This is a genomic window from Pseudomonas sp. S2_E02 (assembly GCF_054668355.1).
Window position 1 is genome coordinate 2,400,001 of record NZ_CP162761.1, and the last position, 57,671, is coordinate 2,457,671.

Below are 57,671 nucleotides of genomic sequence, written 5' to 3' on the forward strand. Positions count from 1 at the left end.
CGGCAATCTGCCGGCCAATTTCTTCATGGCTGGACTTCAGCACCGCTTGCTGAACGTCCGGCGTGGCCAACATGCGCGCCACCACCAATGCCCCAACGCATTGCGACAGCACCGACCACGCCAGGGTCTCGCTCTCAAGTATCTGTGCCCAACGCTCCTGAAGCCGGCAAATCCACAGCTCGGCCTGCTCGCGCACCCGAACATCCGATCGAGCAATTTCTGCGCCCAACGCCGGCAACGCGCAACCGGCCTCAGGTTGCTCTACGTGAGCCATGCTCAGGTAGTGCTTGAGACAGCGCTCCAGTCGCTCACGATCCCGCGTGCCCTCCCCGCCCAATCGTTCAAGGCTTTGACCCAACTCGCGCTCGACGATGGCAGTGAACAACGCATCTTTCGACGAAAAGTGACTGTAGAACGCCGCGCCACTCAATCCGATAGCCTTCATCAAGCCGTCGACGCCTACCGTGGAAAACCCCGAACGCTTTGCTGACAGCGAGCTGCTCTGCAATAGCTTTTCCCGGGTTTCCAACTTGTGACTGGCGGAGTAACGCATGTGTTTGCCCTCGAATCGACTGCCTTGACGTGGTCTGGATCCTAGCATAACGTTCGTTCACTTAACGATCGTTTAATAAAGGCATCTACCCATGACTAACAAGAAGGTCGTATTAGTGGTTGGCGCTGGCGATGCCACGGGAGGGGCGATTGCCAAGCGTTTTGCCAAAGAAGGATTCATCGCCTGCGTCACCCGACGCAGCGCCGACAAATTGCAGCCGCTGGTGGACGCGATCAAGGCTGAAGGCGGTGAAGCCCACGGTTTTGCCTGCGATGCGCGCAAAGAAGAAGACGTAATCGCTCTGATTGAAGACATCGAGACTCGCCTCGGTCCGATCGAAGCTTTTGTGTTCAATATCGGCGCCAATGTGCCGTGCAGCATTCTTGAAGAAACCGCACGCAAGTATTTCAAGATCTGGGAAATGGCCTGTTTCTCAGGCTTCCTCAATGCCCGTGAAGTGGCCAAACGCATGGTCACGCGCAATCGCGGCACGATTCTCTTCACCGGTGCTACCGCCGGACTTCGCGGTGCTTCCGGATTCGCCGCCTTCGCCGGTGCCAAGCACGGTATCCGCGCACTGGCGCAAAGCATGGCGCGGGAACTCGGACCGATGAACATCCACGTCGCCCATGTGGTGGTCGATGGAGCGATCGACACCGATTTCATTCGCAACGGTTTTCCGGAAAAGTACGCGACCAAAGATCAGGATGGCATCCTCAATCCCGAGCACATCGCCGAGAACTACTGGTATCTACACAGTCAGCCGCGGGATGCCTGGACGTTCGAGCTGGATCTGCGCCCCTGGAATGAACGCTGGTAAGCCAACGCCATAACAATAACGACAGAGACGCGAAAATGACTAAAACCGTGGAGTTCTATTTCGACCTTGGCAGCCCTGCCACCTATCTGGCCTACACCCAATTGCCGAAGATTTGTGCCGAGACGAACAGTGAACTGATTTACATCCCGATGCTGCTCGGTGGCGTATTCAAGGCAACCGGCAACGCGTCACCGGCAATGATTCCGGCGAAGGGTCGGTATATGTTTCAGGATCTGGATCGCTACGCGAAACGCTACGGGGTGCCGCTGAGATTCAATCCGCATTTCCCGATCAACACACTGATGCTGATGCGTGCGGTCACGGGTATCCAGTTGCGTCAGCCAGAACGCTTTGAGGCGTTTATCGATTGTCTGTTCACGGCGCTGTGGGTTGAAGGACGCAGCCTCGACGAGCCCGCGACTGTCGCCGCTGTACTGAGCGAACACGGTTTCGACCCGCAGGAAGTTCTGGCGCTGAGCAACGATGAATCTGTCAAAGCAGCGCTTAAGGAGAACACCGAAACGGCGGTTAAACGCGGCGTGTTCGGCGCACCGAGCATGTTCATCGGTAATCAGCTGTTCTTCGGCCAGGATCGGCTCGACTTCGTTGAAGAAGCCCTGCGCCAGGGCTAGGCGATCATTCAGGCGCTGGTAACAGCGCCTGAATTGCAACCAGTCAGATGGCGGCAGTACGGGTGTTCAACCATTCCAGCGCAGCACCCTCAAGCAACGGACTCAAGCGCTCACGCACTTCTGTGTGGTAGGTGTTGAACCATTGTTTCTCTTCCTCAGTCAGCAGCGCCGGCAGCAGGCATCGGGTATCGATCGGGCACAGCGTCAAGGTTTCAAACTTGAGGAATTCACCGAATTCGCTGCTACCCGCCTCGCGGTTCATCGCCAGGTTCTCGATACGCACACCCCAACGGCCCGGACGATATGTACCCGGCTCGATCGACGTGATCATCCCCGGCTGCATGGCCGTCTGCGGTGCCGGCGCGGCCTGATAGGCAATCACCTGCGGGCCTTCATGGACATTGAGGAAATAGCCAACGCCGTGACCGGTGCCGTGGCCGTAATCCACGCTGTCGGCCCAGATCGGCGCACGGGCGATGGCGTCCAGCAGCGGCGAGAGAATGCCTTTCGGGAACTGCGCGCGCGACAGCGCGATCACGCCCTTGAGCACGCGCGTGCAATCACGCTTCTGCTCTTCGCTCGGCGTACCGACCGGCACCATCCGCGTGATGTCCGTGGTGCCGCCCAGGTACTGTCCACCCGAGTCGATCAGCAGCAAGCCGTCACCCTCGATCACCGCGTGTTCTTCTTCGGTCGCATGGTAATGCGGCATGGCGCCATTGGCGTTGAACGCGGCAATCGTGTTGAAGCTCAGCGAGACATAATCCGGACGACGCTCGCGAGCAGCTGTGAGCTTCTCATCGATGGTCAGTTCGGTAATGCGTTCGCGGCCCCACGCAGATTCCAGCCAGGCAAAGAATTCGCACAGCGCCGCACCGTCCTGTTCCATCGCTTGGCGGATGTGTTGAGCATCGGCTTCACTTTTCTGCGATTTGGCCAGCGTGGTCGGGTTCAAGCCTTCGACCAGTTTCACTGCGCTGTCGAGATTATCCAGTAAACCGCTGGTCACTCGTGCCGGATCGACCAGCAAGCTCGCGCCACTCGGAACGGCACGCAGGGCATCAGCGACTTCGCTGTAATCACGCAGCGTTACGCCATCCTGTTCCAGCACTGCGCGCAATTCGCCATCAACTTTGCTCAGCGCCACGAACAACGTCGCCTGCTGCTGATCGATCAAGGCAAACGAAACAAACACCGGGTTGAACGACACATCGCCGCCGCGCAGGTTGAACAGCCAGGCAATGTCGTCGAGGGTGGCGATGAAATGCCAGTCGGCCCCGCGCTCCCGCAAAGTTTCGCGCAGTTTGGCAAGTTTCTCGCCACGGCTGACCGTCGCCTGCGGTGGCAGATGCTGATAGATCGGTGCATTCGGCAGGCCCGGACGATCGCTCCAGACTTCCTGCAGCAGATCGATATCGGTACGCAGGCGCGCACCGCGTGCTTCCAGCTTGCTGCTCAGGGTACGCGCCGACGCCACGGCCATCACCGCACCGTCAACTGCGACCACACCACCTTCCGGTGTTTGCTCGGCCAGCCAGTCCAGCGGACTCGGTTGACCCGGTTGCAGTTTGACCAGTTCGATGCCGCTGCCCTTGAGCTCCTTGGTCGCTTGCTCCCAATAACGGCTGTCGGCCCAGACACCGGCGAAATCAGCGGTGACGATCAACGTCCCGACCGAACCATGGAAGCCCGACAACCACTGCCGGCCCTGCCAGTAACCCGGCAGGTATTCCGACAAGTGCGGGTCGGCGGACGGCACCAACAGCGCATGAATGCCTTCACGGCGCATCAGTTCACGGGTCTGCGCCAGGCGCTGGGGCACCGATCCTTCGGTCGAGGTCTGGGTACTCATCATGTCTCCTGCTAATCACTTCATCGTTATTGTTCGTAGCCGAGAGGTCGGCTCGTTTAAAGCCCGGTCGCCCAGAATGCCGGAGCACTGGCGCAGGCGGTCTTGATCAGTTGCACGGCCTTATCGATATCTTCGGCGGTGGTGAAGCGGCCGAGGCTCAGTCGAATGGTGCGACCGGCCAGGTGCGCGTCATGCCCCAGCGCCAACAACACGTGGGATGGCGTGTTACTGGCCGAGTTGCAGGCCGAGGTCGCGGAAAAGGCAATCGAATGGCTCAACGCCGCGCTGTTGAATTCACCTTCGCTGAAGGTCAGGCTCAAGGTGTGCGGAATGCGTTGAGCGGCGCAACCATTGAGACGTACGCCCGGCAGGCTGAGCAGTTGTCCGAGCAAGCGTTCACGCAACGCGACGATCGTTTTTTTCTCATCATCGAACGTCTCGGCGGCCAGCGCGAACGCTGCGCCCATGCCGGCAATCTGGTGCGTCGCCAACGTCCCGGAGCGCAAGCCACCTTCATGTCCGCCGCCGTGAATCTGCGCCTGTAACCGCTGCTGCGCCCGTGGGCCGACATACAACGCGCCAATGCCTTTGGGGCCGTAGAGTTTGTGTGCGGAGAAGGACATCAGATCCACCGGCCATTGCCCCAGATCGATGGCCACTTTGCCAGCGCCCTGCGCCGCATCGACATGGAACAACGCCTCGCGACTACGCACCACTTCGCCAATCGCTTGAACATCATTGACGGTACCCAACTCGTTGTTGACCAGCATCAGCGACACCAGAAAGGTGTCGTCGCGCATGGCTTCACTGACCGCTTGCGGGGTGATCAGGCCATCGACATCCGGCACCAGATAGGTTACGGCGACGCCGGCGTCCTGCAATTGGCGGGCGGTATCGAGGATGGCTTTGTGTTCGATCTGACTGGTAATGATGTGGCCGCCGGGGACACCGCGGGCCTGCGCCACGCCTTTGAGGGCGAGATTATTGGACTCGGTGGCACCGGAGGTCCAGACGATCTGCTCAGCCTTGGCGCCGACCAGTTCGGCGACCTGTCGGCGGGCCTGCTCGACCGTGTGTCGGGCTTGCTGGCCGAACGCGTGGGAGCTGGAAGCCGGGTTGCCAAAGTTACCGTGAAACCCCAGACACTCGATCATCACCTGGATGACCCGCTCGTCAACCGGGGTGGTGGCGGCGTAATCGAAATACAACGGACGTGTGTTCATAAATGACTCGCAGAGCGTGTTCCGGGATCAGGAGGCTCGTGTCTGCAAACGGCACGGCGCAGCCTTGTGAGCTGCGCGTCGGTTCGAGAGCGTCATCAATACCTGATCGGATGCCGTTAAAGAAGAACAACTTCATTTAAAAGTGCGTAGGAACGCTCCTGAAGTCGAGCTTAACAGGCATCCGGCCTGCGGTTGAAGCAATGCGTCAGCTAAAGCTTTCGAGAAGTAACGGGTACAACGAAATCACCAGCAATGCCGCCATGCCCCAGTTGAACACGCGCAACCAGCGCGGATCCTTCAGCACATTGCGCAACAACGTACCGCAGGCCGCCCAGACGCCGACGCTGGGCAGGTTGATGATGGCGAACACCGCGGCAATCACCACGACATTGGTGAAATAGCCCTGCATCGGCGTGTAGGTGCTGATGGCCCCGATGGCCATGATCCACGCCTTGGGATTGACCCACTGAAACGCGGCGGCGCCGAGGTAGCTGATCGGCTTGGACTCGCCTTCGGCGCTGTCGCCGACCGGTCCTGAGTGAGCGATTTTCCACGCCAGATACAGCAGATAGGCCGCGCCGACATAGCGCAGAACCGTGTAGAGAATCGGGTAGGTCTGAAACACCGCACCGAGGCCAAAGCCCACGGCCACGACCAGAACGAAGAAGCCGCAAGTGATCCCGAGCATGTGCGGGATGGTGCGGTTGAAGCCGAAATTAACTCCCGATGCCAGCAACATGGTGTTGTTCGGCCCCGGCGTAATCGAGGTGACAAGGGCAAACAGGGCAAAGCCCAACAGCAGGTCAAGCGAGAGGTTCATGGCAGGCAATCCATCAGGGTCATTCAGGTGTAGACCCTATCCCACACCGCCCGGCAAGCCCACGGACAGTTGGGGAAAACTTCCAGCAGTACAGTTTGTTTTCAGCTAGGACGACCGTGCAGCTGTACGGCACGTTCGGCACTCATTTCAGCTTTCTTGTCGAACTGCGACTGACCGAGCAGTTGGGCTTTTTTCGCGTGGTATTCGTCGAAGGACAAGCCGCTGCGATTCAGTGCTTCCATCGCCAATTCACGGGATTCTTCATCAGTGTAAGGGCGCAGTTCCGGTGATACATGTCCAGCACAACCGGCGAGTACGCAGACAGCGAGCAACAGGGAGACAGTCAGTAAACGATTCATGGGAGCGTCCTGGCGAGCAATGGGGAGTCGATGGACAAAGGCTACGCCCGGGCACGCTTGCGCAGAAATCAACGCTCTCAATAGTGGCTATCAGGAAATCGACACGCGCTGGCGCATATCTCTTAACGTTCTATAAATATCAATTAACGTTCTTTTACGGAATAACAAACTGCCTTTATAACTCCCTGCATGGGCTGAGCACTGTTGCTCCAACAACTGTTGCCCAGCCAACACTGATTCAACAAAGCGCCCTGCTACTCACAGGGGCGACCGCCGCGCTAAAGCTCAACGCCTTGTAAACCGGGGCTTCCAGGAATTGGTACAGCGCTTGCTCTGACCCGGTGACTCACTCACTGCTCGCTGAGCAACTGTTGAAAAAAGGAACTGATCATGTCGCGTCCCCTGAAAGTCGTCGCCCTCTCCGGCGGCACCTGGCGTCCGTCCCGCACCCTGGTACTGACCCAAGCTTTGATCGCCGAACTGGCCGAGCACTTGTCCATTGAAAGCCATTTGATCGAACTCGGTGATATCGCTCGCCCGCTCGGCGGCGCGCTGTCGCGTCAGGAACTCAGTGCAGAGGTTGAAGCCGAGTTGCAAGCCATTGAACAGGCCGATCTGCTGATCGTTGCCGCGCCGGTTTATCGCGGTTCCTACCCGGGCCTGCTCAAGCACTTGTTCGACCTGATCGACCTCAACGCCTTGATCGACACCCCAGTGCTGCTCGCCGCTACCGGCGGCAGCGAACGCCATGCGCTGGTGCTCGATCACCAGTTGCGGCCGCTGTTGAGCTTCTTCCAGGCCATGACCTTGCCGATCGGCGTGTACGCCACCGAAGCCGACTTCGCCGATTACCAGATCACCAGCGAGCTGCTGAAGGCGCGCATACGCCTGGCCGCCGAACGCGCAGCGCCGCTGTTCGCCACCCAAATCAAACCTTTGCTGAAAATCGCCTGAGGAGCCGTTCATGGATGTTTTCTGGTTCCTGCCGACCCACGGTGATGGCCACTATCTGGGCACTACCCAAGGTGCGCGCCCGGTCACCCTCAACTATCTGAAACAAGTGGCGCAGGCGGCTGACAGCCTCGGCTACCACGGCGTGCTGATCCCCACCGGACGCTCCTGCGAAGACTCCTGGGTGATCGCCTCGGCGCTGGTGCCGTTGACCGAACGTCTGCGTTATCTGGTGGCGATCCGTCCGGGAATCATCTCGCCGACGGTGTCGGCGCGCATGGCTGCGACGCTTGACCGGTTATCCAACGGCCGTTTGCTGATCAACGTCGTGACCGGTGGCGATCCGGACGAGAACCGTGGCGACGGCAGTTTTCTCAGTCACGCCGAGCGCTATGAAGTTACCGATGAATTCCTGAAAATCTGGCGCCGCGTGTTGCAAGGCGAAGCGGTGGATTTCGACGGCAAACACCTGAAGGTGCAGAACGCCAAAGCCCTCTATCCGCCCATGCAGAAACCCTATCCGCCGCTGTACTTCGGCGGCTCCTCCGATGCCGCGCATGATCTGGCCGCCGAACAGGTCGATGTCTATCTGACCTGGGGCGAACCACCCGCCGCGGTTGCAGAAAAACTCGCCGACGTGCGCGAACGAGCGGCGCGGCATGGGCGCAAGGTGAAGTTCGGCATCCGCTTACACGTGATCGTGCGCGAGACCGCCGAAGAGGCGTGGAAAGCGGCGGACAAACTGATCGAACACATCAGCGACGAGACTATTGAGGCCGCGCAGAAATCCTTCTCGCGCTTCGACTCGGAAGGTCAACGGCGCATGGCGGCTTTGCACGATGGTCGTCGCGATAACCTCGAGATCGCTCCGAATCTGTGGGCCGGTGTCGGTCTGGTGCGTGGCGGTGCCGGTACGGCGCTGGTCGGCGATCCGCAGCAAGTGGCGGCGCGGATCAAGGAATACGCGGATCTGGGCATCGAGAGTTTCATCTTCTCCGGTTATCCGCATCTGGAAGAGGCTTACCGCTTTGCCGAGCTGGTGTTCCCGCTGCTGCCCGAGCCTTACGCCAGTCTGGCCGGGCGTGGCGTGACCAATCTGACCGGGCCGTTTGGCGAAATGATTGCCAATGATGTGCTGCCCACAAAAGCCTCGGCGTAAACCGGATCTCTTGTGTAAGAGCTGCCGCAGGCTGAGTGAATTCAGGAGTGTTGGTGTGACCGCCAAACCGCAAAGTACTTTGTTATCCCCATTGCAGACCGCCCGCCAACTGGCTGCCGAGTTTGCCCTGACCGCCGTCGAACGTGACGAACGTGGTGGCACGCCAAAAGTCGAGCGCGATGCCCTGCGCGACAGCGGCCTGCTGGCCCTGAGCATTCCCACCCGCTACGGCGGCCTCGGCGCGAACTGGAGTGAAACCCTGCAGGTCGTCCGCGAGTTCGCCAAGGTCGACAGCTCGATCGCCCACGTTTTCGGTTTTCATCATTTGATGCTCGCCACCGTGCGCCTGTTTTCCCGGCCGGAACAATGGCAGCCGTGGTTCGAACAGACCGCGCGGCAGAACTGGTTCTGGGGCAATGCGCTCAACCCGCTCGACACTCGCACCGTGGTCAAGGATCTCGGCGGCTGGCGCGAGTTTTCCGGGAAGAAAAGCTTCTGTTCCGGCGCCAGCGACTCACAAATGCTGATCGCCTCGGCCGTCGATGAGAGCGCTGGCGGCAAATTGCTGATCGCAGCGATTCCCAGCGGCCGCAGTGGTATCACCCTGCACAACGACTGGAACAACATCGGCCAGCGCCAGACCGACAGCGGCAGCGCGACCTTTGAACGGGTGCGCGTCGAAGAGTCGGAATTGCTCCTCGATCCCGGCCCGCTGAGCACGCCGTTCGCCTGCCTGCGGCCATTGATCGCGCAGCTGACGTTCACGCATATGTTTCTCGGGATTGCCGAAGGCGCATTTGAAGAAGCGCGGCAATACACCCTCAGCGAAACCCGGCTCTGGCACAAATCCTCGGCGCGCGATGTGCGTGAAGATCCATACGTGCTCGCGCATTACGGCGAGTTCTGGGTGGCGCTGGAAGGCATTCGTCTGCTGGTCGAACGCGCGGCCGCATTGCTCGATGAAGCCTGGGCCAAGGGTGCGAATCTCAGTGCCGAGGAGCGCGGCCAAGTCGCGACAGCGATTGCTACCGCGAAAGTTGCCGCCAGCCGTCAGGGCCTGGAGATTTGCAGCCGTCTGTTCGAAGTGACCGGCGCGCGTTCCACTCATGCTTCCCTGCGCCTCGATCGTCACTGGCGCAACCTGCGCACGCAAACCCTGCACGACCCGCTGGACTACAAACTCCATGAGCTGGGCGACTGGGCGCTGAACCAGTCGCTGCCGGTGCCGACTTTCTATTCCTGACCTGCCTGCATTTGAACTAAAAAGAAGGACGAGCCCATGCAACTGCTGACCCTACCGCCCTCCCCCGCGCTCGCCACGTCGATCCGCGCCACCGCGCAGGTGTTCGAAGACCCGAAATCCCAGGCCCTGCTCGCGCATTTGCAACAGGTCGCGCCGAGCGAAGCCAGTGTGCTGATCATCGGTGAGACCGGCACCGGCAAAGAGCTGGTAGCGCGGCATATTCATAACCTCAGCAACCGCCGTCATCGGCCGTTTATCGCGGTCAATTGCGGGGCGTTTTCCGAGTCGCTGGTGGAAGCGGAATTATTCGGTCATGAAAAAGGCGCGTTCACCGGCGCCCTGAGTGCCAAGGCCGGATGGTTCGAGGAGGCGGACGGCGGCACGTTGTTTCTCGATGAGATCGGCGATCTGCCGATGGCGATTCAGGTGAAGTTGCTGCGGGTGTTGCAGGAGCGCGAAGTGGTGCGGCTGGGCTCGCGCAAAAGCATTCCCATCGATGTGCGGGTGCTGGCAGCGACCAACGTGCAGCTGGAAAAGGCCATCAATGCCGGCCATTTCCGCGAGGATCTGTATTACCGCCTCAACGTGGTCAATCTGGAATTGAGCCCGTTGCGTGAGCGTCCCGGCGATATCCTCCCGCTCACGCGCCATTTCATCGAGGCCTACAGCCAGCGCCTCGGTTATGGCCGCGTCAGCATCAGCCCCGGTGCCGAGCACAAACTGCGTGGCTACAGTTGGCCGGGCAACATTCGCGAACTGGAAAACGTCATCCATCACACCCTACTGATCTGCCGCAATGGCGTGATCGAACGCGATGATCTGCGCCTGTCGAACCTGCGTATCGAGCGCCCGGACGATCATCACAGCAGCGCCGATGATTCACCGGAAGCGTTGCTGGAACAGGCCTTTCAAAAACTGTTCGCGCAACAGGCCGGTGCTTTGCACGAGAAAGTCGAGGACGCCTTGCTGCGCGCAGCGTATCGCTTTTGCCATTACAACCAGGTGCACACCGCCGCGTTGCTCGGTCTGAGTCGCAACGTCACCCGCACGCGACTGATCAAGATCGGCGAACTGGCGGTGAACAAGCGGCGACTCACGGAAAACCTGCAAGGCGAGCGCTTGATCCAGTTGTCGATCTAGCCAACCAGATGGCAGTGCAGCGCATCGTCGGGACTACGGGCGATGCTGCTCAACACCTGAAACGAATTGAAGGTGATGGTTTTCGCCTGATGGGTGTGAATCAGTTGCCAGAAATCCTGCTCGCCGCTTTCAAAGCTGCGAAACGCCGCCTCCCCTGCCTCGCGGGTCTGCCATTGGAGAAAACTCAGCACGCGCCGGCCGTCATCGCTGGCCTGCACACTGGCGCTGACAAAACCGTCGTAGCGCTGAGCCAGACGCTCGGTTTGCCTCGATAGTGCAGTCACCAGCGCAGGTTGTTGGCGTGGTTCGATTTCAAATTCGATCAATTGGGTAAAACTGCGGTTGTTCATGGAATGCCCCCACTCAGTGTAAGACGAGCCTTGCGACTCGAAGACCTGCAGGGTAAAACCTCTAGTTAAGTCAAGGTCAAGAGCTGTCTGCAGATGATCAGCAAAGAAAATGTGCACAAACAGTTAACAGTCGGCGAAGTCGCGGCGCGCAGCGGTGTCGCCGTCACCGCCCTGCACTTTTATGAGTCCAAAGGCTTGATCAAGAGCCAGCGCAATGCCGGCAATCAGCGCCGTTATCCGCGCGAAGTGCTGCGCCGGGTGGCGTTGATCAAAGTCGCGCAGCGGCTGGGGATTCCATTGGCGGAGATTGGCGAGGCGCTGAAAATCCTTCCGGATGATCGTGCGCCCAGCGCGGCCGACTGGAAAACCCTCTCGGAGCAATGGCGCCGAGAGCTGGATGAACGGATCGAACAATTGACGCTACTGCGTGACCGGCTCAATGGCTGCATCGGTTGCGGATGTTTGTCGATGGAGGCCTGCCCGCTGCGCAATCAGGGCGATGTACTCGGCGAACAAGGCCCGGGGCCGCACTTTCCAAAGGATTGACTGCTCGTCGGGCAAAAACCTGCACGGCGAGGACGGTTCTATAGTGAATCTTCCACAAATCCGGTGGAGTCCTGTCCCATAGAACAACAATTCAGGGAGAACGTCATGAGCGTCAAACCCATCCCCGAGGGGTATCACAGCATTACCCCGTATCTCGGCATCCACAAAGCGGCCGAGGCCATCGATTTCTATAAAAAAGCCTTCGGCGCCACCGAAGTCATGCGCCTGGCCATGCCCGACGGCGGCATCGGCCACGCCGAACTGCGCATCGGCGACAGCGCGATCATGCTCGGCTCGCCGTGCGATCAGGGGCCGTTGAGCAATCCCGATAAAAGCGTGTCAGTTGGTTTGCATCTGTACGTGACCGATGTCGACAAGTCCTTTCAGCGCGCGCTGGACGCGGGGGCGACGACGGTGTCTGAGGTCAAGGATCAGTTTTACGGTGATCGCAGCGGCACGTTGAAGGACCCGTATGGGCATCTGTGGTTTCTGGCCTCGCGCAAGGAAGATCTGACTGAAGAACAGATCAAGCAGCGGGCGATGGAGATGTTTCAGCAGGGTTGAGCATTTCAGTGTCTGGACTGGCCTCTTCGCGAGCAAGCTCGCTCCCACAGGGTTTCGTTGGGTGGCATAGATAATCGTCACACCGGAAACTACTGTGGGAGCGAGCTTGCTCGCGAAGGGGCCGGCACCGAAAACACATAACCCCATCAACACACTTCATGAACCTGCCGACCACGCTTTGCCCCTTGCCGCGAATGCCGGACGATTTCAGGATGCAGCCAACCAGAACCCTGAAAAAGGATCAGCCCGATGTTTGCCGGATTCCGCAAAGACCAGCGTCACGTCAACGGCGTCGACATTGCCTACCGCCTCGGCGGCAGCGGCCCGGGCCTGTTGCTGTTGCACGGGCACCCGCAGACCCATGTGATCTGGCACAAGATTGCCGAACAACTGGCCGAACACTTCACCGTGGTCGCCGCCGACCTGCGCGGTTACGGCGACAGCAGTCGCCCGGCCGCTGATGAGCTGCACGCCCATTACTCGAAACGCGAAATGGCCCGCGACAATGTCGAGTTGATGCAGGCGCTGGGCTTCGAACAGTTTTCGATTCTCGCTCACGACCGTGGCGCGCGGGTCGCCCATCGTCTCGCGCTTGATCACCCGAACGCCGTGCAGCGCATGATGCTGCTCGACATCGCCCCGACCCTGTCGATGTATACGCAAACCAACGAAGCCTTCGCCCGCGCGTATTGGCACTGGTTCTTCCTGATCCGCCCGGCACCACTGCCGGAAACCCTGATCGAAGCGGATCCGGAAGGCTATCTGCGCAGCGTGATGGGCAGCCGCAGCGCCGGGTTCAAGCCGTTTACCGATGCAGCCTTTGGCGAATACCTGCGCTGCCTGCAACGACCGGGCAGCGCTCGCGGCATCTGCGAAGACTATCGCGCCAGCGCCGGCATCGATCTTGTGCACGACCGCGCCGACCTCGCCGCCGGGCATCAGCTGAATCTACCGCTGCGCGTGTTGTGGGGCGCCGAAGGCACGGTCGGACGCTGCTTCGATCCGCTCAAGGAGTGGCAGCAAGTGGCGACCAACGTCAGCGGCCAGGCCTTGCCCGCTGGCCATTACATTGCCGAAGAAATCCCCGAACCGTTGCTCGCCGAAGCATTGGCCTTTTTGCGCTGAGCGGAGACACTGGATCTCGGTGCTATGCTGGCGGCTTCTGCCGCCAGTGTTCGTTTTTGACATGTCCCAGAAGAAAGACACCGTGCCCCTGCCCGAAGACCTGCGCGTACTGCTCACCGTAATCCGCAAGAACGGCTTTGCCGCCGCAGCGGATGAGTTGGGCCTGTCACCGGCCTACGTCAGCAAACGCATCCAGATTCTTGAAACCACCCTCGGCACGCGCCTGCTGCACCGCACCAGTCGCCGCGTCTCGCTGACCGAGGACGGTGAGCGCGTGCAGCGCTGGGCGTTGCGCATTCTCGATGATTTCCAGCAGTTGCATGATGAACTGTCCGACGCCCACGGCAGCCCGCGTGGGCGTTTGCACATTTGCAGCAGTTTCGGTTTCGGTCGCAATCACGTAGCCCCGGCGGTGTCGTTGCTGGCCGAACGTTATCCAGAACTGGAGATTCGCCTCGACCTGTTTGACCGGGTGGTGGACATCATCAACGAAGGCTTCGATCTGGAAATCCGCGTCGGCGATGACCTGCCCGGCCAGCACATCGGTCGACGCCTGGTCAGTAACCGGCGGGTGCTGTGCGCCGCTCCCGGTTATCTGCAACGGCGCGGTACGCCGCAGACGCTGGACGAGTTGCAACAGCACGATTGCCTGGTGATCAAGGAGCGCGACAACGCCTTCGGGATCTGGAATCTGGATCGCGACGGCAGGCAAGAAAGCGTGCGGGTCAGCGGGCCGTTATCGTCAAACAACGGCGAAATCGTTTTGCAATGGGCGCTGGACGGGCGTGGGGTGTTGTTGCGGTCGTTGTGGGATGTGAAACCGTTGCTGGAGCAAGGACGCTTGGTGCAGGTGCTCGACGATTACAGCCAGAGCGCCAATGTCTGGGCGGTGTACCCGACGCGGCTGGCACATTCCGGCAAATTGCGCGCGTGTGTGGAGTTTTTGCAGGCGCATTTCAAAGGATTGTCGCTGTAGCCCAAAACACCACTCCCCCCTGTAGGAGTGAGCCTGCTCGCGATAGCGGTGAATCAGTCAAAGTGCTGTGTCTGACACACCGCTTTCGCGAGCAGGCTCGCTCCCACAAGGGATCAGCGGTGGGTCAGGACAGCCAAGGGTTGTTGGCCAAATGCTCGCGCTCGAAGATCTTGATCTGTTCGCGCCGTTGCAGGGTGCTGCCGATGGCATCCAGGCCGAGCAGCAGTGCGGTTTTGCGCAGGGTATCAATCTGGAACTCGATCACCGTGCCATCCGCCAGACTGATCTGCTGAGCCTGCAGATCAATAGCGATCCGCGCCGTTTCAGGCTCACTGACAAGTTGTCCGATGCGTTGCACCTGCGCCTCCTCCAGCGTGATCAACAACACCCCGTTACGCTGGCAATTGTCGTAGAAGATCCCGGCAAAACTGCTGCCGATCAACGCGCGGATGCCCATCTGCTGCAAGCCCCAAACCGCATGTTCGCGGCTGGAACCGCAGCCAAAATTCGCTCCGACTACTAGAAAACTCGCGCCCTGCCATGTCGGTTTGTTCAACACAAAATCGGGATCGGGGCTGCCATCGCGTAGAAACCGCAGATCGAAAAACAGCCCGCGATCGAGTCCTTGGCGATCAATGCCTTTGAGGAATTGCTTGGGCATGATCACGTCCGTGTCGACGTTGGCCGCCAGTAACGGTGCGGCCCGACCGCTGACGTGGGTGAAGGGTTGCAGGCTCATGGGCGTTCTCCAAATTGGCGGATATCGGTGAGTCGACCGCAGATCGCAGCAGCGGCGACCATGGCCGGGCTCATCAAATGAGTGCGCGCACCGGCGCCCTGACGGCCTTCGAAATTGCGGTTGGTACTCGACGCGCAGCGGTCGCCGGGCGCAAGTACGTCGTCGTTCATCGCCAGGCACATCGAGCAGCCGGACTGACGCCACTCGAATCCGGCATCGATAAAGATCTGCGCCAGCCCTTCGGCCTCGGCCTGAGCGCGAACTTCGCTGGAGCCGGGGACGATCATCGCCCGCACATGTCCGGCCACTTGCTGACCGCGCACGACGCTGGCGGCATCGCGCAGGTCTTCTATCCGCGCGTTGGTGCACGAGCCGATAAAGGCGTGGCTGATAACAATGTCGCTGAGCGCCATGCCCGCTTCGAGGCCCATGTAACTGAGGGCACGGAGCATGTCCTGACGCAGGACCGGATCGCTGATCGCTTGCGGATCCGGTACCCGCGCACCGATTGCAGCGGCCTGATCGGGGCTGGTGCCCCAGGTGACCATCGGTTCCAGGACGCTGGCGTCGAGGTGAATCTCGCGGTCAAACCGCGCACCGGGATCACTGCGCAGTTCGCGCCACTTCTCCACGCCCCGTTGCCAAAGCTCACCTTGCGGCGCACGCGGCTTGTCCTTGAGATAGGCGAAGACTTTGTCATCCGGAGCAATGAATGCGCCGCGCGCACCCGCCTCGACAGCCATGTTGCAAATGGTCATGCGCGCTTCAACGCTGAGGGCATCAATGGTCGAGCCGCAGAATTCGATCGCGTAACCGCTGGCCCCGGAAGCACCGATGCGGCCGATCAGGGCCATGATCACGTCTTTCGAGGTCAAACCCGGCGCCAACTCGCCGTCGACGGTCACGCGCAGGCTTTTCAGTCGTTTGTAGACCAGGGTCTGCGAAGCCAGCAGGTGTTCGATCTCGGAGGTGCCGATGCCGAAACCGAAAGCACCGAGTGCGCCATAGGTGGTGGTGTGGCTGTCGCCAGCGGCAATGACCATACCGGGCAGAATAAAGCCCTGCTCGGGGGCGATAACGTGTTCGATGCCCTGACGCTTGTCGAGGATGTCCAGCAACTCGATGCCGAAGTCCCGGCAGTTCTCCGCCAGATACGACACTTGCCGCGCGCCGCCGGCGTCGGGCATTGCTGCGATACGCACAGGCGTGGTCGGGTTGACGTGATCGACCACCGCCAGCGCCGTGCCCGGCCGCCAGACGTCGCGCCCGGCCGCGCGCAAACCGCTGAAAGCCTGCGGGCTGGTGTATTCGTTGATCACCTGACGATCGATATACAACAGGACATGACCCTGATCGTCGAGGCGGCACACCGTGTGCGAATCGATGTGTTTGTCATAGAGGGTTCTGGCGGTCATCAAGGCGCTCACTCAGGGAAATCAGGTGATTCCCATCATAGGGAGCGCGGGTCGGCCATCAATTGGCAGACAGTGATGGCGTGGATCATGAATCGTGTTTGATCCCCTGTACGCAGCAAAGCCCTGTGGGAGCGAGCCTGCTCGCGAAAGCGGTGGATCAGGCAACGGATGAAGTGACTGACCCGGCGCTTTCGCGAGCAGGCTCGCTCCCACAAAGGGATTTGTGGTGAGCGGGGAATTGGGAAACATTTGCTTTCATATCACCTTTCGGGATTTGTCCCGCTCATTCGTCCTATAGAGATGCAGGCCGTTCGCGTAGGCAAAAGCCACGTTCGGTCTTTCGGGGTCTGCCGTGCTGCGAAGCCCGTAGCCACGCGCCCTTTCACCGCTATAAAGACGCGCAATCATGTCGAAGAAATCCCGCTCCAAACTGTGGTTCCTCGTTCATAGCTGGCTGGCGTTACCGATCTGGTTCTTTGTCCTGATCGTCTGTGTCACCGGCACGCTGGCGGTGGTCAGCCAGGAAATCGTCTGGCTGGCCAACCCGCAGATGCGCGCCAGCCAGCCTGCGGACGATGCGCCGCTGCTCAGCTATGACCAGATCATGGCAGCGATCAAAACAGCCGAACCACAGACCCTCGTTGAAAGTATCAGTCGTCCCGACGAATCCCACTTCGCCCTCGACGTTGCGGTCAGCTATCCGGACGGTCGTTCGCAGACGGTCTACGTCAATCCTTACACCGGGGTGATTCAGGGCCCTGCCCCGACGTTCGATTTCAAGGCCTTCACCCGCGCCCTGCATGGCTGGTGGCTGGTGCCGTTCACCAACGGTTTCAGTTGGGGCTGGTATCTGGTGTCGTTCCTCGGCGTGCCGATGCTGGTGTCGCTGATCACAGGTCTAGTGGTCTACAAGCGCTTCTGGAAAGGTTTTCTGCGTCCGACCCTGCGCGTGCGTCACGGCGCGCGGATCTTCTGGGGTGACTTCCATCGCTTGTGCGGTATCTGGTCGATCTGGTTCATTGCGGTGATTTCCATCACCGGGATCTGGTTTCTGATTCGGGCGATTCTGTTCGACAACCAGATCGCCATTTCCAGCGAGCCGATCATTCCGGCCATGTCCCGCGAGAGCGTGCCGATCTCTGCCGGCGGCACACCGCCGCCACGGATCAGCCTGGACCGTGCCGTCGAGCTCGCGCAAGAGAAGATTCCGGGGCTGGAAGCCAGCTTCGTCAGCCTGCCGGGCAATGCCTACAGCCACATGAGCGTCGGTGGGCGCGGCTGGTATCCGTTGATGTTCCAGACCGCCACGCTCAATCCGTACAACGGCGACATCGCCGCTTCACGGCTTCTGTCCGATCGTTCGTCGCTGGAGTTCGTCACCGAGTCCATGCGGCCACTGCACACCGGCGACTTCGGCGGCATCTGGATCAAGCTGATCTGGTTCTTCTTCGGTTTGATCCTGAGCATGATGATCCTCAGCGGCTTGTTGATCTGGACCAAACGCACCGCGCTGGCCACCGCCAACGCGTTGAAGCGCGAAGACAAGAAACACCGCCTCAAGGCACAACCGGCGATGAGCCGTGAAACCTCGGAGGCCAGCCTGTGAGCAAATCAATCACCAAGGCACAGCCTTCTCGACTCGCGCGTTTCTGGCACAAATGGCGCTTCCACATCAATGTCCTGCTGCTGTTGATCCCGCTGGGGTTCATGCCCAAATACTTCGCCGACGCCTCTCTGTTTCGCGGTGACAGCGGCCTGGGCCAACATGAAATCGGCAATATCCAGGTCGGCCCGTGGAGCCTGCGCCTGGCCGAACTGCGCAACGAAGCGCCGGTGCTCACTGGCCCGGCCGGCTACATGAAAGACTTCAGCGCCGCCCTGTGCGATGCCTGTGTCGAGCAGGTCAAGGCCACCTACCTGCGCATCGGCAAGCCACGCAGCCTGCGCGCCGCCGGTACGATTTTCTTTGGCACGCCATACCGCATGGGCACGCAGATGCCGATCCCGGAGAAGACCAGACCCGACGCCGAACTGTGGATCACCATGGAAGGCTGGGACGGCAGCATGCATCAGGCTTCGATTCCCCTGAGTCAGGCCTCCCCCGCCACCTTCGCCTGGCTGAACAAACAAGGAGTCAAACCATGACTTGTTCCCAACGCCCTTCCCGCCTGCGCCTGAAGGCCGTGCTGCTGGTGCTGTGCGCCGGTTTCAGCGCCAGTGCGCTGGCTCACAACCCGATGTGCGAATGTAAAGCCATCGACGCCGAGCAGATCAAATGCACCGGCGGGTTCTCCGACGGCAGCGGCGCGCCGGGGGTGACCCTCGATGTGATCGGTTACGACGAAACCATTCTGGTGCCGGGCAAACTCGGCGCCGATTCCACACTGACGTTCAAGAAACCCGGCAGCGAATTTTACGTGCTGTTCGACGCGGGCCCGGGCCACGTGGTGGAAATCGACCAAGCGGATATCGAAGCCCCATGAGTACGCCCACCAGCCAAATCGTGCGCCCGGCCGGTGCCGGTCATGAAACCCTCAATGTGCTGCTGTTGTGCCTGTTGATCCTTGCGGTCGCAGGTTCTGTAGTCGCGTGGCGCGGGGTTTCCCATGAGCCCGAGCCAGTGGCGACTCACCAGCTCGACGCACGCCGCGACCTCGGTGCTGCCGAGCAAGGCATCTATGCCGACCTGCGGGTGACCCTCGATGAAATCCGCTTGCTGCGCGAGGAACAACAAGCCCTGCCGACGCCGCAGAATCTGGCCGACGAAGGGTTTGCGCCATTTGCCCAGGATGCGAGTTCGGTCAGCCGCGGTGGTCATGCCTGGCAATTGCTGGCGGACGCCGCGTATTTCGGCCAAAGCCAGAATCCGGCCGTCGCCGGTTCGTTTGTGATGCTGCTCAGCGCCGATGACAAGGCTGCGCCGGACATCTGGCTCAGCCGCGATGCTGCCGCTCAAGCCCCGGCGCAACTGACTGCGGCGGCGCTGTCCGCTGCTGGCTGGAAACAGATCATCGCGCAATACGATGCCGGGGTTACCCGCGAACATCGCCATTGATTCCTCGCCCTCCTCCGAGAGAAGACCGCTTGCCCATGTCTATTTCATCGCCACGCCGTCCATTGTTACGCCTCTTTTTATTGGGCCTGTGTGCCTGCCTGCTGAGCCCGTTGGCCAGTGCCGATCAGGCCAAACGTCTGCGCATCGGCATCACCCTGCACCCTTACTACAGCTATGTGGCCAACATCGTCGGCGACAAGGCCGAGGTGGTGCCGCTGATCCCGGCCGGTTTCAACCCGCATGCCTACGAGCCACGGGCCGAAGACATCAAACGCATCAGCGGGCTGGATGTGATCGTGCTCAACGGCGTTGGCCATGACGACTTCGCCGACCGCATGATCGCCGCCAGCGAAACGCCAAACATCAAAACCATCGAAGCCAACGAAAACGTGCCGTTGCTGGCGGCCACCGGGGTTGCCGCGCGCGGGGCCGGCAAAGTGGTGAACCCGCACACGTTCCTGTCGATCAGCGCTTCCATTGCCCAGGTCAACAACATTGCCCGCGAACTGGGCAAACTCGATCCAGACAACGCCAAGACCTACACCCAGAACGCCCGCGCCTACGGCAAACGCCTGCGGCAGATGCGTGCCGACGCCCTGGCAAAACTGACGCAAGCGCCGAACGCGGAACTGCGCGTGGCCACGGTGCACGCGGCTTACGACTATCTGCTGCGTGAGTTCGGCCTGGAAGTGACCGCCGTGGTCGAGCCGGCCCACGGTATCGAGCCGAGCCCAAGCCAGTTGAAGAAGACCATTGACCAGTTGCGTGAACTGCACGTGAAAGTGATCTTCTCGGAGATGGATTTCCCGTCCACTTACGTCGACACCATCCAGCGTGAGTCCGGCGTCAAGCTGTATCCGCTGTCGCACATTTCCTACGGCGAATACACCGCCGACAAGTACGAAAAGGAAATGACCGGCAACCTCAACACCGTGGTGCGGGCGATTCAGGAGTCTGGCGCATGACTTCCAGAGAAACGATCTCGACCGAGCTCCAGTCCCCTGTGGGAGCGAGTCTGCTCGCGAAGGCGCCGGGCCAGCCAACATCTTTATCGAATGACACACCGCATTCGCGAGCGGGCTCGCTCCCACAAGGATTGGGACCGACTCTGGATTTTGCGGAAGTCTCTCTGACGCTCGGTCGCACGACAATCCTCGATAACGTCACCTTTCAGGTGCAACCCGGCAGCGTTCACGCCCTGGTCGGCCCCAACGGTGGCGGCAAGAGTTCGCTGATCAAGACCCTGCTCGGACAAATGCCCCATCAGGGCCAGCTCAGCCTGCAATGGCCCGGCGAACCCGGCACCATCGGTTATGTACCGCAGGCGCTGGAATTCGATCGCGGTCTGCCGATGACCGTCGACGATTTCATGGCTGCCATGTGCCAGCGGCGACCGGCGTTTCTCGGTTTGAGCAAGCGTTACGCCGGCGCGATTGGTGAAGCGCTGGAACGCGTCGGCATGCAAGACAAACGCAAGCGCCGCATGGGTGCGCTGTCTGGCGGTGAGCGACAGCGGGTGCTGCTCGCCCAAGGGCTGATCCCGGCGCCGCAATTGCTGGTGCTGGATGAGCCGATGTCGGCCCTCGATGAAGCCGGGATTCAGGTATTCGAACGTCTGCTCGGCGATTGGCGTGCAGCGGGCATCACCGTGCTGTGGATCGAGCACGATCTGGAAGCGGTTGGGCGTCTGGCCAGCCGTGTCACGGGTCTAAACCGCCGCATGCTGTTTGATGCCTCACCGCAAGAGGCGCTGACCCCGGAACGTCTGCTGACCTTGTTCTCGACCCATCCACGGAGCGCTGCCTGATGAGTTACGAAGCCTTTCGTTTGATGGTGCAAGGCTGGGCCTCGTCCGGGTATCTGCCGGAAGCGCTGGCCTACGGTTTCGTGGTCAATGCGTTGCTTGCCGGCTTGCTGATCGGCCCGGTGCTCGGCGGCCTCGGCACGCTGGTGGTGGTCAAGCGCTTCGCGTTCTTCTCCGAAGCGGTGGGCCATGCGGCACTCACCGGTGTAGCCATCGGGATTCTGCTCGGCGAACCTTACACCGGGCCCTACGGCAGCCTGTTCGGCTACTGCCTGCTGTTCGGCATCCTGCTCAATTACCTGCGCAACCGTACCGGTCTGGCACCGGACACTTTGATCGGCGTATTCCTCTCGGTGTCACTGGCACTGGGCGCGAGTCTGCTACTGATTCTCGCGGGCAAGATCAACGTGCACATTCTCGAGAACGTGCTGTTCGGTTCGGTACTCACGGTTAACGGCAACGATCTGGCGGTATTGGCCATCGTCGGTTCGCTGGTCATGGCGTTGGCCCTGCCGCTGTACAACCGCATCATGCTCGCCAGTTTCAACCCGCAACTGGCGGCGGTGCGCGGGGTGGCGGTGAAGACTCTGGATTATCTGTTCGTGATTCTGGTGACGCTGATCACCGTCGCAGCGGTGAAAGTCATCGGCGCGATTCTGGTCGGCGCGCTGCTGGTGATTCCAGCGGCGGCGGCACGTTTGCTCAGCCAGTCGCTCAAGGGCTTCTTCTGGTGCTCGGTGTTGATCGCCACGGTCAGCACACTGTGCGGGATCCTCGCGCCGATCGTGTTTGATCTGCCGATTCCGTCCGGCGCCGCGATCATTCTGGTCGCCGGCATAGCCTTCGCCCTCGCCGCCATTGCGCGCGGGGTTGTCCCGAGCCTGAAAGGGAATCTTGGATAAATGATTTTTTCACTGCGCAAACTGACCTTGGCCATGACCCTGTGCGGCGTGATCTGCACGCCGTTGATGGCCGCCGAAAACACTAAACCGCTGCGAGTGCTGGCCTCGTTGCCGATCACCTATGGCTTGGGCGAAGTGCTGCTCAAAGGCACTGACGTCCAGCTTGAACGTGCGGCACCGGCGAACTTGCCGGGCAGCCGGCAGAACGCTTATTTCACCGGGCGCGGTGCACCGGCGCTGAGCAAGTTGGCGACGAGCGCCGATGCGGTGATTGGCGTGCGCTCGCTGTGGGCCGATGATTCGCTGTACCCGATCGCCCGTCGCAGCAATATTCGCATCGTTGAAGTCGATGCGGCGCGCCCGGTCGACGGCGCCCTGCCGGGCATTGCCGTGCAACCGGATCTGAAGGTTGATGGTTTGAACAGCCAGCCATGGCTGGCGAGCAACAACATGGGGCGCATGGCGGACGTGATGGCGGCGGATCTGGTGCGCCTGGCACCTAGCGCCAAGCCTGCGATCGAGGCGAATCTGGCGACGTTGAAGCAGCGTTTGCTGAAGCTCAGCGCCGACAGCGAGGCGCGGTTGGCGAGTGCCGACAATCTGAGTGTGATGAGTTTGAGTGATCACTTTGGTTATCTGATCGGTAGTCTGAATCTGGAGCTGGTTGGCCAGGATCCACGCCCTGATGCGGAATGGACGCCGCAGGATCTGAAAAAACTGACGGCGACGCTCAAGGACAATGATGTCGCGGTGGTCCTGCATCATCGACAGCCATCGGACGCGGTGAAAGCGGCAATTGCCGAGTCGGGCAGTCATCTGGTGGTTTTGAGCACCGATGCGGCGGATCCGGTGGCGGAGCTGGAAGGCAATGTTGATTTGCTGCTCAAAGGGCTGAGCGGAGCTTAGTTTTAGCCGAAACCGCGTTATCGTTCTTCGCGAGCAAGCTCGCTCCCACATTGGATCTGTGTCGTTCACAACTCACCTGTGGGAGCGAGCTTGCTCGCGAAGAGGCCTGACCTGACAACACAAACTCCAGCCATGAAAAAACCCGCTGACTGTTTCCAGTCCAGCGGGTTCTTTTTGCCCGGCCGCTTATTGCGCGGCGGTCTGGGCTTCCATCTTCTGACGCAAACTCAGCGGACGCATGTCGGTCCAGACTTCTTCGATATAGGCCAGGCATTCCTTTTTCAGGCCGCTCTTGCCCACGGTGCGCCAGCCTTGCGGCACGGCTTTGTAGTCCGGCCAGATCGAGTATTGCTCTTCGTGGTTGACCACGACCTGAAAGAGGATGTCCTCGCGGTCGAATACTGACGTCATGCTGGTTCTCCATCGTTATAAGGGTGGGCTGCACGCTGAGTGCAGCCGGGTATGTAGAAAGAACGTTCGGCGCGGCGAAAAATTTACAGCGCAGCGGTGGCAGCGGCCAAAGCACGGCCAAAGATTTCCGCGACACGGTCGATTTCGGCGGCAGTGATCACCAGCGGCGGCAGGAAACGTACTACTGCGCCATGCCGACCGCCCAGCTCCAGAATCAGCCCACGCTTGAGGCATTCGCGCTGGACCAGCGGCGCCAGTCGTGCGAACGCCGGCGGATGACCGAGCGCATCCGGTGGGCCGTTCGGCTCGACCAGCTCGACGCCGAGCATCAGGCCGCGACCACGAATGTCGCCCAATTGCGGGAAGTCCCGTTGCAGGATGCGCAGGTGCTCGCTGAGGCGCTCGCCCATGGCAGCAGCGTGTTCGCAGACCTTGTGCTCAACCAGATAACGCATCACCGCAGAACCTGCCGCCATGGCCATTTGATTGCCACGGAAGGTGCCGGCGTGCGCGCCCGGCTGCCAGGTGTCGAGCCAATCTCGATAGACCACCACGGCCAACGGCAGGCTGCCGCCGATGGCTTTGGACAACACCACCACATCCGGGGTGATACCGGCGTGTTCGAAGGCAAACATCTTGCCGGTGCGGGCGAAACCGCTCTGGATCTCGTCGACGATCAACGCCACGCCGGCCTTTTCGGTGATCCGGCGCAAGCCGCGCAGCCACTCGATGTCCGCCGGAATCACACCGCCCTCGCCCTGCACCGCTTCGACGATCACCGCTGCGGGCAGTTGCACGCCGGCTTCCGGGTCGTTGAGCAAGTTTTCCAGATAGCTCAGGTTAGCCCTCACGCCCGCCGCGCCACCAAGGCCGAACGGGCAACGGTAGTCGTACGGGAACGGCATGAACTGCACCCCATGGCTGAGCAACGCACCCAGCGGTTTTTTCGGCCCCAGGCTGCCCATCAGGCTCAGCGCGCCCTGGCTCATACCGTGATAACCACCGGAGAACGACAGCACGGTGCTGCGCCCGGTCGCCGTGCGTACCAGCTTCAATGCCGCTTCCACGGCATCGGTGCCGGTCGGCCCGCAGAACTGGATTTTCGCTTGCGCCGCCAGGGCGGGCGGCAGCAGGCCGAACAGGTCCTGGACGAACTGATCCTTGACCGGTGTGGTCAGGTCGAGAGTGTGCAGCGGCAATTCATCGGCCAATACCTGCTGGATCGCTTCGATCACCACCGGGTGGTTATGCCCCAGCGCCAGCGTGCCGGCCCCGGCGAGGCAGTCGATGAACGTGCGCCCTTCAACGTCTTCGACATACAGGCCTTTAGCGCGCTTCAGTGCCAATGGAATGCGTCGTGGATAGCTGCGCGCGTTGGACTCCTGCCGGGCCTGACGAGCCAGCAATGGCGATTCGTTGAACTGGTACAGCGTTTCGGCCGGCGCCGAGGTAACCCGGGCCGACGACTCTTCGATAAGGCTGGTGGCGACTGACATCTCTCGACCCCTCAATTGGCTATGGATAGTGACCAAAACAGCACACCGGACAGGTGCGCATTCCAATCGCGGAGCGCACTTGCAGGTTTTCCTGTTCTGGAAACGCTTAAGGGGCCTGAGGATTTAGCCCGTGATCGTGTTGTCAGGCCGGCGCTGCCAACGACTTATGCATGGGTAGGGTCTGCACGCCTTGGTATTCGACGGGCGGCGCTGACTCGCGATAGCCCAGACGGCGATAAAAAGCACGGCCGGTGCGCGTGCTGTTGAGGGCCGATTGAGCAACGTCGCGAACCCGCAACCAGCCTTCCAGATCGTGCATCAGCGCCCGCCCGACGCCCCGGCGAAAGGATTCCGGCTGCACGTAACACAGGGAAATGTCACCACTGGCCTGTGCCATACCGACACCGACCGGTTTGTCCGCCAGTAAAGCCATGCATAAATAGAAGTGCGGGTCGGCGAGGCGGGCGCTGATGAAGTCGGCGGATTGCTGAGTGATCCAGGTGCTGACCCGTATCGGATCGTTACGGTGGTCGAGCGCACAACCGATACGGATCGAACGTTCGATGATGCGGCTGATGATGCCGGCGTCGGCCAGTGTGGCGGAACGAATGCAGATGGGTGCTTCCATGGCGCAATTCCCTCAATCCATTGAGTCAAAGCTGCGTGGACCTTACCCCCACCCCTGCCGGATAGCGAATGTCGAAAAGTTACATTTGATGTTCCAACCCATCCGCCCTTGTGGGAGCGAGCCTGCTCGCGAAAGCGTTTTGTCAGCCACTTGGATGCTGACTGTGCCGCCGTCTTCGCGAGCAGGCTCGCTCACACAGGAGATTTGTGGTCAGGTCAGACAGGCTGCAATGGCATGGTCAGCTCGACGCGCAGGCCATCCGGGCGGCTGTCGAAATGCAGGGCGCAGTCGCAGCGCTGAACGATCGCCTGGACAATCGCCAGGCCAAGGCCGCAACCGGTGCTCTGGCCGTTGCGCCAGAAGCGTTGGGTCAGGTGTTGCAGATCATCCGGTGCAATGCCCGGGCCATGATCACGCACGACAAACCGCACGCGGTTGCCAATGGTTTCCAGACTCAGTTCGACCGCGCAGTCCTCAGGGGTATGGCGCAAGGCGTTGTCGAGCAGATTGCGCAGCGCCGCGATCGACAGCACCGCCGGCATGTGCAGCGGTGCAGCGCTAAGCCCGGCCGGCAGTTGCAGTTTGATGCGCTGGTGCTCGCCACCGGTGGCGTCCTGGATCGCCAGGCGTGCCACTTGCTCGGCGCTGCACTGCGAACCGTCATCGAACGACAGACTGCCCTCGACCCGCGCCAGCAACAACAACTGTTCGAGGGTGCGATGCAAGCGATCGGCGCCCTCCTCGGCCCGCGCCAGTGACTGATCGCGGGCGCTGCCGTCGGTCATGCGCGCAACTTGCAGGTGGGTCTTGATCGCCGTCAGCGGGCTGCGCAGTTCATGTGCCGCGTCACCGGTCAGACGGCGCTCACGCTCGATGGTCTTGCCGATGCGTTGAAACAACTGATTTTGCGTTTCCAGCAGCGGCTTCAATTCGCTGGGAAAGGTCTGGATCTGCAACGGCTCGAGCGAGTCGGCATTGCGCCGCATCAGCGCCTCACGCAGACGGTTGAGCGGCGCCAGCCCCTGGCCGATGCCCAGCCACAACAGGCACAGACAGCCGAGCAGCGCCACGCCCACCGGCACCGACGCCGCCAGCAGGATCGACATGTTCAGGGCTTCGCGCTCAATCTGCCGGTCGGCCGTGGTGATGCGCACATCGCCCCGGGCCAGGGTGAAGCTGCGCCACGGCGCGCCATCGATCATCTGGTCATGGAAGCCCATTTTCTCGGCTTCCAGCGCTTGTTCGGGATTATTGTGACTGCGCGCGAGTATTTCCCCGCGCAACGAGCTGACCTGACAGGCCATGCCGCCGGGGATATTCAGTTGTTCGGCACTGAAATGCGTGCCCTCGCCTTTGCTCGGCAGTGTCGGCAACTGTTCCAGCAGCCCGGCCACCATGCGCGCCGAGGCCACCAGACGCTGGTCGAGAGAGAACATCATCTGATTGCGCAGGTCACTGAGCATCCAGGCCGCCGCCAGCGCCCAGATCAGCGCAAACGCAGCGCCGAGGGTCAGGCTCAGGCGCAGTCGCAGGCTCATCACTTGCCTTGATCTCCACCGTCGGCCGGGCCGAGGCGATAGCCCAGACCGCGCACGGTTTCGACGATGCCTTTGCCCAGTTTGCTGCGCAGGTGATGGATGTGCACGTTCAGCGCGTTGCTTTCCAGTTCATCGTTGAAGCCGTAGACGCTGTCCTTCAATTGCTCGGTGGACAGCACCCGGCCACGATTGTGCAGCAGCGCCTGCAACAGCGATTGCTCGCGGCGCGACAAGTCCACCGGTTGCCCGGCCAGGGTGGTTTCGCGGCTGCTCGGATCGTACGTCAGCGCGCCATGCTCGATCAGGTTGACGCTGCGCCCGGCAACCCGGCGCAACAGGGTTTGCAGGCGGGCGAACAGTTCGCGCAGATCAAACGGCTTGAGCAGGTAATCGTCAGCCCCGGCCTGCAAGCCGTCAACGCGGTCGGTGACCGAGTCGCGCGCGGTCAGGATCAGCACTGGAATCTCCAGGCCACTCTGACGCAGTTGTTGCAGCAACTTGAGGCCATCTTCGTCGGGCAGGCCAAGATCGAGCACCATCACGTCGAATTCGGCGACTTTAAGTATCGCGCGGGCCTTCGATGCCGTGTTGACGTGTTCGACGGTCAGGCCTTGGGCACTGAGTCCCGCAACAATACCGCTGGCGATCAGTTCATCGTCTTCGCAAACCAGTACGTGCATGGGTACTCCGGAAACAAAAAGGCGAGTGAAACAGGCGAGGATTAAGGCGCAATTATGGCCGTCACCGACGCATACGGGAAGCCGGGCGCAAAAGCCGGTGCCGCCCGATTGCGCAAACCTATAGTCACGCCGCATTAAAAACTTCTCCCCACGAATAAAGAAACAATTCCTCCCTTTGTAAGACGCCTTCAATCATTTAGTTTTCAGCTGGCGATTACCTACAACTTTTAAAAGGACTTAATGAACATGCCTCAACTAAAAAACTTCGTCGCGATCGATTGGCGCTCCGGCCCCGACCGTATTTATTTCTTCTTCAAGGACAGCGACACCTATTCTCGATTCGATCTCGCTGACAACAAGGTATCCACCAACTACCCCGCCCCGGTTACCGATAGCTGGGACAGCTTTGGTCCTTATGCCAAAGGCTTGCGTTTCGGACTGACAACCACTTCATTCGGCTGGAACACCCCGACCGATGAAGATATTGCCTGGTTGTTCTTCTATCAGGGAACAACACCCGTGGTGTGTAAATACAATCAAGACAAAGACAAGGTCGATGCCTTCTATAAAGTTTCCGATTCAATCTGGAAGCCAATACTGCCCTACTTCGACAAAATCATCGCAGGCACCTGGTTTCAACTAACCGGTCACCCGTTCCTGTTCAGATTCATCCTCAACGATGGGCACTATCTATCGTTTAACTACAAGGCAAAGACCCTGACTTACAAATCCTTCGGGGATCATCAACTTGGCGCGCTGCAACCGTACAAGGACCGGATCATCACGGCAGCGCAAAATGACCGGACTTTTGCCGACAGCTACTGGTACATCTTCCTGACCAACAACCAATACCTGACTTACAACATTCAGTCCGACCGTCTAGTCTCCGGCCCACAAACCATCAATGACGAGAACTGGCCCGGACTGCTGCGCGGCTGATTGGCCGAAGCCGGAGGGCCTTGTAGGATACGGTTAATTATCGGTTAATCGCCGCCGCCCATTCTGCGTCTTACTTGCACAGGGACAAGGCTCCTCCATGCGTCATTTTTTTCTTTTGTTTGCTCTGCTGATCTCCAGCCTGGCCCAGGCGGGGAACAATCCATTTGAGTCAAAACCGGAGTTTCTGCCGGTCGACCAGGCATTCGTGCTCACATCCGAACGCCTCGAATCCGGTGAAACGCAGTTGTTCTGGCAAATCACCGACGGTTATTACCTGTATCAGAAACGCCTGAAATTCGAAGGGCTGAGCGCAGAGCAACAGCCCGCGCTGCCTGAAGGCGAATCCCACAGCGACGAGTTTTTCGGTGAGCAACCGGTCTATCGCCAAGGTCTGGAAATTAAAATTCCAGCCTCCGCCACGGGGCAGATCAAGGTCGGCTATCAGGGCTGTGCCGATGCCGGCCTGTGCTATCCACCGCAAACCCGGGTCATCGACCTGGGCGGTAAAGCGCCAGCCACGACAACACCGGCGGCGACAGCGGTAACAACGACAACGAACGACCAGGCACCGGATCAAGCCCTGGCCAGCAGCCTGCAAGAACACGCGTTGGGCTGGAGCTTGCTGGCGTTTTTCGGTTTCGGCTTGCTGCTGGCATTTGCGCCGTGCTCATTGCCGATGCTGCCGATTCTGGCCGGTATGGTCGTCGGCAGTGGTGCCACTCCGCGTCGCGGATTCGTACTGGCCGGCAGTTATGTGATTTGCATGGCGCTGGTGTATGCAGCGATGGGCGTGATTGCCGCGCTGCTCGGCGCGAACCTGCAGGCATGGTTGCAAAATCCATGGCTGCTGGGGACCTTTGCCGCGATCTTCGTGGTGTTGGCGTTGCCGATGTTTGGCTTCTTTGAACTGCAATTGCCGGTGGCCCTGCGCGATCGCCTGGAACACGCCTCGCGCAGTCGCAGCGGTGGCAGCGTGATCGGTGCTGGAGCGCTCGGTGCATTGTCCGGTCTGTTGGTCGGCCCGTGCATGACCGCGCCACTGGCGGGTGTCTTACTGTATATCGCGCAGACCGGCAACGCGCTGCACGGTGGTTTGATTCTGTTTTCGCTGGGCATCGGCATCGGTGTGCCGCTGCTGTTGCTGGTGACCGTTGGCAATGGCTTTCTGCCCAAACCCGGTGCGTGGATGAACCTGCTCAAAGGCGTGTTCGGATTCTTCTTCCTCGCCACTGCGCTGGTGATGTTGCGCCCGGTGCTGGATGCGTCGTTATGGCTGGGCCTGTGCGGTGCGCTGCTGTTGATCGCCGCGTTCTGCGCCTGGAAACAGTCCGAAGGTTTTGGCCGCGTTGCGCAGTTGTTCGGCGCCAGTTCGCTGCTGCTCGGGCTGTGGGGCAGTTTGCTGGTGATTGGTGCGGCGGGCGGCAGCGATGATCCGTATCAACCGTTGCAGGTCTACAGTGCCGGTCGTGCTGGCGCCACCGCGCCTTCGGGTCATGAAGCGTTCACCACGATCAAGGAGCCGGCGGCGCTGCAACGCGAACTCGATGCCGCCAAGGCTCAGGGTCAGTGGGTGCTGCTCGATTACTACGCCGACTGGTGCAAGTCTTGCCTGATCATGGAGAAGCAGGTGTTTGGCAAGGACAACGTGATGCAGGCGCTGAGCAACGTGCGCCTGCTCAGGCTTGATGTCACCGACGACAATGCCGCCAGCGCTGAACTGCTCAGCCGCTACAAAGTGCCGGGACCGCCGACGTTCATCTGGATCGGTGCTGATGGTCTGGAGCGCCGCAGCCAGCGCATCACCGGCGAAGTCGACGCCGAGACATTCCTGCAACACTGGACTGCCACCCGAGATGCCCATTAATGCTGACTTTCACCCTCGGCACCTTTGCCATCGCGCTTAACCACCTGCTGCTGATCAGTGCCCTGGCGCTGGCAACCTTTGTCGGCTGGCGGGTGGCCAAGCGTGGCGGTGATAACCCCGAGTCAGCATTGTTCAGCCTGTTTCTGCTGGGCATGCTCGCGGCGCGAATTGCTTTTGTGCTGCTGTACTGGTCGCACTATCGCAATGACCCGTGGCAGATCATCGATTTGCGCGACGGTGGTTTCCTCGCCTGGCCAGGGGTAATCGTATTGTTGCTGGTCGCCCTGTATCGCGGCTGGCGCCGTCCAGGGCTGCGTCGCCCGTTGGGGTTTGGCGTGGCCAGCGGCCTGGCGTTCTGGCTGTTGGCGACACTGTCGTTGAACCTCTACGAACAAGGCACCCGGCTGCCGGACATCTCCCTGCGCAATGCGGCCGGGGAAACCATTCAGCTCCGTGATTATCAGGGCGGTCCACTGGTGATCAATCTGTGGGCGACCTGGTGCCCGCCGTGCCGGCGCGAGATGCCGGTGCTGGAAAACGCTCAGATGCAACGCCCGGACCTGACCTTCCTGTTCGTCAACCAAGCCGAAAGCATGCAGAGCGTGGCGACGTTTCTCGAAACCCAGGGCCTGAGCCTCAATAACGTGCTGTTCGACCGCAGTGGTCGGCTGGGTCAGGCCGTCGGTTCCATGGCATTGCCGACTACGCTGTTCTATAGCCCTGACGGTCGGCTGCTGACCAGCCACCTGGGTGAGCTGTCCAACGCCAGCCTGGCGCGCGCGCTGGAAAACTTCGCCGCCCCAACCCCGAATTCGAACCCGGCCACTGCACCGGCCACCTCTGCAAGGAAACTGCCATGCCCCGCCTCCGCCACCTGCTGACGCTGACTCTGGGCACCGCCCTGCTGCACTTGCCGTCGGTGCAGGCTGCTGAAGAGTTGCCTGCGGCGATCAAACAGATCGAAGCCAAAGGCGCGAAAATCGTCGGCCAGTTCGATGCGCCCGATGGTCTGCGCGGTTATGCGGCGCAGTATCAGAACCGAGGCATGGCGCTGTACCTGACCCCTGACGGCAAACACGTTTTGCTGGGTAATCTGTACGACGCCGACGGCAAGGATCTGAGCAGCGAGCCGCTGCAAAAACTGGTTTACGCGCCGATGGCCAAGGAAGTCTGGGCCAAATTCGAGGCGAGCAATTGGATTCAGGACGGCAACAAGGATGCACCGCGCACGGTGTACCTATTCAGCGATCCGAACTGCCCGTACTGCAACATGTTCTGGGAACAGGCACGGCCATGGGTCAAGGCTGGCAAGGTGCAGTTGCGGCACATCATGGTCGGCATTATTCGTGAAGACAGCCCGGGTAAATCGGCCGCGTTGCTGGCGGCGAAAGATCCGGCCAAGGCCCTGGAAGATCACGAGAAGGCTGGCAAGGGCAGCTCACTGAAAGCGCTGAAAGATATTCCGGCGGCCGTGCAGAGCAAACTGGCAGCGAACATGCAACTGATGGAAGACCTGGATTTGCAGGCGACGCCGGCGATTTTCTACATGGATGACAAGGGTGAGTTGCAACAGCAGCAAGGTGCGCCTTCGCCGGACAAGTTGGCGAAGATTCTCGGGCCTAAATAATTCCGGGTTTGTTGGCGCCTGAAATGACGCCTTCGCGAGCAGGCTCGCTCCCACAGGGATCGAATGTGTTCACAGACTCTGTGTTCAATGCGGTCACTGTGGGAGCGAGCCTGTCTCCGGACGGCGTTCCGACGAAGAACGATTACTCGGTCTAACGGTTGCGCTCGCTGAGGAAGGTAAACAACACCTCGGTGACAAACTGCGGATTCTCCAGATTGGAGATATGCCCCGCTTCCGGCACCAACACCCACGGGCAACCGATCAACTCGGCCATTTCCTTTGCTTCGGACGGCGGTCGCGGCTTGTCCTGATCGCCGCACATTACCAGCGTGGTCGCTGCGTTCAATTCGCCCAGCCGTGGCAACAAATCATCACGGCCAAAGGTGATTCGCCCCATCGGCACGATGCTTTCGCGCAGCCGATCCGAAGAGTACGCCGCCAGTTTCGCGCGGAAATCCTGATACAGCGCCGACTGCGGATCGATGCCCGGACGGAAGAAGATCGGTACGACGATATCCAGTAGTTGCTCGGAGATTTCGCCGGTTTCCTCAATTTGCTTGAACAGCGAAAAGTAATACTGACGGGTGGGTTCAGGTTCGACGCCGACGTAGGTATCCATCAACACCAGACCGTTGATCCGCTGCGGTGCCGACAACGCCAGACGTACACCCCACATGCCGCCGACCGACAGGCCAACCAGCGTGACGCGGTCGATATCCAGATGATCGAGCAGGGCCTGCGCCTGACGGGCGATGTCGTCCAGGGATGTTGTGCCCTCAGGTAACTGTCCCGATTCGCCATGGCCCCACAAATCCAGTGCAATCACCCGATAGTGTGGCGATAACGCAGCGATCTGCGGTGCCCACATCGCGTGATCCCACAGATAGCTGCCGGCCAGCAACACTGCCGGACCAGTGCCTTGATCAATGTAATGCAGCGCTTGTCCGTCCACCGTGAAAAAAGGCATCGACCACCCCCGCGACAAAAAGAGAACCGGCAGACTGAGCTGCCGGTTCTTTATCGTCAACCTTGGAAATGTACATGAATGTACCGGCCTCATCGCGAGCAGGCTCACTCCTACATTTTGGAATGCGTTCCCCTGTAGGAGTGAGCCTGCTCGCGATGAGGCCAGTGCAGACACTAGAGAATCAGAGGCCCTCCAGCTCCGCCATCAGATCATTCAACCGATCAACCTTCTCCTCGGTGATATCACTCGCCGCCAGTCCATCGATGTACTCAGCCAACTCCTCCACCGTGCTGCACTCGAACATCGCTCGCAGCGGCACATCGCGCTGCAGGGTTTTCTGCACCCGCGAGGCGATCTGCGTCGCCAGCAACGAATGCCCGCCCAGCTCGAAGAAGTTGTCGCGTACACCGACCTTTTCGACCTTCAGCACCTCAGCCCAAATATCAGCCAACGTCTGTTCAAGATCATTGCGCGGGGCCAGATAATCCTCGCTCTGCAACTGGCCGATCTCCAGCGCCGGCAAGGCTTTGCGATCGAGCTTGCCGTTGGCGTTCAGCGGCATTTGCTCGAGCCACAACCAGTGCAGCGGCACCATGTACTCTGGCAGTTCGGCGCGCAGGCGCTGCTTGATCCGCTCCAGGCGTTCGCTCGGATTGAGTGCTGAATCGGCCGCAACCAGATAACCGACCAAGTGTTTACCGTTGACGCCCTCCTGCACAGCGACCGCGCCATCGCGCACTTCCGGCTGTTCATGCAGGCGCGCTTCGATCTCACCCAGCTCGATGCGATAGCCGCGAATCTTCACTTGGTGATCGACCCGGCCAACGTACTCCAGCACACCGTCGCTGCGACGCCGCGCCAGGTCACCGGTGCGATACAGACGCTCGCCCGGCGCACCGAACGGGTTCGGCACAAACACCGGCGCGGTGCGCAGCGGATCGCTGACATAGCCGCGCCCGACGCCGGTCCCGGCAACACACAACTCACCCACCGCGCCCAACGGCACCAGTTCCAGCGCACCATCGACCAGATAGAGCAAGTTGTTGTCGGTCGGCGTGCCGATCGGCAAGTAACTGCCGCGCGTCGACGCCATGTCGACACGGAAGAACGCCACGTCGTCCGAGCACTCCGCCGGACCGTACGCGTTGACCAAACCAATGTCCGGATAACGCCGCAGCCATTGGTGCGCCAGCTCCGGCGGCATTGCTTCACCGGTCGGCAGCATCCAGCGCAAGCCATCAAGACTCAGACGCTCCGAGGCGAGCATGCCTTGAATCAGCGATGGCACACTCTCCAGCACGGTGATGCCCTGCGCTTGCACATGCACCAGCAAACCTTGCGGATCGTGGGCGATGGTGTTCGGCACGATGTCCACTCGCGCTCCGAACAACGGCGCGGCAAGGAACTGCCAGACCGAAATATCGAAGCTTTGCGAAGCGGTCTGCGCAATCACATCGGCCTCGCTCAGTTGCAGATACGGCACCTTGCTCAACTGGTTATTGAGCATGCCGCGCTGTTCGACCATTACGCCTTTCGGCAGGCCGGTCGAACCCGAGGTGTAGATCACGTAAGCGAGGTTGTCCGGGCCGCTGTAAATGCCGAGGTTCTGCGCCGCTGTCGCTGCCGCTTGAATCTCTTCCCAGACCAACAAGCGCGGGCGATTGGCGCAGCTGAATTCATCCAGCAAGGTCTGCGCCTGTTCAAAGCATGCTTTGGAGCAGACCAGCACCGGCGTGCGGCTCAATTCGATGATGCGTTGCAGACGCTGGCTCGGCAGGCCCGGATCCAGCGGCAGATAACCCGCGCCAGCCTTGAAGCTGCCGATGATCATGCCGAGCAGATCGAGGTTACGTTCGCCGAGCAAGGCCACCGGTTGATCCATTTGCACACCGGCGGCGACCAGTGCATGGCCGAGACGGTTGGCGTTGTGGTTCAGCTCGGCATAGCTCTGTTGCTGATCCAGGCAACTGGCGGCGATGCGCTGCGGATGCGCGACAACCTGCGCTTCAAACAGCGCCACGTAGCTCTGCTCCAGTGGATAATTGTGGGCACTCTGGTTGCAACCGTGCAGCAAGAAGTCCTGTTCCTCGGCACCCAGCAGCGGCAGATCGGCCATGTCGCCATGGAAGCCATCGACCAGCGCCAGCAGCAGACGTTTGAACTCGCCGAGCATGCGCTCGATGGTCGATTCGTCGAAATAACGCTGGTCGTACGACAGGTGCAGACCGAGGTCATCGCCCGGATAACACACCGCCGTCAGCGGGAAGTTGGTGTGGGTACGGCCCGAGTCCGAGGTCGCATTCAGGCTCTGCGCACGGTCCAGTACCGAGACTTCCACCGGGGCATTCTCGAAGACGAACAGGCTGTCGAACAGCGGCTGGCCTTTCGGCAATTCGCTTTGTTCCTGAATGTTCACCAGCGGTAGGTATTCGTACTCGCGCAGTTGCATGTTGCTGTCGAGCAAACCACTGAGCCACTGACGCACGCTGCTGCGCTGATCGTCCCCGGGCATTTTCACCCGCAGCGCGATGCTGTTGATGAACAGACCGACGGTGCGTTGCATCTCCGGCATGTCCACCGGACGCCCGGCCACGGTGACGCCGAAGAGCACGTCACGATCACCGCTCAGGCGCCGCAGGACCAAGGCCCACGCCGCTTGGGCGAAGGTGTTGATGGTCAGTTGATGCGCCTGGGCCAGTTCCCGCAGACGCGCACCGTCCTCGACATTGAGGCGGGTGTAGCGGTCGCCGACGACCATGCCGCCGCTTTCACCGGCATGTTCACGCAGGAATGGACGGTCGCTCGGAATCGGCGTGGTGCGCTCGAACCCTTGCAGGTTCTGCTGCCACCACTGCCGCGCTTCGGCGAGGCTCTGGCGTTGCAGCCAGCCGATGTAATCGCGGTAACGCGGTGGTACGGCGAGTTGCGCTTCACGACCCTCACCCAGCGCGGTGTAAATCTCGAAGAAGTCGTTCATCAGCAACGAGCGGCACCAGGCATCGATGAGGATGTGGTGGTTGCTCATCATGAACCAGTAACGCGACGCGCCGACCTTGATCAGGCGCAAGTGGAACGGCGCCTGATTGAGCAGATCGAAACCGGCCTCGCGCTCGCTTTTCAGCAGGGCTTGCAGCTTCGGTTCCTGCTCGTTTTCAGCGATGGCGCTCCAGTCCAGATATTCGATTGGCGTACGACCCGGCGTATGAATCACTTGCAGCATGTCTTCGCCAACGTTCCAGCAGAACGAGGCACGCAGCGCTTCATGACGGGCGACCACCGCTTGCCAGGCCTGAGCGAAACGCTGCGGGTCGAGTTCGCTGTTGATGCGGTAGCGATCCTGCATGTAGTACAGGCCGGTGCCCGGTTCGAGCAAGGTGTGCAGCAACATGCCTTCCTGCATCGGCGTCAGCGGATAGACGTCTTCGATGTGCGCGGCCGGCACCGGCAAGGCATCGAGTTGCGCCTGAGTCAGCCTGGCCAGCGGGAAGTCCGATGGCGTCAGGCCGCCGGCCTCGTCTTGCAGGCAATGGGCGATCAGGCTTTGCAACTCACCGAGGTAAGCGTCGGCCAGATCGTTGATGGTCTGCGCGTCATAACGCTCGCCGCTGAAGGTCCAGCGCAGGAGCAATTCACCGCCGTAAACCTGGCTGTCGATGCTCAACTCGTTGGGCAATGGCGCCTGCGGATCGTGCGCGGCACCGACCGGCTCGTCCAGCGGACGGAACAGCGCATCGCTGCCGAAGCTCTGGTCGAACTGGCCGAGGTAGTTGAAGGTAACCGGCGCCTGCGGCAGCGCGGCCATGCTGCGCTGGCTGAGGTCATCGGCGAGATAACGCAGCACGCCGTAGCCGAGGCCTTTGTGCGGCACCGCGCGCAGTTGCTCCTTGATTGCCTTGATCGAAGCGCCCTGCCCCGCAGCTTCTTCGATGTTGTGCGGGGTCAGACGCAGCGGGTAAGCGCTGGTGAACCAGCCGACGGTGCGGGTCAGGTCGATCTCGTCGAACAGGGTTTCGCGGCCGTGGCCTTCCAGTTGAATCAGCGCCGACGGTTGACCGCTCCAGCGGCACAACACTCGGGCCAACGCCGTCAACAGCAGGTCATTAACCTGCGTGCGATAGGCCGCCGGAGCCTGTTGCAACAACTGTTTGGTGTGCTCGGCATCGAGGCGCACGCTGACGGTTTGTGCGTGACGATTCTGCTGGCCGCCCTGCGGATTTTCGCAGGGCAGATCAGCGTTCGGCCCGGCCAGTTGGGTCTGCCACCAGTCGAGTTCTTCGCGCAGGGATTCGCTGCCGGCGTAGGCCTGCAAACGTGCCGCCCAGTCTTTGAAGGCACTGGTTTTCGCCGGCAGTTTCACCGCTTGTTCGCCGTCGAGTTGGCGATACACGGTTTGCAGATCATCGAGCAGAACGCGCCACGACACGCCGTCGACCACCAAGTGATGGATGGCGATAAACAGGCGTTGTTGATCTTCAGGGCCATCGACCAGCACGGCACGCACCAACGGGCCTTGTTCAAGATCGAGACTGCGCTGAGCATCAGCGAACAGTGCTTCACACTTGTCCATCGAGGTCACGCGCACTTGCCACAACACCACCGCATCGGAGGCTGGTTGATGCGTCGCTTGCCATTGGCCGTCGGCCTCGGTGAAGCGCAGACGCAAGGCGTCATGCTGCTCAATCACCGCCAGCAGCGCCTGCTCCAGTCGATGCGGTTCCAGCGCCACAGTTGGCTCCAGCAACAACGCCTGGTTCCAGTGCTGACGTTCAGGGATTTCCGTGTCGAAGAACCAGTGCTGAATCGGCGTCAGGGCCGATTCGCCAGCCACCAGGCCTTGCTCGGCCGTCACCTGCTCGGTACGACTGGCCACAGCGGCGAGGGTTTGCACGGTCTGATGCTGGAACAGATCACGCGGGCTGAAATGAATGCCTTGCTGCCGCGCGCGGCTGACCACTTGAATCGACAGAATCGAGTCGCCACCGAGTTCGAAGAAATTGTCGTTGAGGCCGACCTGCTCGACGTTGAGTACTTCGCACCAGATCTGCGCCAGGGTCTGCTCCAGTTCGTTACTCGGCGCGACGTAGTCCTGACGATTCAACTCAGGGTCCGGCGCAGGCAACGCGCGGCGGTCGAGTTTGCCGTTGGCGGTCAGCGGCGTGCTCGCCAGCAGAATCAGGTGAGTCGGCACCATGTAATCCGGCAGTTGTGCCTTGAGGTGCGCCTTGAGGGCGTCGCGCAGTTCAGCCTGACGGGCTTCACTTTGCTCGGCAACCTCGGTCACGAGATAGCCAACCAGTTGTTTGCCGCTCGGGGCATCCAGTGCGAGCACCACAGCTTCGCGGATCGACTCGTGATCGAGCAGACGCGTTTCGATTTCGCCCAGTTCGATACGGAATCCACGGATTTTCACCTGATGGTCGATTCGTCCCAAATATTCCACCAAACCATCGGCACGCTGGCGCACCAGGTCACCGGTGCGATACATGCGCCCGCCATCGGTGGCGAATGGGTCAGCGACAAAACGCTCGGCGGTAATGCCCGGACGGTCGTGATAGGCCTGGGCCAGACCGGCGCCGCCGACGAACAATTCACCGGTTGCACCTTGCGGTACCAATGCCAGATCGGCGTCGAGAATGTACGCCACGCGTGCGCCAATCACGCTGCCGATCGGCACACTGCCAGCACCCTCTTCCAGCACCTCCGGCGCCAGACTGGCCAGGGGCATGACCACGGTTTCGGTCGGGCCGTAGGCATTGAAGAACATTGCCGGTTGGAACGCCGCGCGAATCCGTTGCAGGTGCTCACCGGTCAGCGCTTCGCCGCCGGTGATGATCATCCGCACCGGCAAGATCTCGTTTTGCGTCGAGAGGAACTGCGCCAACTGACTGCCGTAGCTCGGGGTAAAACCAAGCACGTTGATTTTATGCGTGCGGATCAAATCGCAGATTTCTTCCGCGTCCCACTGCCCCTGCGCACGTAACACCACTTGCGCGCCACTGAGCAACGGCACCAACAGGCGCTCGGTCGCCGCGTCGAAGTTGATCGAATAGAAGTGCAGTTCGCAGTCGTCGGGGCGCATGGCAAACCGCTTGATCACCGCTTGGCAGTGCATGGCGATTTCGCCGTGGGAGACCACCACGCCTTTTGGTTTACCGGTGGAACCCGAGGTGTAAATCAGGTACGCCTGATGCTGCGGCAGGCTGATAAACGGCAGCTCGCGAGCCGGGTAAGCGGCGAGTGCCGCGCTGTCTTCTTCCAGACACCAGCGCGCCACACTTGACGGCAGATCGCCAAGGGCTTTGAACATGGCGCGATCACTGAGCAGCAGGCCGATGCGGCTGTCTTCGATCATGTAATGCAGACGGTCGAGCGGGTATTCCGGGTCCAGCGGCACATACGCACCGCCAGCCTTGAGAATCGCCAGCAGGCCGACGACCATTTCCAGCGAACGCTCCAGCGCCAGGCCGACCCGCACCTGCGGGCCGACACCGCGCTCACGCAAGGCCCAGGCCAGACGATTGGCGCGGGCGTCGAGTTCGGCGTAGCTCAGGGTCTGCCCGGCGAAGGTCAGGGCCGGCGCGTCTTTGCGGGCCAGCGCCTGTTCGGCGAACAGGTGATGAATGCACTGATCGAGACGATGCTCGCCCGACTCGATGCTGAGGCTGTCGAGCAGGTGCTGTTGCTCAGGTGCATCGAGCAGCGGCAATTCACTGAGGCGCTGTTGCGGATCGGCGATCAGCGCTTCGAGCAGATTGCGCCAATGCTTGGCCATGCGCGCGATGGTCGGCTCGTCGAACAGATCGGTGCTGTAAGTCAGGCAGCAACCGAGGCGATGGTCGAGGTCGGTGACTTCCAGGTTGAGGTCGAACTTGGTCGCTCGTGCATCGTTGGCCAGGTACTCGACGGTCATGCCGGCGAGCATGCGGCTCTGCTGGAATTCCCAGCGCTGCACGTTGCACATCACCTGAAACAGCGGGTTGTACGCAGCGCTGCGCGGCGGTTGCAAGGCTTCAACCAGATGATCGAATGGCAGATCCTGATGCGACTGGCCTTCGATCACGGTGTGACGCACCTGCTCGAACAGTTCGCCGACCGACATCATGCCGTCGAGCTGGCAACGCAGCACTTGGGTGTTGAGGAACGCACCGATCAACCCTTCACTTTCCGGGCGAATGCGGTTGGCCACCGGCGCGCCAATGCGCAGATCGGTCTGGCCGCTATAGCGGTAAAGCAGCGTCGCGAGTGCGGCGGTCATGGTCATGAACAGGGTCAGACCGTTTTGCGCATTGAACGCACGAACCCGCGCGGCGAGGTCGTCGCTGAGGTCGAAACGGAACAGCTCACCCTGATGGCTTTGCACTGGGGGACGCGGACGGTCCCCCGGCAATTCCAGCAGCGGATGTTCACGACCGAGTTGCGCGGTCCAGTAGTCGAGTTGGCGCTGACGCTCGCCGGATTCCAGCCAGTTGCGTTGCCAGACGCTGTAGTCGAGGTACTGCACCGGCAGCGGCTCAAGCGGCGAATCACGGTCATCGACAAAGGCTTCGTACAGCGCACTGAGTTCCCGGGCGAAAATATCCATCGCCCAGCCTTCGGTGACGATGTGGTGCAGAGTCAGGACAAAGTAATGTTCGTGCTCGGCAGTCTTCACCAGACAGGCGCGCAGCAGCGGGCCGGTTTCCAGATCGAACGGCAGATGCGCTTCTTCGTCGGCAAACTGCTGAACCTTCTGCTCACGCACATCAGCGGCAAGTTTCGAGAAATCCTTCCAACCCATGCGCACACCGGTTTCGCCATGCACCTGCTGACGGGCGACGCCGTCGACGCTCGGGAAGGTGGTGCGCAGGGTTTCGTGGCGCAGGATCAGCGCTTGCAACGCGGCCTCGAAACACTCGACATGCAACACGCCGCGCAGGCGCGCCATGCCGCCAACGTTGTAGGCCGGGCTGTCCGGTTCCATCTGCCAGAGGAACCACATGCGCTGTTGCGAGTACGACAACGGCACCGGTTGGCTGCGATCGACCTTGTCGATCGGTGGCTGTTTGTTGGTGCGACCGCTGGCCTGGATCAAGCGGATTTGCTCGGCGAAATCTCCGAGTTCGCTGTGCTCGAACAAGGCACGCAACGGCAGTTCGACGTCGCAGGCCTGACGGCTGCGCGAGATGATTTGCGTGGCCAGCAGCGAGTGGCCGCCGAGGGCGAAGAAGTCGTCGCGCAGGCCGACTTGAGGCAGCCCGAGCACTTCACGCCAGATCGCGGCGATCTGCTGTTCCAGTTGAGTCACCGGTTCGACGTGTTCGCGCACTTGCCAATGCGGCTCGGGCAAGGCGCGGCGGTCGAGTTTGCCGCTGGGGCTCAGGGGCATGGCATCCAGACGCATCAGTTGCGTCGGGACCATATATTCCGGCAGCTCGGCGGCCAGCGCGGTTCTCAGCCGGGTGATTTGCTCGTCAGGATTTTCACTGGCATCGGTCGCGGCAAAGTAGCCGATCAGCTGCGCACCGGCAGCGGTTTCGCGCACCAGCACCACGGCTTGGGCGACGCCGTCCTGGGCGAGCAAGCGTGCTTCGATTTCTTCCGGTTCAACGCGGAAGCCACGCAGTTTGACTTGCTGATCGAGGCGGCCGAGGTATTCGATCACGCCATCGGATGTCCAGCGCGCGCGGTCGCCGGTGCGGTACAACCGGGCGCCCTGCTCGCCCAATGGATCGACCACAAAGCGTTCAGCGGTCATCGATGGACGACCAAGGTAACCACGAGCCAGGCCGATGCCGCTGATGCACAATTCACCCGGCACACCGGCCGGCAGCGGATTGAGATCGGCGTCGAGCACGCGGCAGATCACGTTGCCCAGCGGACGACCGATCGGCGAGCGCTCACCATCGGCAGTGGTGCAATGCCAGTGGGTGACGTTGATCGCGGTTTCAGTCGGGCCGTAACGGTTGTGCAATTGCACCGCCGGCAGTTGCGCGAGGATGCGGTTGCGCAGTTCGGCGGGCAGCGCTTCGCCGCCGGAGAACACCCGGCGCAGGCTGGTGCATTCGGCGCTCAGTGGTTCGTCGATGAACAGCGCGAGCAGCGGCGGTACAAAGTGCAGCGTGGTCACGCCATAGGCCTGAACCAGCTGGGCGATGCGATGCGGATCGCGATGTTCGCCGGGGCCGGCAATCAACAGACGCGCGCCGGTGATCAGTGGCCAGAAGCATTCCCACACCGACACGTCGAAACTGATCGGTGCCTTTTGCATCAGCACATCGGTTTCATCGAGGCGGTAGGTGTTCTGCATCCATTGCAGACGCTCGGCCAGTGCCGCGTGGGTGTTGCCGACGCCTTTCGGCTGGCCGGTGGAACCCGAGGTGTAAATCACATAGGCGAGATTATCACCGTGCAGGTGCAGACCCGGTGCCTGGCTCGGCCAGTTTTCCAGGTGCAGCGCGTCCATGGCGATCACGCTGACGCCGTCGCTGGCCGGCAAGCGGCCGAGCAATTCGGTCTGGGTCAGCAGCAGTTCGACGCCGCTGTCGCGGAGCATGTAAGCCAGACGATCGGCCGGGTAATCCGGGTCCAGTGGCACATAGGCGCCGCCGGCCTTGATGATCGCCAGCAAGCCGATCAGCAGTTGCGGCGAACGCTCGGCAGCGATGGCCACGCAGACATCCGGGCCGACGCCTTTGTCGCGCAGGTAATGCGCGAGGCGGTTGGCTTGCGCGTGCAATTCGGCAAAGTCGAGGCTGCCGCCGTCCCACACCAGCGAGGTGCGTTCCGGGGTCAGACGCGCCTGTTCGTTGAGCAGTTCTGGCAGCCATTGTTGCGCCGGGGTGCATGGCGCAACGCCCCAGTGCTGTTGCTGATCGTGCTCAGTGGCGGTCAGCAGTTGCAGATCACCGATGGCTTGCTCCGGACGTTCGCAGACGTCGCGCAACAGGTTGCTGAAATGCTCGGCCAGACGCTCGATGGTCGCCACATCGAACAGTTCGCTGGCGTAGTCGAACGACAGGGTCAGGCGACCGTTGCGGTCTTCTTCGCTGTGCAATTGCAGGTCGAACTTGGCTTCGCGGCTGTGCCACGGCAGTTCTTCGGCGAGCAGACCCGGCAGACGTTTGAGCGCACTCAGATCACGTTGCTGGTGGTTGAACATGACCTGAAACAGACCTTGTTCGCGGGCCTGCGGGAAGGCTTCGAGGAGTTGTTCGAAGGGCAGATCCTGATTCGCCTGGGCACCGAGTGCGGCGTTGCGGGCCTGGGCCAACAGCGCAACGAATGACAGGCGCGAATCGATCTCTGCTCGCAGCACTTGGGTGTTGATGAAGAAGCCGATCAGGCCCTGGGTTTCCAGGCGTGGACGGTTGGCATTCGGTACGCCGATGCGGATGTCGCGCTGACCGCTGTAGCGATGCAGCAGGCTCTGGAATGCCGCGAGCAACAGCATGAACGGGGTCGATTGCTGAGCCTGTGCCGTGTTACGGAGCGCATCGCTGAGGCTCGCGCCCAGACGCACGGTGTGGCGTGCGGCGCTGTGAGTTTGCTTGGCGGAGCGTGGGTAATCGGTGGCCAGTTCCAGCGCTGGATGCTCGTCGCCCAACTGCGCTTTCCACCAGGCCAGTTGCCGCGCGCTCTCGCCTTGCGCCAGCCATTGACGCTGCCAGCTGCCGTAGTCGGCGTACTGGGTTGGCAATGGCGCGAGGTTGGCCGTCAGCCCTTGCGAAGCGGCGGCGTACAGGCGCGAGAATTCATCGATCAGTACGTTCAGCGACCAGCCGTCGGCAATGATGTGGTGCAGCGTCACCAGCAATTGGTGATCTTCGTCGTCGAGACGCACCAGCGTCACCCGCAGCAGCGGACCTTTTTCCAGGTCGAACCGGGTGCGTGCTTCGTCTTCGCGGATTTGTTGCGCATGGGCCTCGCGCTCAGGCGCCGGCAAGTCGCTGATGTCGATCAGTTGCAGGTTGAATTTGGCGCCGACAGTCACTTGTTGCAGGGCCACGCCGTCGCGCTCGAAGAAACGCGTGCGCAGGGATTCGTGGCGTTCGATCAGTTGCTGGAAGCTGGCACGCAAAGCGTCTTCGTCCAGTTCGCCACGCAAACGCAGGGCACCGGGAATGTTATAGGCGCTGCTCTGTGGGTCGAGTTGCCAGGTGATCCACAAACGGTTTTGCGCCAGCGATTGCGGCATCGGCTCGCTGCGCGACAACGCGGTGATTGCACCTTGGGCGCTGCCGCCGTCCTGCTGCTGTTGCGCAACGGCTGCGGCGAACGCTGCCAGGGTCGGTGCTTCGAACAACAGGCGCAGGTTCAGCTCAAGCGCGAGTTCTTCACGCACGCGGGCGACCACTTGCGTAGCGGCGATCGAGTTGCCGCCGAGCAGGAAGAAGTGGTCGTCGGCATTGACCTGTTTGACGTTGAGTTGCTCAGCCCAGATCTTGCCGATCAAGCCTTCAAGTTCTGAGGCGCTGGTGACTGCATCCTGGCTTTCAACGGTGTTCGACGGGAACACCGCGTAGCTGTCGAGGCTGCCATCGGCCAGACGATTGCGGCACGCCGAGCGCTGCAATTTGCCACTGGAAGTTTTCGGCAAGGCGCCGGGATTAAGCAGCACCACCACGCTCGGGGCTTCCTGACAAGCCTCAGCCACGGCTTGGCGAATGGCTTTGATCAATGCCTCCGGCGGGAGGATTTTCTGCACGCTGCGGCTGATTTCCGCCGCGATGCCGATGCCCTCCTCGCCATCCTGATTGACCGCAAATGCAGCGACGCGACCCTTGCGCACCACTTCCACTTCGTTCTCGACCGTTTTTTCGATGTCCTGTGGATACAGGTTGTGGCCGCGCACGATCAGCATGTCTTTCAGGCGTCCGGTGATGAACAGCTCCGCGTCGCGCATGAAGCCCAGGTCGCCGGTGCGCAGCCAGGTGCGGCCGGCGTGCTGGACGAAGGTCTTGGCGCTCGCTTCAGGATTGCGCCAGTAGCCGTGGGCGATGCTCGGGCCTGCGGCCCAGACTTCGCCGACTGCGTTGTCGGCGAGTTCAACGAGTGTGTTCGGCTCGACGATCAACACCGCGTGTTCCGGCTGGCTGATACCACAACTCATGATTGGGCTGCCATCGCCCGGCTCGGCGCGGTTTTGTGCCAGCGCCTGATCGTCCACGCGCAGTGCCGGAATACCGGTGCCGCGCGGGGTGCCGGCGACGAACAGCGTGGCTTCGGCCAAACCGTACGAGGCCATGAAGCTGTGCTCACTGAAACCGCATGCGGCGAACTTCTCGGCGAAGCGCTCAAGGGTGTCGAGACGGATTGGCTCGGAACCGGAATAGGCCACGCGCCAGCGACTCAGATCGAGACGTTCCAGCGCCGACTCGCTGACCCGTTCGCTGCACAAGCGATAGGCGAAGTCCGGCCCGCCGCTGATGGTGCCGCCGTATTCGCTGATCGCCTCCAGCCAGCGCAATGGCCGACCGAGGAAGTACGCCGGCGACATCAGAATGCATGGCACGCCGCTGAAAATTGGCTGCAGCAGACCACCGATCAAACCCATGTCGTGGTACAGCGGCAGCCAGCTGACGATCACATCGTCAGGGTTCACGTCGATGCCGAAACCGTGACGGATCAGGAGCTCGTTGGCGACCAGATTGCCGTGGCTGACTTGCACGCCTTTGGGCAGTGCAGTCGAACCGGAGGTGTATTGCAGGAAGGCGATGTGGTCTTGCGGCAGGCTCGGTTCAACCCAGTTTTGCGCCAGTGTCTTGTCGAGAGTGTCGACACACAACAACGGCGGCGCACCCTCGATCTGCTGCAAGGCGTCGCGCAGGTCGGCGCTGGTCAGCAGCAGACGCGGTTCGGCGTCGGCAATGATCGACAGCAAACGCTCCTGATGGTGACGGCGCGCGGATTCCGGCGGATAGGCCGGCACTGCGATCACGCCGGCGTAAAGGCAGCCAAAAAAAGCCGCGACGTAATCCGGACCGCTGGGAAACAGCAATACCGCGCGGTCACCGAAGGCAGCCTCGGCTTGCAGCGCTGCCGCAATGGTGCGTGCGCGCTCATCCAGCTCACGATAACTGAGTACCACAGCCTGCTCTTCGTTTTCGGCGAGAAAACGCAAGGCCAGTCGATCCGGCGTCAGGGCCGCGCGGCGCTGGAGGGCTTGGACCAGGGTGCTGGGAAGTTCGAACGCGTCGGTCATGAGGTTTCCTGCCTGAATTCGGCTTGCTAATGGAATCGGGTTTGCTGCGTCACGCCCCTCGAAGGGCATGCAGGGCGCGGTCTGTGCCGACCACGCAAGGCTGCGGAATGTGGTGTGGCCGGGGTTGTGCGCCCGGAACCATTCACCAATGAGAACGGATGACGTCTTGAAATAATTAGTCGGCGGGCAGGAGTGCCAATGAGGCCGGGGTGCGGCGGCATGTCGCAGTTCTCAGAACGCACTTTTGTAGCGCATTACTTCTCTTTCTCAATTGACAATCATTATCATTCAGCATAATTTGTCGCTCGATGTGTAGGACGCCCCTCCTCCAAGGCGCCCCACGAACCTATTTGGCAGCAAGGTGATTTCCATGACGGAACAAGTATCCACAAGCAAGTGCGATTCACCGCTACTTCATGCATTCGTCGACAATCGACTGATTCTGGTCAAGATTGCAGCCCGCATTACCGGCTGCCGTTCGCGCGCCGAAGATGTGGTGCAGGATGCGTTTTTCCGACTGCAATCGGCGCCACCGATCACGTCGTCGATCAAGGCTCAACTGAGCTATCTGTTCCAGATCGTGCGCAACCTCGCCATCGATCACTACCGCAAACAGGCGCTTGAGCAGAAGTACTCCGGCCCTGAAGAGGAAGGGCTGAATGTGGTCATCCAGGGTGCTTCGCCGGAAACCTCGCATATCAATTTCTCGACCCTGGAAAACATCGCCGACGCGCTGACCGAACTGCCCAGCCGCACGCGCTATGCGTTCGAGATGTACCGCCTGCACGGCGTGCCGCAAAAGGACATTGCCAAGGAACTGGGTGTTTCGCCGACCCTGGTCAACTTCATGATTCGTGATGCACTGGTGCACTGCCGCAAGGTGTCGGGCAGTCGGCGGGATGCGGTGATTGCGGCTCGTCGCTAGGATCTGAATTCGGCGTCAAGCCATTCGCGAGCAAGCTCGCTCCCACATTAGATCTGCGTATGCAGAAACCATGTGGGAGCGAGCTTGCTCGCGAAGACGGACTCAAAATCACAAAGATCCTGAGCCCGATCAGCTCACGCCAACCTGCACCGATCAAAAAATCGCTCACGCCCCAACATCATCAGCGCCGCGCGCTTGTGCGGAAAGTCGAATTCCTTCTCGCAGTGGAAGCACTGATTCTGCATGTACCCGATCATCTTCGCGTTGTCGGCCCGTGGCTCGGCGACCACCCGCTGAGTGCGCGGATCATCGAGAAACAGGTAATGCACCAGCGCCGATAACCAGCTCGCCACTTTATGCGGGCCACGGTGCTCTTCCTCGCCGACCAGCATGTGAATACCGCGATCGTAGTTGTCGGCATCGTAGAACGGCGCGATGCGATCTTCCTTGGCCCAATAGGCCTCGAAGTAGGCAAACGGCTGATCATCGAAACAGCCAATCAGCGTCAGCGTATGCGGGTCAGCATCGAGCTTGCTCAGGTATTCGCGATGCTTCTCGAGGCTGCCCTCTTCCTGCCAGAAACTGGCGACGCGCGGGCTGTTCTGCCAGCGGTTGAAGCGCGCCAGGTCTGCTTCGATCTCTACAGTGCGCAGGGAAATCCACGCACCAAGGCGGGCATCGAAACGCCGATACACTTCACCGCGCGGTTTGACTGGCCGCAGCGGATGACGTTTACCTTGGCTGATGACCATTTGCTGCGGATAACTGCCCGTCAGCGAAGTCCCAAGCCAAGGTTGCGGCAATTGCCAGAACAGCGTGCGCTCGCAGCGATATTCGCCAGCCACTTCGGTGCTCACCAGCAAGCCACTGAGCAACGCTTCGGTCGGTGGCTGATCGAGTTGCCAGGTCAATTGCCGGCACGCCGGATCCCGCGCGAACAGCCAGTAACAGGCTGCCCACAACGCCTGCCCGGGCGGCAACGCAAAACGCTCATCGATCTGGATCGGCCCCTTTACGTCTTGATTGAGGCGCAAGCGGATCAGCGGTTGTCCGTCCAGGCTCAGGCTCAGACGGCTTTCGCTGACATCAGCGATCAGTTGACTGCCCGCAGGCAAGGCCAGGGAAGTCAGGTCATTCAGATTGGACATGGGTCGGGCTCACGATAATCGTCGACAGTTCAACGATGGGACGTGATCCGGGAGGGAAAATTTAGGCTTTGCCCGCAAATCGCTGCCTCAGTGGTGAGGCACCGGCACTACGGCAATCTTGTACGGATCGAAAATCTTCAGCATTTCACCGTTGTCGCGCAAACCCTGCAACAACTTGCCAAACGCCGCGCCGGTGATCGGCGCGGTCGGACGAAGAATCGCGTAATGGTGATAGACCTGATCGATGCGCTGCGACACCAGCAACTCGTCGCGCACTTTTTCGTTACGCAGCAGGTAATCGAACAGATAGGAACGGGTCACCAAGGCAACATCGGCGCGCCCACGCAGCACCATCAGCAGGTTGCTGTCGTGGGAATAGGTCAGCGTGGCGTTGTAATTCTGTGCGAGATATTTCGGGTCAGCGTTGAAGTTGGCGAACTCGTAGTGATAACCGCTGAACAGAGCCAGGCGCTTGCCAGTGAGGTCGGCGAAATAATTCTGCTGCCGGCCATCTTCGCGTTGTGCGACGAAAATTTCCGCATCCTCAAGGCCCATGTCGACATCTGTGTGGGGAATTTCCTTCCAGCCCCAATCGGGATTCTCGAAAATTGCCATGTCGATCCGGCCCTGCTTGAAGTCACCGAAACGCCGGGGAATCGAGGTGGGCACGAGGACGAACTGATAGTCGCTTTGCAGGCGATTGAGGGCCTCGACCAATTGCGGCAGAAGGCCTGTGTCGGCACCGTTTTCCGGGCGAACGGTGTAAGGCGGAAAATGCGCCGCGCCGACCCGGACCAATTGCGCTGCCTGAGCGGGCAATACCCAAAATGCAGCCAGCGCTGCGAGCATCAAGCCCGCGGCCGTCCGAATTGGCAAAGACTTCAAAACACCCCACTCCCCGAAAAAATACCGATCAATGCATTCAAGCTAGGCGGTTTCGCCCAGTTAGCCAGTTTCCCGGCCGGATAGAAAGTGCTTCAACGCGCTTCGAGGACCAGAATCAGCGCCTCGTCGGCCAACTGATCGAGGCTCAAACTGCCGCCGGCACGGAACCAGGTGGTCGTCCAGGACAGTGCGCCAGTGAGGAAACGTCGGGTAATAAATACATCGCCACGGATAAATCCTGCGTCCTTGGCCTCACCCAGCACTTGCAGCCAGATGTCCTCGTAGACATCGCGCAGTGCCAGCACTTTGGCCTGGCCTTCTTCGGACAGCGAACGCCATTCGTAAACCAGCACTGCCATGGCTTCACCGCTGCCGCCCATGATTGACTGCAGTTCGCAGCGAATCAGCGCCAGCACGCGTTCGCGCACATTGGCCGCATCGGCCAGGGCTGCCCGCATTAACGCGGTGTTGTAGCGGATGGTTTCTTCCATCACCGCCCGGAGGATTTCATCCTTGCTTTTGAAGTGATGAAAAATGCTTCCCGACTGGATGCCGACGGCGCCGGCCAGATCGCGCACCGTGGTGCGTTCATAGCCTTTGTTGCGGAACAGGTGAGCAGCCACTTGCAGCAATTTGCCGCGGGCGCTGTCGGGGTCGGTCAATTGGCCTTCATCAACCAAATCGCGCATGACCCTCAGGGCTTTTTGCTCGTCCACCCGTTCTCTCCTACAGTCGATCAGTCTGTTGCCCCCTGAAACCGCAGGGTTGCGCGCAATTTAAGCCGCCAGCGGCAACCAAGCAAGCGCTTGGGCAGAAGATAGTTTCAACTGTTTACAAACCAAGCGCTTGCTTGGTAGCCTCCAGACACTTCTGTCGCAGGTTGCTGAGTCGGAGATAAAAATGCCCACCACCGTTCGCATCGGATGCGCCAGTGCATTCTGGGGAGATACGTCTACCGCCGCCGCGCAACTGGTGGAGGGCGGCAAGCTGGATTATCTGGTGTTCGATTACCTGGCCGAGATCACAATGTCGATCATGGCCGGGGCACGCATGAAGGACCCGCAGGCGGGGTTTGCCGGCGACTTCATCGACGTGCTGACACCACTGCTGCCGCAACTGGCCGAGCAGAACATCCGCGTGATCAGCAATGCCGGCGGGATCAATCCGCAAGCCTGCGCCGCCGCCCTGCAAGCGGTCTGCGACAAGGCCGGCGTCGCACTGAAAATCGCCGTATTACTGGGCGATGATCTGCAACCACAGCTCAAACAGCTCAGCGGCATCACCGAAATGTTCAGCGGCGCCCCGCTGCCGCCAATGTGCGTGTCGACCAACGCCTACCTTGGCGCGCCGGGCATTGTCGAAGCGCTGCGCCTGGGCGCCGACATTGTCATCACTGGGCGCGTGGTCGACAGCGCGGTGGTCAGTGCGGCGCTGGTGCATGAATTCGGCTGGTCATGGCACGACTACGACAAACTCGCCCAGGCTGCGCTCGCCGGGCACATCATCGAATGCGGCGCGCAATGCACCGGCGGCAATTTCACCGATTGGCGCGAAGTGCCGGATTACGAGCACATCGGCTTTCCGATCGTGGAAGTCAGCGCCGACGGCCAGTTCATCGTCAGCAAACCGCAAGGCTCAGGCGGACTGGTCACCCCGCTGACTGTCGGCGAACAGATGCTGTATGAAATCGGCGATCCACAGGCGTATCTGTTGCCTGATGTGGTCTGTGATTTCACTGGGGTCAGACTTCAGCAACAAGGCAAGAATGCCGTGCACGTCCACGGCGCCAAAGGCCTGCCACCGAGCGATAAATACAAGATCAGCGCCACCTACCCGGACGGGTTTCGTTGCACCGCCAGTTGCCTGATCGCCGGTATCGATGCAGTGGAAAAAGCGCAGCGGGTCAGTCAGTCGATCATCGACAAGACTTCGCAAATGTTCAGCCAGCGCGGCTGGGCGCCCTACAGCGAAATCAACATCGAACTGCTCGGCAGCGAAGCCACCTACGGCCCCCACGGCCAGCGCCGCGACAGCCGCGAAGTGGTGATCAAGCTCGCCGTGCGCCACCCGAGCAAACAGGCGCTGGTACTGTTCTCCCGGGAAATTGCCCAGGCCGCGACCGGCATGGCGCCGGGGCTGACCGGCATCGTCGGCGGGCGGCCAACGGTGTATCCGCTGATTCGTCTGTTTTCATTCCTGATCGATAAAAGCGCCTGCACGGTACAGATCGACATGGCCGGTCAACGTTATCCATGCGCCCTGCCTTCGCTCAGCGCACTCGACAGCGCGGATTTGCCCCTGCCCCATCAGCCGCCCAAACCACAGGGCCGCGCCGATGCCAGTGTGGCGCTGGTGAAACTGGCCGTCGCGCGTTCCGGTGACAAGGGCAATCACAGCAACATTGGCGTGATGCCGCGCAAACCCGAATACCTGCCGTGGATCGCCGAAGCACTGACCCCGGCCGTGGTTGTCGACTGGATGAATCATGTACTCGACCCGATCCACGGCCGCGTCGAACGCTGGTATCTGCCCGGCACCCACAGCCTGAATTTTCTATTGGAAAACGCCCTAGGCGGTGGTGGCGTGGCCAGTCTGCGCATCGATCCGCAAGGCAAAGCCTTCGCCCAGCAACTGTTGGAAATCCAGATCCCGGTGCCGCAGAGCATCGCCGAACAGCTCGACTAGAGGATTGTTTGCATGGCTTACGCGTCGATTTTCCACGCCGGTCTGTTCAGCGGCCAGACCATCATCGTCACCGGTGGCGGCAGTGGCATCGGTCGCTGCACCGCCCATGAACTGGCGGCCCTCGGCGCCAATGTGCTGCTGGTCGGGCGCAAGCCGGAGAAACTGCAAAAGGTCACCGACGAAATCGCCGAGGACGGTGGCCGCGCGCACTGGAAGGCTTGCGATATCCGCGATGAAGAAGCGGTAAAACAGCTGGTCAGCGAATTGATTGCTGAACACGGACCGATCCAAGGTCTGGTCAACAATGCCGGCGGCCAGTACCCGTCGCCCTTGGCCTCGATCAATCAGAAAGGTTTCGAAACCGTGCTGCGCACCAACCTCGTCGGTGGTTTTCTGATGGCGCGGGAAGTGTTCAACCAGTCGATGAGCAAACACGGCGGCAACATCGTCAACATGCTCGCCGACATGTGGGGCGGCATGCCCGGCATGGGTCACTCTGGCGCGGCGCGGTCGGGCATGGACAACTTCACCAAAACTGCCGCGTTCGAATGGGGTTATGCCGGCGTGCGGGTCAACGCGGTGGCGCCGGGCTGGATTGCCTCCAGCGGCATGGACACTTACGAAGGCGCGTTCAAAGCGGTGATTCCGACCCTGCGCGAACACGTGCCGCTCAAGCGTATCGGCACCGAGTCGGAAGTCAGTGCGGCGATTGTTTTTTTGCTGAGCCCGGCCGCCGCATTTATCAGTGGCAGCACCTTGAAAATCGACGGCGCGGCCAGCCTCGGCAGCCGTGCATGGCCGTTGCACAAGGCGACCCACAGCGAGTCGTTCAACGGCTTTCACCGCGCCTATTTACCCGATGTGCTGAAGGACGAGGAGTAAGCCATGCCGCAGATCCAGTCCCGACTCGACCCGCACAGCGAAGCGTTTGCCCGCAACCGCTCGGCCATGCTCGCGGCGATCGAACATGTGCAGCAACTCGAACAGAGCCTGTTGAACAAGGCCACCGAAGCCAAAGCCAGGTTCGACAAGCGCGGGCAACTGCTGCCCCGTGAGCGCTTGAATCTGTTGCTCGATCCCGGCGCGCCGTTTCTCGAACTGGCCAGCCTCGCCGGCTACAAGTTGCACGACGACAAGGACGGCAGTTCCGCCGGTGGCGGACTGATCGCCGGTATCGGTTACGTCTGGGGCATTCGCGCGATGGTGGTGGCGAACAACAGCGCAATCAAGGGCGGGACGATCTCGCCCACTGGCCTGAAAAAATCCCTGCGCCTGCAACAGATCGCCCAGGAAAACAAACTCCCGGTGATCACCCTTGCCGAAAGTGGCGGCGCCAACCTCAATTACGCCGCCGAGATTTTTGTCGAAGGCGCGCGCAGTTTTGCCAATCAGGCGCGGATGTCGGCAATGGGTTTGCCGCAGATTACCGTGGTGCATGGTTCGGCCACGGCCGGTGGCGCCTATCAGCCGGGGCTGTCGGATTACGTGGTGGTGGTGCGCGGCAAGGCCAAGCTGTTCCTCGCCGGTCCGCCACTGCTCAAAGCGGCCACCGGCGAAGTCGCCACCGATGAAGAACTCGGTGGCGCCGAGATGCACGCACAGGTCGCCGGAACGGCTGAATACCTTGCTGAAAACGATGCCGATGGCGTGCGTCAGGTCCGTGAAATCCTCCGTATGTTGCCGTGGAACGAGCAACTGCCGTGGTTGCCGGAGCCGCAATACAAAGAGCCGCTCTACCCCATCGATGAATTGCTCGGGCTGATCCCCGACGATCCGAAAAAACCTTACGACGTGCGCGAAATCATCGCGCGCATTGCCGACGAATCCTGCTTCGTCGAATTCAAGGGCGAGTTCGATCAGCAAACTGTTTGCGGCCAGTTGAAGATTCAGGGCCGCGCCTGCGGGTTCATCGGCAACAACGGCCCGATCACACCCAACGGCGCGAGCAAAGCGGCGCAGTTCATTCAGTTGTGCGATCAGAGCCAGACGCCGCTGCTGTTCTTTCACAACACCACCGGTTTCATGGTCGGCACCGAATCCGAGCAGCAAGGCGTGATCAAACACGGCTCGAAACTGATTCAAGCGGTAGCCAATGCACGGGTGCCTAAACTGACGATGGTCGTCGGCGGTTCCTACGGTGCCGGCAACTATGCGATGTGCGGACGCGGACTCGATCCGCGCTTCATCTTCGCCTGGCCGAACAGCCGCACGGCGGTGATGGGCGGTGCGCAGGCCGGCAAAGTCTTGCGCATCGTTACCGAAGCCAAGCAGTTGAAGGACGGCCTGACGCCAGACACGAAAATGCTCGACATGCTCGAACAGGTCACCGCGCAGAAACTCGACAGCCAGTCCACCGCTCTCTATGGCAGCGCCAACCTGTGGGACGACGGGCTGATCGATCCGCGCGACACGCGCACCCTGCTCGGCTACTTGCTGGACATCTGCCACGAGGCCGACATTCGCAAGCTGCAACCCAATAGCTTCGGCGTCAGCCGGTTCTGACCGCCATGGATCTTACGGAGAACAATAAAAAATGATCTTCACCCCGGAACACGAAGCCCTGCGCCGCACCGTCCGCCAGTTCGTCGAGCACGAGATCAATCCGCACGTCGATGAATGGGAAAAGGCCGGGCGCTTTCCCATTCACGAAATTTTCCGCAAGGCTGGCGACCTCGGTTTGCTGGGGATTTCCAAGCCGGAAAAATTCGGCGGCATGGGCCTCGATTACAGCTATTCGATTGTCGCCGCCGAAGAGTTCGGCACCATTCATTGCGGCGGCATTCCGATGTCGATCGGCGTGCAGACCGACATGTGTACGCCTGCCCTCGCCCGTTTCGGCTCCGATGAATTGCGCGAAGAGTTCCTGCGCCCGGCGATCACTGGGGAGCAGGTTGGTTGCATCGGCGTCTCTGAAGTCGGTGCAGGCTCCGACGTCGCCGGGCTGAAAACCACCGCGCGCAAGGACGGCGACGACTATGTGATCAACGGCAGCAAGATGTGGATCACCAACTCGCCGAGCGCCGATTTCATCTGCCTGCTGGCCAACACCTCGGACGACAAACCACACATCAACAAATCGCTGATCATGGTGCCGATGAACACGCCGGGGATCAGCCTCAGCTCGCACCTGGACAAGCTCGGCATGCGCAGCTCGGAAACCGCCCAGGTGTTTTTCGACAACGTGCGCGTGCCACAGCGCAATCGCATCGGCCATGAAGGCGCCGGGTTCATGATGCAGATGCTGCAGTTTCAGGAAGAACGCCTGTTCGGCGCGGCAAACATGATCAAGGGGCTGGAATATTGCGTCGACAGCACCATTGAGTACTGCAAGGAGCGCAAGACCTTCGGCAATGCACTGATCGACAACCAGGTCATCCACTTCCGCCTCGCCGAATTGCAGACCGAAATCGAATGCCTGCGCGCGCTGGTCTATCAGGCCACCGAGCAGTACGTGAAAGGCCAGGACGTCACGCGGCTGGCGTCGATGGCCAAGCTCAAGGCCGGGCGTCTGGGCCGCGAAGTCAGCGACAGCTGCCTGCAATATTGGGGCGGCATGGGTTTCATGTGGGACAACCCGGTGGCCCGCGCCTACCGCGATGTCCGGCTGGTATCGATTGGCGGCGGCGCCGACGAGATCATGTTGGGGATTATCTGCAAACTGATGGGCATCCTCCCGGGGAAAAAGAAATGAGCAGCCTGCCGCAATGTCAGACGCTGTTGCTGGAACTGCATGGCGGCGTGCTGCACATCACCCTCCATCGGCCGGACAGTCGAAATGCGATGAGCCTGCAGATGGTGGCTGAACTGCGCACGGTGCTGGCGGCTGTGCGTGATGACCGCGCTGTTCGGGCGTTGGTGCTCAGCGGTGCCGGCGGGCATTTCTGTGCCGGTGGCGATATCAAGGACATGGCCAGCGCTCGCGCTCAAGGCACCGAGGCTTATCGCGTTCTGAACCGGGCGTTCGGCGCCCTGCTGGAAGAAGCCCAGCACACGCCGCAAGTGCTGATCACCGTGCTGCAAGGCGCGGTGCTCGGCGGTGGTTTCGGTCTGGCCTGTGTCAGCGACATCGCGATTGCCGATCATCAGGCGCAATTCGGTTTACCGGAAACCAGCCTCGGCTTGCTGCCGGCGCAGATTGCGCCGTTTGTGGTGCAGCGCATCGGCCTCACCGAAACCCGTCGACTGGCACTGACCGCCGCACGTTTCGATGGGCACCAGGCACGCCGTCTGGGGCTGGTGCATTTCGTCGAAGAGGATTCGCAGACCTTGGCTGAGCGGCTGGATGAGGTGTTGCAACATGTGCTGTGTTGCGCGCCGGAGGCGAATGCCATGACCAAGAAATTGTTGTTGGCGAGTGCCGGGCAGCCTTCAAGTGAATTGCTCGATGAGGCGGCGCAGTGGTTTAGCGAGGCAGTGACTGGCGCCGAAGGTGTGGAGGGAACCATGGCTTTTGTGCAGAAGCGTAAACCTCGGTGGGCCACTTAAAAGCATCGCGAGCAGGCTCACTCCTACAGGGGAAATGCATTCCAAATGTAGGAGTGAGCCTGTTCGCGATGGGGCCATCACATTCACCGCCAAATACTCAGGAAGATCACCATGCCCGCCATCCACAAAATCCTGATCGCCAACCGCGGTGAAATCGCCTGCCGCATCCAGCGCACCGCCCAAGCCTTGGGCTATCGCACCGTCGCCGTCTTCAGCGATGCAGACGCCGATGCCCTGCACGTTCAGATGGCTGACCAAGCCGTTCGCATTGGTCCGTCCCCCGTTCAACAGTCATACCTCAACATCCCTGCGATCCTCGACGCCGCTCGCCGCAGCGGCGCTGACGCGATCCATCCCGGCTACGGCTTTCTTTCGGAAAACGCCGAATTCGCCCGCGCCTGCGAACAGGCCGGGCTGATCTTCATCGGCCCCAGCGTCGAAGCCATCGAATTGATGGGCAGCAAACGCCAGTCAAAAATCGCCATGCTCGAAGCGGGTGTGCCGTGCATCGCCGGTTATCAAGGCGCCGAACAGGACGACGCCACCCTGCTGCGTGAAGCCGAGCGAATCGGCTACCCATTGATGATCAAGGCCAGTGCCGGCGGTGGTGGGCGCGGCATGCGTCTGCTGCAAAATGCGGCTGATCTGCCGGCGCAACTGCGCACCGCGCGCTCCGAAGCATTGAACGCGTTCGGCAGCGACGAACTGATCCTCGAACAGGCGCTGATCGAACCGCGGCATGTCGAAGTGCAGCTGTTCGGCGATCAGCACGGCAACCTGATCTACCTGGGCGAACGTGACTGTTCAATCCAGCGTCGCCACCAGAAAGTCATCGAAGAAGCGCCCTGCCCGGTGATGACCGCCGAGTTGCGTCAGGCCATGGGTGAAGCGGCATTGAAAGCCGGGCGCGCAGTGAACTATGTCGGCGCCGGCACCGTTGAGTTTCTGCTCGACACACGCGGCCAGTTCTACTTTCTGGAGATGAATACGCGTCTGCAAGTCGAGCACCCGGTAACTGAACTGATTACCGGGCTGGATCTGGTCGCATGGCAATTGCTCGTTGCCGAAGGTCAGCCGTT

General features: G+C 60.8%; 47 protein-coding genes (2 of these 47 only partly in view). 29 read left to right on the forward strand and 18 right to left on the reverse strand.

Going from position 1 to position 57,671, the window contains the following annotated elements; translation table 11 throughout:
- Positions 1–553, reverse strand: the 5' portion of a protein-coding gene (locus AB4O01_RS10640; protein WP_093434982.1) for a TetR/AcrR family transcriptional regulator. The gene continues 11 nt to the left of window position 1, outside the view; only the first 553 of its 564 coding nucleotides appear in the window; its start codon is at positions 551–553; its stop codon lies off the left edge, out of view.
- A 91-nt stretch (positions 554–644) separates the two neighbouring features.
- On the opposite strand from AB4O01_RS10640, the gene AB4O01_RS10645 reads away from it, so the two are divergent.
- Together AB4O01_RS10645 and AB4O01_RS10650 are read left to right on the forward strand one after the other, a co-directional pair.
- Positions 645–1,373 (forward strand): SDR family oxidoreductase, encoded by a 729-nt coding sequence (locus AB4O01_RS10645; RefSeq protein ID WP_460091639.1) that lies wholly within the window; start codon positions 645–647, stop codon positions 1,371–1,373.
- Between the two features lie 35 nt (positions 1,374–1,408).
- Entirely contained in the window at positions 1,409–2,005 is a 597-nt protein-coding gene (locus tag AB4O01_RS10650) for a 2-hydroxychromene-2-carboxylate isomerase (protein ID WP_093434986.1), read from the forward strand.
- Positions 2,006–2,048: 43 nt separating this feature from the next.
- Here AB4O01_RS10650 and AB4O01_RS10655 read toward each other — a convergent pair whose 3' ends face one another.
- From AB4O01_RS10655 to AB4O01_RS10670, 4 genes are all read right to left on the reverse strand, one after another.
- Positions 2,049–3,857 (reverse strand): aminopeptidase P family protein, encoded by a 1,809-nt coding sequence (locus tag AB4O01_RS10655; RefSeq protein ID WP_460091641.1) that lies wholly within the window; start codon positions 3,855–3,857, stop codon positions 2,049–2,051.
- 56 nt (positions 3,858–3,913) lie between these two features.
- Entirely contained in the window at positions 3,914–5,080 is a 1,167-nt protein-coding gene (locus tag AB4O01_RS10660; protein ID WP_320337452.1) for a cysteine desulfurase family protein, read from the reverse strand.
- 205 nt (positions 5,081–5,285) lie between these two features.
- Complete coding sequence (locus AB4O01_RS10665) at positions 5,286–5,900, reverse strand: LysE family translocator (RefSeq protein WP_116256570.1); 615 nt, start codon at positions 5,898–5,900, stop codon at positions 5,286–5,288.
- 101 nt (positions 5,901–6,001) lie between these two features.
- Positions 6,002–6,259 carry a hypothetical protein gene (locus tag AB4O01_RS10670; RefSeq protein ID WP_460091644.1) on the reverse strand — a complete coding sequence of 86 codons (258 nt, stop codon included), beginning with the start codon at positions 6,257–6,259 and terminating at the stop codon, positions 6,002–6,004.
- Between the two features lie 390 nt (positions 6,260–6,649).
- On the opposite strand from AB4O01_RS10670, the gene msuE reads away from it, so the two are divergent.
- From msuE to AB4O01_RS10690, 4 genes are read left to right on the forward strand one after another with little or no spacing between them, the layout of a single operon-like run.
- Positions 6,650–7,213 carry an FMN reductase gene (msuE, locus tag AB4O01_RS10675; RefSeq protein WP_095048401.1) on the forward strand — a complete coding sequence of 188 codons (564 nt, stop codon included), beginning with the start codon at positions 6,650–6,652 and terminating at the stop codon, positions 7,211–7,213.
- Positions 7,214–7,223: 10 nt separating this feature from the next.
- Positions 7,224–8,369 carry an FMNH2-dependent alkanesulfonate monooxygenase gene (ssuD, locus tag AB4O01_RS10680; RefSeq protein WP_460091645.1) on the forward strand — a complete coding sequence of 382 codons (1,146 nt, stop codon included), beginning with the start codon at positions 7,224–7,226 and terminating at the stop codon, positions 8,367–8,369.
- Positions 8,370–8,424: 55 nt separating this feature from the next.
- Positions 8,425–9,612 (forward strand): acyl-CoA dehydrogenase family protein, encoded by a 1,188-nt coding sequence (locus AB4O01_RS10685; protein WP_460091647.1) that lies wholly within the window; start codon positions 8,425–8,427, stop codon positions 9,610–9,612.
- A 36-nt stretch (positions 9,613–9,648) separates the two neighbouring features.
- Complete coding sequence (locus AB4O01_RS10690) at positions 9,649–10,752, forward strand: sigma-54 interaction domain-containing protein (RefSeq protein WP_099756810.1); 1,104 nt, start codon at positions 9,649–9,651, stop codon at positions 10,750–10,752.
- Here AB4O01_RS10690 and AB4O01_RS10695 read toward each other — a convergent pair.
- Complete coding sequence (locus AB4O01_RS10695) at positions 10,749–11,102, reverse strand: antibiotic biosynthesis monooxygenase (RefSeq protein ID WP_093435009.1); 354 nt, start codon at positions 11,100–11,102, stop codon at positions 10,749–10,751. The two genes, AB4O01_RS10690 and AB4O01_RS10695, sit on opposite strands and share 4 nt — an antisense overlap.
- Positions 11,103–11,195: 93 nt before the next feature.
- Between AB4O01_RS10695 and soxR the strand changes: the two genes are divergently transcribed.
- The 4 genes from soxR (at position 11,196) to AB4O01_RS10715 (ending at position 14,313) form a co-directional block, all read left to right on the forward strand.
- Positions 11,196–11,648, forward strand: a complete 453-nt coding sequence (soxR, locus tag AB4O01_RS10700; protein ID WP_460091649.1) for a redox-sensitive transcriptional activator SoxR — start codon at positions 11,196–11,198, stop codon at positions 11,646–11,648.
- A gap of 105 nt (positions 11,649–11,753) precedes the next feature.
- Positions 11,754–12,212, forward strand: coding sequence for a VOC family protein (locus AB4O01_RS10705; protein ID WP_093435014.1), 459 nt, complete (start codon positions 11,754–11,756; stop codon positions 12,210–12,212).
- Between the two features lie 249 nt (positions 12,213–12,461).
- Entirely contained in the window at positions 12,462–13,337 is an 876-nt protein-coding gene (locus AB4O01_RS10710; protein ID WP_460091650.1) for an alpha/beta fold hydrolase, read from the forward strand.
- Between the two features lie 61 nt (positions 13,338–13,398).
- Positions 13,399–14,313 carry a LysR substrate-binding domain-containing protein gene (locus AB4O01_RS10715; RefSeq protein WP_460091652.1) on the forward strand — a complete coding sequence of 305 codons (915 nt, stop codon included), beginning with the start codon at positions 13,399–13,401 and terminating at the stop codon, positions 14,311–14,313.
- 124 nt (positions 14,314–14,437) lie between these two features.
- On the opposite strand, the gene leuD is transcribed toward AB4O01_RS10715, so the two are convergent.
- A complete protein-coding gene (gene leuD / locus AB4O01_RS10720; protein WP_116256565.1) occupies positions 14,438–15,052 on the reverse strand; it encodes a 3-isopropylmalate dehydratase small subunit in 615 nt (204 codons plus the stop codon).
- Complete coding sequence (gene leuC, locus AB4O01_RS10725) at positions 15,049–16,467, reverse strand: 3-isopropylmalate dehydratase large subunit (protein ID WP_460091654.1); 1,419 nt, start codon at positions 16,465–16,467, stop codon at positions 15,049–15,051. The genes leuD and leuC overlap by 4 nt, the downstream gene beginning before the upstream one ends.
- 406 nt (positions 16,468–16,873) lie before the next feature.
- Here leuC and AB4O01_RS10730 point away from each other — a divergent pair, with 406 nt between their 5' ends.
- The 8 genes from AB4O01_RS10730 to AB4O01_RS10765 are packed head-to-tail and all read left to right on the forward strand — an operon-like array spanning position 16,874 to position 23,134.
- Entirely contained in the window at positions 16,874–18,073 is a 1,200-nt protein-coding gene (locus tag AB4O01_RS10730; protein WP_460091656.1) for a PepSY-associated TM helix domain-containing protein, read from the forward strand.
- On the forward strand, positions 18,070–18,612 hold the full coding sequence (locus AB4O01_RS10735; protein WP_095048409.1) for a thiamine pyrophosphate-binding protein: 543 nt from the start codon (positions 18,070–18,072) through the stop codon (positions 18,610–18,612). Before AB4O01_RS10730 ends, AB4O01_RS10735 begins: the two co-directional genes overlap by 4 nt.
- A complete protein-coding gene (locus AB4O01_RS10740) occupies positions 18,609–18,950 on the forward strand; it encodes a hypothetical protein (RefSeq protein ID WP_095125122.1) in 342 nt (113 codons plus the stop codon). Before AB4O01_RS10735 ends, AB4O01_RS10740 begins: the two co-directional genes overlap by 4 nt.
- The gene (locus AB4O01_RS10745; RefSeq protein WP_460091659.1) at positions 18,947–19,522 is read left to right on the forward strand and encodes a DUF6162 family protein; all 576 of its coding nucleotides are present in this window, start codon (positions 18,947–18,949) and stop codon (positions 19,520–19,522) included. The genes AB4O01_RS10740 and AB4O01_RS10745 overlap by 4 nt, the downstream gene beginning before the upstream one ends.
- A 35-nt stretch (positions 19,523–19,557) precedes the next feature.
- Complete coding sequence (locus AB4O01_RS10750; protein WP_460091660.1) at positions 19,558–20,487, forward strand: metal ABC transporter substrate-binding protein; 930 nt, start codon at positions 19,558–19,560, stop codon at positions 20,485–20,487.
- Positions 20,484–21,329 carry a metal ABC transporter ATP-binding protein gene (locus AB4O01_RS10755; RefSeq protein WP_460091661.1) on the forward strand — a complete coding sequence of 282 codons (846 nt, stop codon included), beginning with the start codon at positions 20,484–20,486 and terminating at the stop codon, positions 21,327–21,329. Before AB4O01_RS10750 ends, AB4O01_RS10755 begins: the two co-directional genes overlap by 4 nt.
- Positions 21,329–22,228 (forward strand): metal ABC transporter permease, encoded by a 900-nt coding sequence (locus AB4O01_RS10760; RefSeq protein ID WP_007917717.1) that lies wholly within the window; start codon positions 21,329–21,331, stop codon positions 22,226–22,228. The genes AB4O01_RS10755 and AB4O01_RS10760 overlap by 1 nt, the downstream gene beginning before the upstream one ends.
- The gene (locus AB4O01_RS10765) at positions 22,229–23,134 is read left to right on the forward strand and encodes a metal ABC transporter substrate-binding protein (RefSeq protein ID WP_460091662.1); all 906 of its coding nucleotides are present in this window, start codon (positions 22,229–22,231) and stop codon (positions 23,132–23,134) included.
- Positions 23,135–23,320: 186 nt separating this feature from the next.
- Here the strand turns inward: AB4O01_RS10765 and AB4O01_RS10770 are convergent, their stop codons facing one another.
- From AB4O01_RS10770 to AB4O01_RS10790, 5 genes are all read right to left on the reverse strand, one after another.
- The gene (locus AB4O01_RS10770; RefSeq protein ID WP_186620653.1) at positions 23,321–23,545 is read right to left on the reverse strand and encodes an MbtH family protein; all 225 of its coding nucleotides are present in this window, start codon (positions 23,543–23,545) and stop codon (positions 23,321–23,323) included.
- Between the two features lie 83 nt (positions 23,546–23,628).
- The gene (locus AB4O01_RS10775; RefSeq protein WP_460091664.1) at positions 23,629–25,041 is read right to left on the reverse strand and encodes a diaminobutyrate--2-oxoglutarate transaminase; all 1,413 of its coding nucleotides are present in this window, start codon (positions 25,039–25,041) and stop codon (positions 23,629–23,631) included.
- Positions 25,042–25,183: 142 nt separating this feature from the next.
- On the reverse strand, positions 25,184–25,669 hold the full coding sequence (locus AB4O01_RS10780) for a GNAT family N-acetyltransferase (RefSeq protein WP_460091665.1): 486 nt from the start codon (positions 25,667–25,669) through the stop codon (positions 25,184–25,186).
- Positions 25,670–25,884: 215 nt separating this feature from the next.
- Positions 25,885–27,207, reverse strand: a complete 1,323-nt coding sequence (locus tag AB4O01_RS10785; protein ID WP_093435043.1) for an ATP-binding protein — start codon at positions 27,205–27,207, stop codon at positions 25,885–25,887.
- Positions 27,207–27,887, reverse strand: coding sequence for a response regulator (locus tag AB4O01_RS10790; protein ID WP_034155191.1), 681 nt, complete (start codon positions 27,885–27,887; stop codon positions 27,207–27,209). The genes AB4O01_RS10785 and AB4O01_RS10790 overlap by 1 nt, the downstream gene beginning before the upstream one ends.
- Positions 27,888–28,133: 246 nt before the next feature.
- On the opposite strand from AB4O01_RS10790, the gene AB4O01_RS10795 reads away from it, so the two are divergent.
- From AB4O01_RS10795 to dsbG, 4 genes are all read left to right on the forward strand, one after another.
- Positions 28,134–28,826 (forward strand): hypothetical protein, encoded by a 693-nt coding sequence (locus AB4O01_RS10795; protein ID WP_093435045.1) that lies wholly within the window; start codon positions 28,134–28,136, stop codon positions 28,824–28,826.
- 97 nt (positions 28,827–28,923) lie between these two features.
- Positions 28,924–30,690, forward strand: a complete 1,767-nt coding sequence (gene dsbD, locus AB4O01_RS10800) for a protein-disulfide reductase DsbD (RefSeq protein ID WP_460091668.1) — start codon at positions 28,924–28,926, stop codon at positions 30,688–30,690.
- The gene (locus AB4O01_RS10805) at positions 30,690–31,571 is read left to right on the forward strand and encodes a TlpA disulfide reductase family protein (RefSeq protein ID WP_093435049.1); all 882 of its coding nucleotides are present in this window, start codon (positions 30,690–30,692) and stop codon (positions 31,569–31,571) included. The genes dsbD and AB4O01_RS10805 overlap by 1 nt, the downstream gene beginning before the upstream one ends.
- Entirely contained in the window at positions 31,547–32,317 is a 771-nt protein-coding gene (dsbG, locus tag AB4O01_RS10810; RefSeq protein WP_116256557.1) for a thiol:disulfide interchange protein DsbG, read from the forward strand. Before AB4O01_RS10805 ends, dsbG begins: the two co-directional genes overlap by 25 nt.
- A 151-nt stretch (positions 32,318–32,468) precedes the next feature.
- Here dsbG and AB4O01_RS10815 read toward each other — a convergent pair whose 3' ends face one another.
- Both AB4O01_RS10815 and AB4O01_RS10820 read right to left on the reverse strand, forming a co-directional pair.
- The gene (locus tag AB4O01_RS10815) at positions 32,469–33,284 is read right to left on the reverse strand and encodes an alpha/beta fold hydrolase (protein WP_460091670.1); all 816 of its coding nucleotides are present in this window, start codon (positions 33,282–33,284) and stop codon (positions 32,469–32,471) included.
- Positions 33,285–33,465: 181 nt separating this feature from the next.
- Entirely contained in the window at positions 33,466–46,464 is a 12,999-nt protein-coding gene (locus tag AB4O01_RS10820) for a non-ribosomal peptide synthetase (RefSeq protein WP_460091671.1), read from the reverse strand.
- Positions 46,465–46,834: 370 nt separating this feature from the next.
- Between AB4O01_RS10820 and AB4O01_RS10825 the strand changes: the two genes are divergently transcribed.
- Positions 46,835–47,389 carry an RNA polymerase factor sigma-70 gene (locus tag AB4O01_RS10825; protein ID WP_093435057.1) on the forward strand — a complete coding sequence of 185 codons (555 nt, stop codon included), beginning with the start codon at positions 46,835–46,837 and terminating at the stop codon, positions 47,387–47,389.
- Positions 47,390–47,523: 134 nt separating this feature from the next.
- Here the strand turns inward: AB4O01_RS10825 and AB4O01_RS10830 are convergent, their stop codons facing one another.
- The 3 genes from AB4O01_RS10830 to AB4O01_RS10840 form a co-directional block, all read right to left on the reverse strand.
- Positions 47,524–48,537: a GNAT family N-acetyltransferase gene (locus AB4O01_RS10830; RefSeq protein WP_460091674.1), complete on the reverse strand. Its 1,014-nt coding sequence runs from the start codon at positions 48,535–48,537 to the stop codon at positions 47,524–47,526.
- A gap of 87 nt (positions 48,538–48,624) precedes the next feature.
- Positions 48,625–49,422 (reverse strand): substrate-binding periplasmic protein, encoded by a 798-nt coding sequence (locus AB4O01_RS10835; protein WP_093435061.1) that lies wholly within the window; start codon positions 49,420–49,422, stop codon positions 48,625–48,627.
- A 92-nt stretch (positions 49,423–49,514) separates the two neighbouring features.
- On the reverse strand, positions 49,515–50,138 hold the full coding sequence (locus AB4O01_RS10840; protein WP_093435063.1) for a TetR/AcrR family transcriptional regulator: 624 nt from the start codon (positions 50,136–50,138) through the stop codon (positions 49,515–49,517).
- Positions 50,139–50,322: 184 nt separating this feature from the next.
- Between AB4O01_RS10840 and AB4O01_RS10845 the strand changes: the two genes are divergently transcribed.
- The 6 genes from AB4O01_RS10845 to AB4O01_RS10870 form a co-directional block, all read left to right on the forward strand.
- Positions 50,323–52,107 carry an acyclic terpene utilization AtuA family protein gene (locus tag AB4O01_RS10845; RefSeq protein ID WP_460091676.1) on the forward strand — a complete coding sequence of 595 codons (1,785 nt, stop codon included), beginning with the start codon at positions 50,323–50,325 and terminating at the stop codon, positions 52,105–52,107.
- 12 nt (positions 52,108–52,119) lie between these two features.
- On the forward strand, positions 52,120–52,989 hold the full coding sequence (locus AB4O01_RS10850) for an SDR family oxidoreductase (protein WP_460091678.1): 870 nt from the start codon (positions 52,120–52,122) through the stop codon (positions 52,987–52,989).
- Between the two features lie 3 nt (positions 52,990–52,992).
- On the forward strand, positions 52,993–54,609 hold the full coding sequence (atuC, locus tag AB4O01_RS10855; protein ID WP_460091681.1) for a geranyl-CoA carboxylase subunit beta: 1,617 nt from the start codon (positions 52,993–52,995) through the stop codon (positions 54,607–54,609).
- A 31-nt stretch (positions 54,610–54,640) separates the two neighbouring features.
- Positions 54,641–55,798, forward strand: a complete 1,158-nt coding sequence (gene atuD / locus AB4O01_RS10860) for a citronellyl-CoA dehydrogenase (RefSeq protein WP_007908685.1) — start codon at positions 54,641–54,643, stop codon at positions 55,796–55,798.
- A complete protein-coding gene (locus tag AB4O01_RS10865) occupies positions 55,795–56,592 on the forward strand; it encodes an enoyl-CoA hydratase-related protein (RefSeq protein WP_116256549.1) in 798 nt (265 codons plus the stop codon). Before atuD ends, AB4O01_RS10865 begins: the two co-directional genes overlap by 4 nt.
- Positions 56,593–56,703: 111 nt before the next feature.
- On the forward strand, positions 56,704–57,671 hold the beginning of the coding sequence (locus AB4O01_RS10870) for an acetyl/propionyl/methylcrotonyl-CoA carboxylase subunit alpha (protein ID WP_460091683.1). 994 nt of this gene lie beyond the right edge of the window; only the first 968 of its 1,962 coding nucleotides appear in the window; the start codon lies at positions 56,704–56,706; the stop codon falls past the right edge of the window.

Excerpts from the sequence above, each read along its gene's own strand:
- AB4O01_RS10765 (WP_460091662.1), top strand. The coding sequence starts at position 22,229 with ATGATTTTTTCACTGCGCAAACTGACCTTGGCCATGACCCTGTGCGGC.
- msuE (WP_095048401.1), top strand. The coding sequence starts at position 6,650 with ATGTCGCGTCCCCTGAAAGTCGTCGCCCTCTCCGGCGGCACCTGGCGT.
- AB4O01_RS10715 (WP_460091652.1), top strand. The coding sequence starts at position 13,399 with ATGTCCCAGAAGAAAGACACCGTGCCCCTGCCCGAAGACCTGCGCGTA.
- AB4O01_RS10745 (WP_460091659.1), top strand. The coding sequence starts at position 18,947 with ATGAGTACGCCCACCAGCCAAATCGTGCGCCCGGCCGGTGCCGGTCAT.
- ssuD (WP_460091645.1), top strand. The coding sequence starts at position 7,224 with ATGGATGTTTTCTGGTTCCTGCCGACCCACGGTGATGGCCACTATCTG.
- AB4O01_RS10795 (WP_093435045.1), top strand. The coding sequence starts at position 28,134 with ATGCCTCAACTAAAAAACTTCGTCGCGATCGATTGGCGCTCCGGCCCC.
- AB4O01_RS10705 (WP_093435014.1), top strand. The coding sequence starts at position 11,754 with ATGAGCGTCAAACCCATCCCCGAGGGGTATCACAGCATTACCCCGTAT.
- AB4O01_RS10645 (WP_460091639.1), top strand. The coding sequence starts at position 645 with ATGACTAACAAGAAGGTCGTATTAGTGGTTGGCGCTGGCGATGCCACG.
- AB4O01_RS10820 (WP_460091671.1), bottom strand. The coding sequence starts at position 46,464 with ATGACCGACGCGTTCGAACTTCCCAGCACCCTGGTCCAAGCCCTCCAG.
- dsbD (WP_460091668.1), top strand. The coding sequence starts at position 28,924 with ATGCGTCATTTTTTTCTTTTGTTTGCTCTGCTGATCTCCAGCCTGGCC.
- AB4O01_RS10760 (WP_007917717.1), top strand. The coding sequence starts at position 21,329 with ATGAGTTACGAAGCCTTTCGTTTGATGGTGCAAGGCTGGGCCTCGTCC.
- leuD (WP_116256565.1), bottom strand. The coding sequence starts at position 15,052 with ATGAGCCTGCAACCCTTCACCCACGTCAGCGGTCGGGCCGCACCGTTA.
- AB4O01_RS10770 (WP_186620653.1), bottom strand. The coding sequence starts at position 23,545 with ATGACGTCAGTATTCGACCGCGAGGACATCCTCTTTCAGGTCGTGGTC.
- AB4O01_RS10655 (WP_460091641.1), bottom strand. The coding sequence starts at position 3,857 with ATGAGTACCCAGACCTCGACCGAAGGATCGGTGCCCCAGCGCCTGGCG.
- AB4O01_RS10750 (WP_460091660.1), top strand. The coding sequence starts at position 19,558 with ATGTCTATTTCATCGCCACGCCGTCCATTGTTACGCCTCTTTTTATTG.
- leuC (WP_460091654.1), bottom strand. The coding sequence starts at position 16,467 with ATGACCGCCAGAACCCTCTATGACAAACACATCGATTCGCACACGGTG.
- AB4O01_RS10730 (WP_460091656.1), top strand. The coding sequence starts at position 16,874 with ATGTCGAAGAAATCCCGCTCCAAACTGTGGTTCCTCGTTCATAGCTGG.
- AB4O01_RS10710 (WP_460091650.1), top strand. The coding sequence starts at position 12,462 with ATGTTTGCCGGATTCCGCAAAGACCAGCGTCACGTCAACGGCGTCGAC.
- AB4O01_RS10665 (WP_116256570.1), bottom strand. The coding sequence starts at position 5,900 with ATGAACCTCTCGCTTGACCTGCTGTTGGGCTTTGCCCTGTTTGCCCTT.
- AB4O01_RS10850 (WP_460091678.1), top strand. The coding sequence starts at position 52,120 with ATGGCTTACGCGTCGATTTTCCACGCCGGTCTGTTCAGCGGCCAGACC.
- AB4O01_RS10695 (WP_093435009.1), bottom strand. The coding sequence starts at position 11,102 with ATGAACAACCGCAGTTTTACCCAATTGATCGAATTTGAAATCGAACCA.
- AB4O01_RS10755 (WP_460091661.1), top strand. The coding sequence starts at position 20,484 with ATGACTTCCAGAGAAACGATCTCGACCGAGCTCCAGTCCCCTGTGGGA.
- soxR (WP_460091649.1), top strand. The coding sequence starts at position 11,196 with ATGATCAGCAAAGAAAATGTGCACAAACAGTTAACAGTCGGCGAAGTC.
- AB4O01_RS10865 (WP_116256549.1), top strand. The coding sequence starts at position 55,795 with ATGAGCAGCCTGCCGCAATGTCAGACGCTGTTGCTGGAACTGCATGGC.
- AB4O01_RS10790 (WP_034155191.1), bottom strand. The coding sequence starts at position 27,887 with ATGCACGTACTGGTTTGCGAAGACGATGAACTGATCGCCAGCGGTATT.
- AB4O01_RS10775 (WP_460091664.1), bottom strand. The coding sequence starts at position 25,041 with ATGTCAGTCGCCACCAGCCTTATCGAAGAGTCGTCGGCCCGGGTTACC.
- AB4O01_RS10690 (WP_099756810.1), top strand. The coding sequence starts at position 9,649 with ATGCAACTGCTGACCCTACCGCCCTCCCCCGCGCTCGCCACGTCGATC.
- AB4O01_RS10780 (WP_460091665.1), bottom strand. The coding sequence starts at position 25,669 with ATGGAAGCACCCATCTGCATTCGTTCCGCCACACTGGCCGACGCCGGC.
- atuD (WP_007908685.1), top strand. The coding sequence starts at position 54,641 with ATGATCTTCACCCCGGAACACGAAGCCCTGCGCCGCACCGTCCGCCAG.
- AB4O01_RS10660 (WP_320337452.1), bottom strand. The coding sequence starts at position 5,080 with ATGAACACACGTCCGTTGTATTTCGATTACGCCGCCACCACCCCGGTT.
- AB4O01_RS10845 (WP_460091676.1), top strand. The coding sequence starts at position 50,323 with ATGCCCACCACCGTTCGCATCGGATGCGCCAGTGCATTCTGGGGAGAT.
- AB4O01_RS10805 (WP_093435049.1), top strand. The coding sequence starts at position 30,690 with ATGCTGACTTTCACCCTCGGCACCTTTGCCATCGCGCTTAACCACCTG.
- AB4O01_RS10670 (WP_460091644.1), bottom strand. The coding sequence starts at position 6,259 with ATGAATCGTTTACTGACTGTCTCCCTGTTGCTCGCTGTCTGCGTACTC.
- AB4O01_RS10825 (WP_093435057.1), top strand. The coding sequence starts at position 46,835 with ATGACGGAACAAGTATCCACAAGCAAGTGCGATTCACCGCTACTTCAT.
- dsbG (WP_116256557.1), top strand. The coding sequence starts at position 31,547 with ATGCCCCGCCTCCGCCACCTGCTGACGCTGACTCTGGGCACCGCCCTG.
- AB4O01_RS10815 (WP_460091670.1), bottom strand. The coding sequence starts at position 33,284 with ATGCCTTTTTTCACGGTGGACGGACAAGCGCTGCATTACATTGATCAA.
- AB4O01_RS10785 (WP_093435043.1), bottom strand. The coding sequence starts at position 27,207 with ATGAGCCTGCGACTGCGCCTGAGCCTGACCCTCGGCGCTGCGTTTGCG.
- AB4O01_RS10650 (WP_093434986.1), top strand. The coding sequence starts at position 1,409 with ATGACTAAAACCGTGGAGTTCTATTTCGACCTTGGCAGCCCTGCCACC.
- AB4O01_RS10830 (WP_460091674.1), bottom strand. The coding sequence starts at position 48,537 with ATGTCCAATCTGAATGACCTGACTTCCCTGGCCTTGCCTGCGGGCAGT.
- AB4O01_RS10740 (WP_095125122.1), top strand. The coding sequence starts at position 18,609 with ATGACTTGTTCCCAACGCCCTTCCCGCCTGCGCCTGAAGGCCGTGCTG.
- atuC (WP_460091681.1), top strand. The coding sequence starts at position 52,993 with ATGCCGCAGATCCAGTCCCGACTCGACCCGCACAGCGAAGCGTTTGCC.